This window comes from Bacillus sp. BB51/4 (genome assembly GCF_008368845.1).
Classification (GTDB): domain Bacteria; phylum Bacillota; class Bacilli; order Bacillales; family Bacillaceae_G; genus Bacillus_A; species Bacillus_A wiedmannii.
In genome coordinates, this window is sequence record NZ_QOSC01000005.1 from 344,089 (window position 1) to 401,759 (window position 57,671).

62 protein-coding genes, 1 pseudogene and 2 other annotated features (2 of these 65 only partly in view) are annotated in these 57,671 nt (G+C 36.2%); of the genes and pseudogenes, 49 read left to right on the forward strand and 14 right to left on the reverse strand.

Annotated features, from left to right (window positions below):
* From DN392_RS04050 to DN392_RS04115, 13 genes are all read left to right on the forward strand, one after another.
* On the forward strand, positions 1 to 547 hold the 3' portion of the coding sequence (locus DN392_RS04050; RefSeq protein ID WP_000536332.1) for a class I SAM-dependent DNA methyltransferase. The gene continues 92 nt to the left of window position 1, outside the view; 547 of the gene's 639 nt are visible here — the last part of the coding sequence; its start codon lies beyond the left edge, outside the window; it ends in the stop codon at positions 545 to 547.
* A 14-nt stretch (positions 548 to 561) separates the two neighbouring features.
* Positions 562 to 1,257 (forward strand): 5'-methylthioadenosine/S-adenosylhomocysteine nucleosidase, encoded by a 696-nt coding sequence (gene mtnN / locus DN392_RS04055; protein WP_001217038.1) that lies wholly within the window; start codon positions 562 to 564, stop codon positions 1,255 to 1,257.
* An 82-nt stretch (positions 1,258 to 1,339) separates the two neighbouring features.
* Positions 1,340 to 2,263, forward strand: a complete 924-nt coding sequence (locus DN392_RS04060; RefSeq protein WP_001103852.1) for an O-acetylserine dependent cystathionine beta-synthase — start codon at positions 1,340 to 1,342, stop codon at positions 2,261 to 2,263.
* A gap of 3 nt (positions 2,264 to 2,266) precedes the next feature.
* Entirely contained in the window at positions 2,267 to 3,400 is a 1,134-nt protein-coding gene (locus tag DN392_RS04065) for a bifunctional cystathionine gamma-lyase/homocysteine desulfhydrase (RefSeq protein ID WP_001201925.1), read from the forward strand.
* Positions 3,401 to 3,659: 259 nt separating this feature from the next.
* On the forward strand, positions 3,660 to 6,263 hold the full coding sequence (gene adhE / locus DN392_RS04070; protein ID WP_088321534.1) for a bifunctional acetaldehyde-CoA/alcohol dehydrogenase: 2,604 nt from the start codon (positions 3,660 to 3,662) through the stop codon (positions 6,261 to 6,263).
* Positions 6,264 to 6,389: 126 nt separating this feature from the next.
* On the forward strand, positions 6,390 to 6,617 hold the full coding sequence (locus DN392_RS04075; RefSeq protein ID WP_000661440.1) for a YrhC family protein: 228 nt from the start codon (positions 6,390 to 6,392) through the stop codon (positions 6,615 to 6,617).
* Positions 6,618 to 6,773: 156 nt separating this feature from the next.
* Positions 6,774 to 7,721 (forward strand): helical backbone metal receptor, encoded by a 948-nt coding sequence (locus DN392_RS04085; RefSeq protein WP_048565729.1) that lies wholly within the window; start codon positions 6,774 to 6,776, stop codon positions 7,719 to 7,721.
* Positions 7,722 to 7,726: 5 nt separating this feature from the next.
* On the forward strand, positions 7,727 to 8,755 hold the full coding sequence (locus DN392_RS04090) for a FecCD family ABC transporter permease (protein WP_000445959.1): 1,029 nt from the start codon (positions 7,727 to 7,729) through the stop codon (positions 8,753 to 8,755).
* Entirely contained in the window at positions 8,742 to 9,560 is an 819-nt protein-coding gene (locus DN392_RS04095; RefSeq protein ID WP_048565728.1) for an ABC transporter ATP-binding protein, read from the forward strand. Before DN392_RS04090 ends, DN392_RS04095 begins: the two co-directional genes overlap by 14 nt.
* Positions 9,527 to 9,922 carry an ankyrin repeat domain-containing protein gene (locus tag DN392_RS04100; RefSeq protein WP_001258431.1) on the forward strand — a complete coding sequence of 132 codons (396 nt, stop codon included), beginning with the start codon at positions 9,527 to 9,529 and terminating at the stop codon, positions 9,920 to 9,922. The genes DN392_RS04095 and DN392_RS04100 overlap by 34 nt, the downstream gene beginning before the upstream one ends.
* Positions 9,923 to 10,231: 309 nt before the next feature.
* Positions 10,232 to 10,738 (forward strand): GNAT family N-acetyltransferase, encoded by a 507-nt coding sequence (locus DN392_RS04105; RefSeq protein WP_000469127.1) that lies wholly within the window; start codon positions 10,232 to 10,234, stop codon positions 10,736 to 10,738.
* A gap of 56 nt (positions 10,739 to 10,794) precedes the next feature.
* Positions 10,795 to 11,253: a GNAT family N-acetyltransferase gene (locus DN392_RS04110; protein ID WP_000276112.1), complete on the forward strand. Its 459-nt coding sequence runs from the start codon at positions 10,795 to 10,797 to the stop codon at positions 11,251 to 11,253.
* A gap of 109 nt (positions 11,254 to 11,362) precedes the next feature.
* Positions 11,363 to 11,740 carry a hotdog family protein gene (locus tag DN392_RS04115; protein WP_001101452.1) on the forward strand — a complete coding sequence of 126 codons (378 nt, stop codon included), beginning with the start codon at positions 11,363 to 11,365 and terminating at the stop codon, positions 11,738 to 11,740.
* Positions 11,741 to 11,774: 34 nt separating this feature from the next.
* Here the strand turns inward: DN392_RS04115 and DN392_RS04120 are convergent, their stop codons facing one another.
* Positions 11,775 to 12,320, reverse strand: a complete 546-nt coding sequence (locus DN392_RS04120) for a helix-turn-helix domain-containing protein (RefSeq protein WP_001020697.1) — start codon at positions 12,318 to 12,320, stop codon at positions 11,775 to 11,777.
* Positions 12,321 to 12,476: 156 nt separating this feature from the next.
* On the opposite strand from DN392_RS04120, the gene DN392_RS04125 reads away from it, so the two are divergent.
* A complete protein-coding gene (locus tag DN392_RS04125; protein ID WP_001071551.1) occupies positions 12,477 to 12,881 on the forward strand; it encodes a DoxX family protein in 405 nt (134 codons plus the stop codon).
* Between the two features lie 22 nt (positions 12,882 to 12,903).
* Positions 12,904 to 13,761 (forward strand): VOC family protein, encoded by an 858-nt coding sequence (locus DN392_RS04130; RefSeq protein ID WP_000009827.1) that lies wholly within the window; start codon positions 12,904 to 12,906, stop codon positions 13,759 to 13,761.
* 17 nt (positions 13,762 to 13,778) lie between these two features.
* Here DN392_RS04130 and DN392_RS04135 read toward each other — a convergent pair whose 3' ends face one another.
* The 3 genes from DN392_RS04135 to DN392_RS04145 form a co-directional block, all read right to left on the reverse strand.
* Positions 13,779 to 14,093: a 4a-hydroxytetrahydrobiopterin dehydratase gene (locus DN392_RS04135; protein WP_000979547.1), complete on the reverse strand. Its 315-nt coding sequence runs from the start codon at positions 14,091 to 14,093 to the stop codon at positions 13,779 to 13,781.
* The gene (locus DN392_RS04140; protein ID WP_000163176.1) at positions 14,074 to 15,828 is read right to left on the reverse strand and encodes an aromatic amino acid hydroxylase; all 1,755 of its coding nucleotides are present in this window, start codon (positions 15,826 to 15,828) and stop codon (positions 14,074 to 14,076) included. Before DN392_RS04140 ends, DN392_RS04135 begins: the two co-directional genes overlap by 20 nt.
* 162 nt (positions 15,829 to 15,990) lie before the next feature.
* Positions 15,991 to 16,218 (reverse strand) — a binding site (T-box leader).
* 51 nt (positions 16,219 to 16,269) lie between these two features.
* Positions 16,270 to 16,499 (reverse strand) — a binding site (T-box leader).
* A 188-nt stretch (positions 16,500 to 16,687) separates the two neighbouring features.
* Complete coding sequence (locus tag DN392_RS04145) at positions 16,688 to 19,435, reverse strand: S8 family serine peptidase (protein ID WP_061672375.1); 2,748 nt, start codon at positions 19,433 to 19,435, stop codon at positions 16,688 to 16,690.
* Positions 19,436 to 19,742: 307 nt separating this feature from the next.
* On the opposite strand from DN392_RS04145, the gene DN392_RS04150 reads away from it, so the two are divergent.
* Entirely contained in the window at positions 19,743 to 20,981 is a 1,239-nt protein-coding gene (locus DN392_RS04150; RefSeq protein ID WP_088321533.1) for a TolB family protein, read from the forward strand.
* A gap of 41 nt (positions 20,982 to 21,022) precedes the next feature.
* On the opposite strand, the gene DN392_RS04155 is transcribed toward DN392_RS04150, so the two are convergent.
* Both DN392_RS04155 and DN392_RS04160 read right to left on the reverse strand, forming a co-directional pair.
* A complete protein-coding gene (locus DN392_RS04155; protein ID WP_000071861.1) occupies positions 21,023 to 21,145 on the reverse strand; it encodes a DUF4023 domain-containing protein in 123 nt (40 codons plus the stop codon).
* Between the two features lie 69 nt (positions 21,146 to 21,214).
* Positions 21,215 to 21,553, reverse strand: coding sequence for a phosphoglycerate mutase (locus DN392_RS04160; RefSeq protein ID WP_088321532.1), 339 nt, complete (start codon positions 21,551 to 21,553; stop codon positions 21,215 to 21,217).
* Positions 21,554 to 21,724: 171 nt separating this feature from the next.
* Between DN392_RS04160 and DN392_RS04165 the strand changes: the two genes are divergently transcribed.
* From DN392_RS04165 to DN392_RS04175, 3 genes are all read left to right on the forward strand, one after another.
* Positions 21,725 to 22,327, forward strand: coding sequence for a histidine phosphatase family protein (locus DN392_RS04165; RefSeq protein WP_000779733.1), 603 nt, complete (start codon positions 21,725 to 21,727; stop codon positions 22,325 to 22,327).
* 18 nt (positions 22,328 to 22,345) lie between these two features.
* On the forward strand, positions 22,346 to 22,882 hold the full coding sequence (locus DN392_RS04170) for a hypothetical protein (RefSeq protein WP_000935627.1): 537 nt from the start codon (positions 22,346 to 22,348) through the stop codon (positions 22,880 to 22,882).
* Positions 22,883 to 23,146: 264 nt separating this feature from the next.
* Complete coding sequence (locus tag DN392_RS04175) at positions 23,147 to 23,647, forward strand: DoxX family protein (protein WP_000236597.1); 501 nt, start codon at positions 23,147 to 23,149, stop codon at positions 23,645 to 23,647.
* A gap of 41 nt (positions 23,648 to 23,688) precedes the next feature.
* On the opposite strand, the gene DN392_RS04180 is transcribed toward DN392_RS04175, so the two are convergent.
* Complete coding sequence (locus DN392_RS04180; protein ID WP_061672373.1) at positions 23,689 to 24,573, reverse strand: alpha/beta fold hydrolase; 885 nt, start codon at positions 24,571 to 24,573, stop codon at positions 23,689 to 23,691.
* Positions 24,574 to 24,588: 15 nt separating this feature from the next.
* A complete protein-coding gene (locus DN392_RS04185) occupies positions 24,589 to 25,422 on the reverse strand; it encodes a GNAT family N-acetyltransferase (RefSeq protein WP_074651156.1) in 834 nt (277 codons plus the stop codon).
* A 261-nt stretch (positions 25,423 to 25,683) separates the two neighbouring features.
* Between DN392_RS04185 and DN392_RS04190 the strand changes: the two genes are divergently transcribed.
* Together DN392_RS04190 and DN392_RS04195 are read left to right on the forward strand one after the other, a co-directional pair.
* Positions 25,684 to 27,069, forward strand: a complete 1,386-nt coding sequence (locus tag DN392_RS04190) for an alkaline phosphatase (RefSeq protein ID WP_000714921.1) — start codon at positions 25,684 to 25,686, stop codon at positions 27,067 to 27,069.
* Between the two features lie 54 nt (positions 27,070 to 27,123).
* Positions 27,124 to 27,591: a hypothetical protein gene (locus DN392_RS04195; RefSeq protein WP_000500660.1), complete on the forward strand. Its 468-nt coding sequence runs from the start codon at positions 27,124 to 27,126 to the stop codon at positions 27,589 to 27,591.
* Positions 27,592 to 27,667: 76 nt separating this feature from the next.
* On the opposite strand, the gene DN392_RS04200 is transcribed toward DN392_RS04195, so the two are convergent.
* The gene (locus tag DN392_RS04200) at positions 27,668 to 28,318 is read right to left on the reverse strand and encodes a GTP pyrophosphokinase (RefSeq protein WP_000456222.1); all 651 of its coding nucleotides are present in this window, start codon (positions 28,316 to 28,318) and stop codon (positions 27,668 to 27,670) included.
* Positions 28,319 to 28,677: 359 nt separating this feature from the next.
* Between DN392_RS04200 and DN392_RS04205 the strand changes: the two are divergent.
* From DN392_RS04205 to DN392_RS04215, 3 genes and pseudogenes are all read left to right on the forward strand, one after another.
* Positions 28,678 to 29,300, forward strand: a pseudogene (locus tag DN392_RS04205) (nitroreductase family protein).
* Between the two features lie 144 nt (positions 29,301 to 29,444).
* Positions 29,445 to 29,594 (forward strand): 50S ribosomal protein L33, encoded by a 150-nt coding sequence (rpmG, locus tag DN392_RS04210; RefSeq protein WP_001265617.1) that lies wholly within the window; start codon positions 29,445 to 29,447, stop codon positions 29,592 to 29,594.
* Between the two features lie 92 nt (positions 29,595 to 29,686).
* Positions 29,687 to 31,183 carry a YcdB/YcdC domain-containing protein gene (locus DN392_RS04215; RefSeq protein ID WP_048565722.1) on the forward strand — a complete coding sequence of 499 codons (1,497 nt, stop codon included), beginning with the start codon at positions 29,687 to 29,689 and terminating at the stop codon, positions 31,181 to 31,183.
* Between the two features lie 55 nt (positions 31,184 to 31,238).
* Here DN392_RS04215 and DN392_RS04220 read toward each other — a convergent pair whose 3' ends face one another.
* On the reverse strand, positions 31,239 to 31,799 hold the full coding sequence (locus DN392_RS04220) for a hypothetical protein (protein ID WP_088321531.1): 561 nt from the start codon (positions 31,797 to 31,799) through the stop codon (positions 31,239 to 31,241).
* Positions 31,800 to 31,985: 186 nt separating this feature from the next.
* On the opposite strand from DN392_RS04220, the gene sigK reads away from it, so the two are divergent.
* Together sigK and DN392_RS04230 are read left to right on the forward strand one after the other, a co-directional pair.
* Positions 31,986 to 32,699 carry an RNA polymerase sporulation sigma factor SigK gene (gene sigK / locus DN392_RS04225; protein ID WP_000051382.1) on the forward strand — a complete coding sequence of 238 codons (714 nt, stop codon included), beginning with the start codon at positions 31,986 to 31,988 and terminating at the stop codon, positions 32,697 to 32,699.
* Positions 32,700 to 32,989: 290 nt separating this feature from the next.
* Entirely contained in the window at positions 32,990 to 33,778 is a 789-nt protein-coding gene (locus DN392_RS04230; RefSeq protein WP_001255007.1) for a phosphatidylserine decarboxylase, read from the forward strand.
* Positions 33,779 to 33,926: 148 nt separating this feature from the next.
* Here DN392_RS04230 and sda read toward each other — a convergent pair whose 3' ends face one another.
* A complete protein-coding gene (gene sda / locus DN392_RS04235; protein WP_000853283.1) occupies positions 33,927 to 34,082 on the reverse strand; it encodes a sporulation histidine kinase inhibitor Sda in 156 nt (51 codons plus the stop codon).
* Positions 34,083 to 34,329: 247 nt separating this feature from the next.
* On the opposite strand from sda, the gene DN392_RS04240 reads away from it, so the two are divergent.
* The 8 genes from DN392_RS04240 to DN392_RS04275 all read left to right on the forward strand — a co-directional run bounded on the left by DN392_RS04240 (position 34,330) and on the right by DN392_RS04275 (position 39,467).
* Positions 34,330 to 34,842, forward strand: a complete 513-nt coding sequence (locus DN392_RS04240) for a YqeG family HAD IIIA-type phosphatase (RefSeq protein WP_000765310.1) — start codon at positions 34,330 to 34,332, stop codon at positions 34,840 to 34,842.
* A 3-nt stretch (positions 34,843 to 34,845) separates the two neighbouring features.
* Positions 34,846 to 35,952, forward strand: a complete 1,107-nt coding sequence (gene yqeH, locus DN392_RS04245; RefSeq protein WP_000140797.1) for a ribosome biogenesis GTPase YqeH — start codon at positions 34,846 to 34,848, stop codon at positions 35,950 to 35,952.
* 15 nt (positions 35,953 to 35,967) lie between these two features.
* Positions 35,968 to 36,801: a shikimate dehydrogenase gene (aroE, locus tag DN392_RS04250; protein WP_000812092.1), complete on the forward strand. Its 834-nt coding sequence runs from the start codon at positions 35,968 to 35,970 to the stop codon at positions 36,799 to 36,801.
* A gap of 5 nt (positions 36,802 to 36,806) precedes the next feature.
* Complete coding sequence (gene yhbY / locus DN392_RS04255; protein WP_000955225.1) at positions 36,807 to 37,109, forward strand: ribosome assembly RNA-binding protein YhbY; 303 nt, start codon at positions 36,807 to 36,809, stop codon at positions 37,107 to 37,109.
* 130 nt (positions 37,110 to 37,239) lie between these two features.
* Positions 37,240 to 37,809 (forward strand): nicotinate-nucleotide adenylyltransferase, encoded by a 570-nt coding sequence (gene nadD / locus DN392_RS04260; protein WP_001226042.1) that lies wholly within the window; start codon positions 37,240 to 37,242, stop codon positions 37,807 to 37,809.
* Complete coding sequence (gene yqeK, locus DN392_RS04265) at positions 37,799 to 38,368, forward strand: bis(5'-nucleosyl)-tetraphosphatase (symmetrical) YqeK (RefSeq protein ID WP_001078363.1); 570 nt, start codon at positions 37,799 to 37,801, stop codon at positions 38,366 to 38,368. Before nadD ends, yqeK begins: the two co-directional genes overlap by 11 nt.
* Complete coding sequence (gene rsfS / locus DN392_RS04270) at positions 38,365 to 38,721, forward strand: ribosome silencing factor (RefSeq protein ID WP_000653210.1); 357 nt, start codon at positions 38,365 to 38,367, stop codon at positions 38,719 to 38,721. The genes yqeK and rsfS overlap by 4 nt, the downstream gene beginning before the upstream one ends.
* On the forward strand, positions 38,718 to 39,467 hold the full coding sequence (locus DN392_RS04275) for a class I SAM-dependent methyltransferase (protein WP_000873069.1): 750 nt from the start codon (positions 38,718 to 38,720) through the stop codon (positions 39,465 to 39,467). Before rsfS ends, DN392_RS04275 begins: the two co-directional genes overlap by 4 nt.
* Positions 39,468 to 39,638: 171 nt before the next feature.
* Here DN392_RS04275 and comER read toward each other — a convergent pair whose 3' ends face one another.
* Positions 39,639 to 40,466 (reverse strand): late competence protein ComER, encoded by an 828-nt coding sequence (comER, locus tag DN392_RS04280; RefSeq protein ID WP_001020561.1) that lies wholly within the window; start codon positions 40,464 to 40,466, stop codon positions 39,639 to 39,641.
* Positions 40,467 to 40,543: 77 nt separating this feature from the next.
* On the opposite strand from comER, the gene DN392_RS04285 reads away from it, so the two are divergent.
* The 3 genes from DN392_RS04285 (at position 40,544) to DN392_RS04295 (ending at position 44,099) form a co-directional block, all read left to right on the forward strand.
* Complete coding sequence (locus DN392_RS04285; RefSeq protein WP_000989940.1) at positions 40,544 to 41,143, forward strand: helix-hairpin-helix domain-containing protein; 600 nt, start codon at positions 40,544 to 40,546, stop codon at positions 41,141 to 41,143.
* A gap of 63 nt (positions 41,144 to 41,206) precedes the next feature.
* Positions 41,207 to 41,764, forward strand: a complete 558-nt coding sequence (locus DN392_RS04290; protein WP_000439780.1) for a ComE operon protein 2 — start codon at positions 41,207 to 41,209, stop codon at positions 41,762 to 41,764.
* A 13-nt stretch (positions 41,765 to 41,777) separates the two neighbouring features.
* Positions 41,778 to 44,099 (forward strand): DNA internalization-related competence protein ComEC/Rec2, encoded by a 2,322-nt coding sequence (locus DN392_RS04295; RefSeq protein ID WP_061672369.1) that lies wholly within the window; start codon positions 41,778 to 41,780, stop codon positions 44,097 to 44,099.
* 29 nt (positions 44,100 to 44,128) lie between these two features.
* On the opposite strand, the gene DN392_RS04300 is transcribed toward DN392_RS04295, so the two are convergent.
* Positions 44,129 to 44,263, reverse strand: a complete 135-nt coding sequence (locus DN392_RS04300) for a YqzM family protein (protein WP_000997609.1) — start codon at positions 44,261 to 44,263, stop codon at positions 44,129 to 44,131.
* A 345-nt stretch (positions 44,264 to 44,608) separates the two neighbouring features.
* Here DN392_RS04300 and holA point away from each other — a divergent pair, with 345 nt between their 5' ends.
* Positions 44,609 to 45,619 carry a DNA polymerase III subunit delta gene (holA, locus tag DN392_RS04305; protein ID WP_001279932.1) on the forward strand — a complete coding sequence of 337 codons (1,011 nt, stop codon included), beginning with the start codon at positions 44,609 to 44,611 and terminating at the stop codon, positions 45,617 to 45,619.
* 81 nt (positions 45,620 to 45,700) lie between these two features.
* On the opposite strand, the gene rpsT is transcribed toward holA, so the two are convergent.
* Complete coding sequence (gene rpsT, locus DN392_RS04310; protein ID WP_001274014.1) at positions 45,701 to 45,958, reverse strand: 30S ribosomal protein S20; 258 nt, start codon at positions 45,956 to 45,958, stop codon at positions 45,701 to 45,703.
* A gap of 181 nt (positions 45,959 to 46,139) precedes the next feature.
* On the opposite strand from rpsT, the gene gpr reads away from it, so the two are divergent.
* From gpr to DN392_RS04365, 11 genes are all read left to right on the forward strand, one after another.
* Positions 46,140 to 47,243, forward strand: coding sequence for a GPR endopeptidase (gpr, locus tag DN392_RS04315; protein ID WP_000662625.1), 1,104 nt, complete (start codon positions 46,140 to 46,142; stop codon positions 47,241 to 47,243).
* On the forward strand, positions 47,240 to 47,605 hold the full coding sequence (locus DN392_RS04320; RefSeq protein WP_002107663.1) for a YqxA family protein: 366 nt from the start codon (positions 47,240 to 47,242) through the stop codon (positions 47,603 to 47,605). Before gpr ends, DN392_RS04320 begins: the two co-directional genes overlap by 4 nt.
* Positions 47,606 to 47,815: 210 nt before the next feature.
* Entirely contained in the window at positions 47,816 to 49,639 is a 1,824-nt protein-coding gene (gene lepA, locus DN392_RS04325) for an elongation factor 4 (protein WP_001030960.1), read from the forward strand.
* Positions 49,640 to 49,799: 160 nt separating this feature from the next.
* Entirely contained in the window at positions 49,800 to 50,174 is a 375-nt protein-coding gene (locus DN392_RS04330) for a winged helix-turn-helix transcriptional regulator (RefSeq protein WP_001293536.1), read from the forward strand.
* A 51-nt stretch (positions 50,175 to 50,225) separates the two neighbouring features.
* Positions 50,226 to 51,365: a radical SAM family heme chaperone HemW gene (gene hemW, locus DN392_RS04335; RefSeq protein ID WP_000249446.1), complete on the forward strand. Its 1,140-nt coding sequence runs from the start codon at positions 50,226 to 50,228 to the stop codon at positions 51,363 to 51,365.
* Between the two features lie 133 nt (positions 51,366 to 51,498).
* The gene (hrcA, locus tag DN392_RS04340; RefSeq protein WP_000954944.1) at positions 51,499 to 52,515 is read left to right on the forward strand and encodes a heat-inducible transcriptional repressor HrcA; all 1,017 of its coding nucleotides are present in this window, start codon (positions 51,499 to 51,501) and stop codon (positions 52,513 to 52,515) included.
* A gap of 114 nt (positions 52,516 to 52,629) precedes the next feature.
* Positions 52,630 to 53,196 carry a nucleotide exchange factor GrpE gene (gene grpE, locus DN392_RS04345; protein WP_000392716.1) on the forward strand — a complete coding sequence of 189 codons (567 nt, stop codon included), beginning with the start codon at positions 52,630 to 52,632 and terminating at the stop codon, positions 53,194 to 53,196.
* 26 nt (positions 53,197 to 53,222) lie between these two features.
* Positions 53,223 to 55,058 carry a chaperone protein DnaK gene (dnaK, locus tag DN392_RS04350; protein ID WP_000034697.1) on the forward strand — a complete coding sequence of 612 codons (1,836 nt, stop codon included), beginning with the start codon at positions 53,223 to 53,225 and terminating at the stop codon, positions 55,056 to 55,058.
* Between the two features lie 193 nt (positions 55,059 to 55,251).
* Positions 55,252 to 56,367, forward strand: coding sequence for a chaperone protein DnaJ (gene dnaJ, locus DN392_RS04355; RefSeq protein WP_000043954.1), 1,116 nt, complete (start codon positions 55,252 to 55,254; stop codon positions 56,365 to 56,367).
* 28 nt (positions 56,368 to 56,395) lie between these two features.
* Positions 56,396 to 57,334: a 50S ribosomal protein L11 methyltransferase gene (gene prmA / locus DN392_RS04360; RefSeq protein ID WP_048565719.1), complete on the forward strand. Its 939-nt coding sequence runs from the start codon at positions 56,396 to 56,398 to the stop codon at positions 57,332 to 57,334.
* 145 nt (positions 57,335 to 57,479) lie between these two features.
* Positions 57,480 to 57,671, forward strand: the beginning of a protein-coding gene (locus DN392_RS04365; protein ID WP_001190150.1) for a 16S rRNA (uracil(1498)-N(3))-methyltransferase. It continues 558 nt past the right edge of the window; only the first 192 of its 750 coding nucleotides appear in the window; the start codon lies at positions 57,480 to 57,482; its stop codon lies beyond the right edge, outside the window.

Consider the following 57,671-nt stretch of genomic DNA (forward strand, 5'->3'; position numbering starts at 1 on the left):
CGCTCGTTATGAGGATATTCTAGAGGATGTAGTTAACAAGTCATTTGGTAATGTATTAGAATTTGGTGTTGGTACTGGAAATTTAACAAATAAATTATTACTTGCTGGCCACACAGTTTACGGTATAGAGCCGTCACGTGAAATGCGCATGATTGCAAAAGAGAAATTGCCGCAAGAGTTTTCGATTACAGAAGGTGATTTTCTTTCGTTTGAAGTTCCAAATTCAATTGATACCATTGTAAGCACCTATGCATTTCATCATTTAACAGATGATGAAAAAAATGTAGCGATTGCGAACTATAGTCAATTGCTAAACAAAGGTGGTAAAATAGTGTTTGCTGATACGATATTTGCAGATCAAGATGCATATGATAAAACTGTTGAAACAGCAAAACAAAGAGGTTTCCATCAGTTAGCAAACGATTTGCAAACGGAATATTATACACGTATTCCAGTCATGCAGTCTATTTTTGAAAACAATGGCTTCCATGTAACGTTTACGAGATTAAATCATTTCGTTTGGGTAATGGAGGCAACTAAGCAATAGAAAGAGGGATTAGATTGAGAATTGCTGTAATTGGAGCAATGGAAGAAGAAGTACGTATTTTACGTGACAAATTAGAACAAGCAGAAACAGAAACGGTTGCGGGTTGTGAATTTACGAAAGGACAATTAGCAGGACATGAAGTAATCTTGTTAAAGTCTGGTATTGGTAAAGTAAATGCAGCGATGTCAACGACAATTTTATTAGAAAGATATAAGCCTGAAAAAGTAATTAATACTGGTTCAGCTGGTGGCTTCCATCATTCTCTAAACGTTGGAGATGTAGTTATTTCAACAGAAGTTCGTCATCATGACGTAGATGTAACAGCATTTAACTATGAGTATGGTCAAGTACCAGGAATGCCTCCTGGATTCAAGGCTGATGAGGCATTAGTTGCATTAGCTGAGAAATGTATGCAGGCAGAAGAAAATATTCAAGTTGTAAAAGGTATGATTGCAACAGGTGATTCATTTATGAGTGATCCGAACCGCGTTGCAGCAATTCGTGATAAATTTGAAGACCTTTATGCAGTAGAAATGGAAGCAGCAGCTGTTGCACAAGTATGCCACCAATATGAAGTTCCGTTTGTTATTATTCGTGCACTTTCTGATATTGCTGGTAAAGAATCAAATGTTTCATTTGATCAATTTTTAGATCAAGCAGCTCTTCATTCTACAAACTTTATCGTAAAAGTACTAGAAGAGTTAAAGTAATGTAACAAAAAGGCAACTGTCTCATATAAAGAAAATACATACAGTTGCCTTTTCTTTATTGGCAAATAAGGGGGAGAACACGATGAATGTATATCGTGGAGTTCATGAGTTGATTGGTCATACACCAATTGTAGAAATTACTCGTTTTTCACTTCCAGAAGGGGTCCGTTTATTTGCAAAGCTTGAATTTTATAACCCAGGTGGAAGCATTAAGGACCGTTTAGGAAGAGAATTAATCGAAGATGCGCTAGAAAAAGGGCTTGTTACCCAGGGTGGAACAATTATTGAACCAACTGCTGGAAATACTGGTATTGGACTGGCACTTGCGGCGTTACAACATGATTTACGCGTTATTGTTTGTGTACCAGAGAAATTTAGTATTGAAAAACAAGAATTAATGAAAGCACTAGGCGCAACGGTCGTGCATACACCGACTGAGCAAGGAATGACCGGTGCAATTGCAAAAGCGAAAGAGTTAGTAAATGAAATACCGAATTCATACTCTCCAAGTCAGTTTGCAAATGAAGCAAACCCTCGTGCTTATTTCAAAACATTAGGTCCTGAACTTTGGGATGCATTGAACGGAGAGATTAACATATTTGTTGCAGGAGCAGGAACTGGTGGTACATTCATGGGGACTGCATCTTATTTGAAAGAAAAAAATGTAGATATAAAAACGGTTATTGTGGAACCAGAAGGATCTATTTTAAATGGTGGTAAAGCTGGTTCACATGAAACGGAAGGGATTGGCCTTGAATTCATCCCGCCATTTTTGAAAACATCGTATTTTGATGAAATTCATACAATTTCTGATCGAAATGCATTTTTACGAGTAAAGGAATTAGCGCAAAAAGAAGGACTGCTCGTTGGGAGCTCTTCAGGAGCAGCGTTTCATGCAAGTTTACTTGAAGCAGAGCAAGCGGCACCAGGTACAAATATTGTAACGATTTTTCCTGATAGTAGTGAGCGTTATTTAAGTAAAGACATATACAAAGGATGGGAATAAAAAATGAGAGCAAAGACAAAGTTAATTCATGGTATTCGCATAGGAGAACCTTCAACTGGATCTGTAAACGTACCGATCTATCAAACAAGTACGTACAAACAAGAAGCAGTTGGTAAACATCAAGGATATGAATATTCACGTACAGGTAACCCAACACGTGCAGCTTTAGAAGAAATGATTGCTGTATTAGAAAACGGCCATGCGGGATTTGCATTTGGCTCAGGAATGGCTGCTATTACAGCGACAATTATGTTGTTCTCAAAAGGTGACCACGTTATTTTAACAGATGATGTGTATGGTGGAACGTACCGCGTTATCACGAAAGTATTAAATCGCTTCGGTATTGAGCATACATTTGTAGATACAACCAACTTAGAGGAAGTTGTAGAAGCAATTCGTCCGAATACGAAAGCGATTTATGTGGAAACACCAACGAACCCATTACTGAAAATTACTGATATTAAGAAAATATCTACTCTTGCTAAAGAGAAAGATTTATTAACAATTATCGATAACACATTCATGACGCCATATTGGCAGTCGCCGATTACTTTAGGAGCAGACATTGTACTTCATAGTGCAACGAAATATTTAGGAGGTCATAGTGACGTAGTTGCAGGCCTAGTAGTTGTAAATAGCCCGCAATTAGCAGAAGACCTTCACTTTGTACAAAACTCAACAGGAGGCATTCTTGGCCCACAAGATAGCTTCTTACTACTTCGTGGTTTAAAAACATTAGGAATTCGAATGGAAGAGCATGAAACGAATTCACGCGCAATTGCCGAGTTTTTAAATAACCATCCAAAAGTAAATAAAGTATATTACCCAGGTCTTGAGTCACATCAAAACCATGAACTTGCAACAGAACAAGCAAATGGATTTGGTGCTATTATCTCATTTGATGTAGATAGCGAAGAAACATTAAATAAAGTACTTGAGAAATTACAATACTTTACACTTGCTGAAAGTTTAGGAGCAGTAGAAAGTTTAATTTCTATTCCATCTCAAATGACACATGCATCAATCCCAGCAGATCGCCGCAAGGAATTAGGAATTACAGATACATTAATTCGTATTTCTGTCGGTATTGAAGACGGCGAAGATTTAATTGAAGATCTAGCACAAGCGCTAGCATAATAAAAATGCACTGCTAATACAGGCAGTGCATTTTTATTACGTTATTTTGTGAAACATTTCACAAAATAGACATACACAAATGAAATAATTTCATGTATATTAAGTTCATGAAGTGTTACTCACGAACAAACTTGTGAAATATTTCACAAACAATGAGGTTCATGTAGGAAAGCAACTCTATTTTTTTTGCGCTAATCGGGACTGATTACGACCTATAGGGTCTTATTTAGTCCAAGATAGCAGAATAGGAGGAATTTACATGGTAGTCAAAGAGAAAGTTGTAAATGAAATGCAGGAAGTAAAAGAGATGATTGATACGTTAGTGAATAACGGTCGGAAGGCTTTACAAGCATTAGAAAGCTTTACACAAGAGCAAATTGACAACATTGTTCATGAAATGGCATTAGCAGGTGTTGATCAACATATGCCACTTGCAAAGTTGGCTGTTGAAGAAACAGGGCGTGGTGTATACGAAGATAAATGCATTAAAAATATTTTTGCTACTGAATATATTTGGCATAGCATAAAGAAAGATAAAACAGTGGGGATTATTCACGAAGATCCTCATGAAGAAATAATAGAAATTGCGGAACCTGTCGGTGTAGTAGCTGGGGTAACGCCAGTAACGAACCCAACGTCGACAACAATGTTTAAAGCATTGATTGCGATAAAAACGAGAAATCCAATTATTTTCGCATTTCATCCTTCAGCACAAAACTGTTCCATTGCAGCGGCGAAAACAGTATATGATGCAGCGGTGAAGGCAGGGGCACCAAAACATTGTATTCAGTGGATTGAAAGACCTTCTGTCGAAGCAACGAAACAATTAATGAACCATGAAGGTGTTGCACTTGTTTTGGCAACTGGAGGAGCAGGTATGGTGAAATCAGCTTATTCTACTGGAAAACCAGCGCTAGGTGTAGGTCCTGGTAATGTACCATGTTATATAGAGAAATCAGCGCATATAAAACGAGCCGTTAATGATTTAATTTTATCAAAAACATTTGATAACGGTATGATTTGTGCATCAGAACAAGCAATCATTGTAGATAAGGAAATTTATGATGATGTGAAAACAGAAATGATTGCAAACAATTGTTACTTTGTAACAGAGGAAGAGAGAAGAAAATTAGAAAAACTTGTTATTAATGAAAATACATGTGCAGTAAATAGTGATATTGTAGGGAAATCCGCACAGTATATTGCCGAATTAGTTGGAATTACTGTGCCTAAAAATACAAAAATGCTTGTAGCTGAAATTCAAGGTATCGGAGCAGCCTATCCACTATCTCGTGAGAAACTGAGTCCAGTATTAGCCTGTGTAAAAGCAAATTCATTAGAAGAAGGATTTACATATTGCGAAGAAATGTTAAACCTCGGTGGTTTAGGACATTCAGCAGTCATCCATTCTGTAAATAAAGAAGTGCAAAAGCAATTTGGATTACGAATGAAAGCTTGCCGCCTTATTGTAAATGCCCCTTCCTCACAAGGTGGAATCGGCGACATATATAATGGATTTATTCCATCACTTACGCTTGGTTGCGGTTCCTACGGGAAAAACTCAGTTTCTCAAAACGTAACAGCGACGCATTTATTAAATATAAAAAGGTTGGCAAATAGAAAAAAGAATATGCAGTGGTTTAAATTACCACCCAAAATTTATTTTGAAAAACATGCGACAGCATATTTAGCGAATATGCCTAACATTTCACGCGCATTTATTGTAACGGATCCAGGAATGGTTGAGCACGGATATGTAGATACGGTTACACATTATTTACGTAAACATGTAAATGATGTAAAAGTTGAAGTTTTCTTTGAGGTTGAGCCAGATCCATCAGATGAAACAGTGTTTAAAGGTGCGGAAATGATGAGAAGTTTTAAGCCAGATGTAATTATCGCACTTGGTGGTGGTTCAGCTATGGATGCAGCGAAAGGGATGTGGCTTTTCTATGAGCACCCAGAAACAACATTCTATGGAATTAAACAGAAGTTTTTAGATATAAGAAAACGTACATGTAAATATCCGGAATTAGGAAGTAAGGCGCAGTTTGTTGCCATTCCAACAACATCAGGAACAGGATCAGAAGTGACACCATTTGCGGTTATTACAGATAAGAAAAATAATATAAAGTATCCACTTGCAGATTATGAATTAACGCCAGATGTAGCAATTGTTGATCCACAGTTTGTAATGACAGTACCACCACATGTAACAGCAGACACTGGGATGGACGTATTAACGCATGCAATCGAGGCGTATGTGTCTGTTCTGGCAAATGACTATACAGATGGATTAGCATTAAAGGCCATTGATCTCGTATTTAAATATTTACCAAGAGCATTTAAAGATGGAAATGATGAAGAAGCACGCGAAAAAATGCATAATGCTTCTGCAATTGCAGGGATGGCATTTGCAAATGCTTTCCTAGGTATTAATCACAGTTTAGCACATAAAATTGGACCAGAATTTCACATTCCGCATGGGCGTGCGAATGCAATTCTTATGCCGCACGTAGTTCGCTATAATGCTATTAAGCCAAGAAAACACGCATTGTTCCCAAAATATGAGCACTTTGTAGCTGATGAACGCTATGCACATATTGCGAGAACACTCGGGCTTCCAGCAAGTTCAACAACAGAAGGTGTGGAATCACTCGTCCAGGCAATTATTGAGCTTGGAAAAAGCTTAAATATAAATATGAGTATTGCAGGACAAGGAGTTGCTAAAGATGAATTTGAAGAGGTTGTTGGATTATTAGCAGAAAGAGCTTTTGAAGATCAATGTACAACAGCTAATCCAAAATTACCTCTCATTTCAGAGCTGAAAGAAATTTATATGGAAGCATATAAAGGAGAGTAATGGTTATGAAAGAGTCGCAATAAAGCGGCTCTTTTTCTTTTGGAAAACATCTCCCAGAATGGCTGTATTTACTTGTCTTTAAGTTTAAGAGAATATGATACAGTGAAATGGAGGAGTGAGAATATAATGAAAGAATTACAAGAAAAAATAGAAGATTATACTCGGTTCGGACAAATTCTTCTCGCGGTAAGTACATTGTTAATGGTTGGTTTATTGATTCCGAATGGAGCAAAAGAAACAATACAATTTTTTGTTATGATGGGAAGTATCGTTATATTTTTAAGTTTATCATTCTTTTTCTTTCAGCGTGTGAAAATGATACGAGATCAGTTAGAGGGAAATGAATGTGAGTAATATTATGAAATAGAGCACTACGAAAAGGACGAATCTTTTTGTAGTGCTCTTTGTTTTTTGTAAAAAATGTATGCGGTTTATATTGACAATGATAATCCTTATCAATTAAAGTAGAATAGTAGTTAATGATTATCATTATCAGTTAGAGGTGGAAGAATGAAAAAATCTATTGCGCTATTCACAGCGATTTTATCTATTTTTTTCTTATTAATCGGTTGCAGTGCAAAAGGAAACGAAAAAGCATCTGCAACAAAAACAGAAAAAGGAAAAGAGAAAATCGAAGTTACCGACCTGTCAGGAAGAAAGGTAACATTTGATAAAGTGCCAGAGAGTTTTGCAACATTAAGTATGGGGGACATGAATATTATTCATGCTTTAGGTGGAAAAATAGTAGGTCGTCCAGATACAAAAATAACTCTTCCAGAGGAGTTAAAGAAAGTACAAGTAATCGGGAATGCACATCAGCCGAATTTTGAGCAAATTGCTAGTTTGAAACCGGATGTACTTATTGCTAACAATGGATTCCAAAAGAATGTTCCAACGGTTGAAGGACAAGGAACGAAAGTAATGATTTCTTCTGCGAACTCTGTACAAGATATTCAAAAGAATATTGAAATATATGGAATGGTAATGAAGAAAGAAGATAAAGCAAAAGAACTTAACCAAAAAATTAATGATCAAATAAAGAAATATGAGAAAAAGAGCGATGTGAAAGCATTGCTAGTGTATGGAGCACCAGGCACTTATTTAGCAGCATTACCAACATCTTTATCAGGTGATATTTTAGAAAAAACAGGTGGAAAAAATATTGCAGCCGATTTTCCAGAAATGAAGGAATATCCGCAATATGCGCAACTAAGCGTAGAACGCATTATTGAGGCAAATCCAGATGTGATTTATTTAATTACACATGGAGATCCAAATAGCGTTAAAAAAGCATTTGAAGGCGAAATGATGAAAAATGAAGCGTGGAAAAATTTAGATGCAGTAAAACAAAATCGTGTAGTTATTTTGCCACCTGACTTATTTGGATCAAATCCTGGAACAAAAGTTACAGAAGCGATGGACTTTATGTATAAAAGTATACAAGATGTAAGGAAATGATAAGTATGGAAAGTAGTGAAGTAGTAAGGGAAAAGGAACATCCTTTTGCGAAAAAAAGATGGATAATAGCAGTTACTTTAGTTGTATTAACGATTCTAGGTCTTTTTTACGGTCTTTTTGCAGGAAGTTTGTCCTTTTCTTTACGAGAAATTCTAGCTGGCATACAAGATGAGGGTTCGACAGTTCATCGAATTGTATGGGATCTTCGTATACCGAGAGTGCTCATTGGATTTATAGTGGGAACGTGTTTAGCAGCATCTGGTGCACTGCTACAAGGGGTTATGAGAAATCCTCTTGCAGATCCTGGTATTATCGGGGTTTCATCTGGAGCAGGCCTTGTAGCAATTGTAATTATGATTTTATTCCCTCAGCATATGGCTTTTTTACCGCTCGGTGCGTTTTTAGGAGCTTTCATAACGGCGATGGTCATTTATGCTTTATCATGGCAAAAAGGGGCACCTCCTTCAAGAATTGTCTTAGTAGGGGTGTCAATTAATGCATTAATTGGTGCAGCGACGTCAGCGTTAATGTTATTACATAGTGACAAAGTACAATCCGTGTTACCGTGGTTAGCAGGCGGCATTGGTGGTGTAAGTTGGGTGCATTTAAACATGATTATTTATTATGCAATATTCGCTATTATACTAGCCTTCTTTGGTATTAAGCATATTCGAGTATTAATGCTTGGAGATGAAATGGCGAAATTATTAGGTTATAACGTGGAGAGAAGCCGGTTTTATTTAATAGTAGTAAGCACATTATTAGCTGGAATTGCGGTTAGTGTTTCTGGTCTTATTGGATTTGTCGGTCTTGTCGTACCACATATGTTACGCTTATTAGTTGGAAATGACTATAAATATTTACTGCCATTGTCATGCCTTGGCGGAGGGATATTACTTGTTTTCGCGGATGCGATAGCTCGAAGTTGGTTCGATCCAATTGAATTGCCTGTAGGTATTTTATTATCCTTCTTAGGTGGTCCGTTCTTCTTATATTTAATTCATAGAGGAGGAAAGCAACGTGATTTCCGTTAACACAGTGTTTTACGCACATTCTGAAAGATTTCAAATGCAAAATATGAATGTACATATTAAAGCTGGAGAGATCGTTAGTTTAATTGGACCGAATGGGTCGGGGAAATCTACTTTGCTTCGTTTAATGGCAAGATTACTTAAACAAAGCGAAGGGGATATCATTTTAGATGGAAAAAGTATTCATACGATGAAAAGTGCCGATGTGGCGAAGCAATTAGCGATGTTACCACAAATGCATGATCATCAATTAGATTTAACAGTGAAAGAATTAATCGAATTCGGAAGAGGCCCTCATAAATCATGGAGCAGTCGCTTAAATAAAGAAGATGAAGAAATTGTTGATTGGGCATTGTCTGTTACAAATCTTAAAGGGTATGAATATCGTCTTTTGCAATCTTTATCAGGAGGAGAAAGACAACGTGCCTGGATTGCAATGACGCTAGCACAACGTACAAATGTTTTATTATTAGATGAACCAACAACTTTTTTGGATATCGTTCATCAATTGGAAGTAATGGAACTTGTGAAACGATTAAACGAGGAGTTTGGTATGACAATTGTAATGGTTTTACATGATATTAACCAAGCGGCTCAATATAGTGATCGTTTACTCGTATTAAAGCGAGGGAAGCTTCAGTATGACGGTATACCAGAAGAAGTGTTATGTCATGAAATGTTTCAACGTGTATTCGGCATAGATGTAGATATTTTTCAAGGTAGCGACAAGCCATTTTTCACACCAAAACGAATTTCTAAAAAAGGAGGAGCAAGATGCGAACAGAAGAATGTATTACCACTGAGTTAGTAAGAGAATTTGTTATGGCAGCTCACGGAGATTTAGAGAAAGTACAAGAACTGTTGGCTGAATCCCCAAGCTTACTTCATGCCTCTTACAATTGGGGCGGATCAGATTGGGAAAGTGCGTTAGGGGCAGCGGCACATGTAGGTCGTAAAGATATTGCTCTCTATTTACTAGAAAAGGGTGCTCGAATGGATATTTTCGCGGCCGCTATGCTTGGAGAATTAGAAGTTGTACAAGCTATTTTAGTAGCACAACCAGAAGCATTACGTGCATCTGGTCCACATGGTATTTCCCTTCTTCAACATGCACGAATGGGCGGGGAAAAAGCACAGCGTGTATTTGAGTACTTAACGGTGCTCTCTTAATGACCGCAAAGGTTCTTATGTGCGGTAAACTTTTCACTTTCATATAATTGAAAAGTTTACCGCCCGTTAGAACGGGATAAGTATCTAGTATATTTGAAAATCCTACACCCCCCTCAATTGTAGTTTTCGTTATGCTAGTTATGATATGGATGCAGTAGACAATATTTGTCTACTGCCTTTTTTAGATTCTTTCAGGATTGAATATTCTGTATTTTTCCCTTGGTTCATTTATAATAGATAGTAACATTTAGTATATATACAAAACATGATCGTGTAGTTAAGTACAAATTCGTGGGAAGGAGTGCAGATATGTTTCATACAGATCGTTTACAAATTCGCAAATATACAATGGATGATTTACAGTTCTACGCTTCACTATGGGGAAATGAGAAGGTAATGCGCTATATTGGAAATGGGACGTTAAAAACATATATGCAATGTAAAAAAAGTTTGGAGGAGTGGGTGATTCCTAGCTATAAAAACGGTCTCGGTTTATTTGTATTGATTGAAAAGGAAACGGGAATACGAATTGGTCATGCAGGGTTAGTAAAGCAGCAGATAGATGGAAAAGAAGAAATTGAAATTGGTTATTGGTTATTACCTCAGTATTGGGGAAAAGGGTATGCGAAAGAAGCAGCGGCGGCATTTCGAGACTATGGTTTCCAAGCGTTACGAATGAATAAATTAATTTCTCTTATTAATCCGGATCATCCCGCTTCAATCTTTGTTGCTAGAAAAACAGGGCTTAGTTATGAGAAAACAACTTCATTTCATGGGATGGACGTTCTTGTTTATTCCATTAAACGCGTTGGATGAAAAAAGGTAAATTGCATCTTTTGAAGAATGGTATATAAAAATAAAGGGGGGATTACATGTATATTTATCATAATGGCCTTATTATTCGTGAGGGAACGAATGGTGTGCCAGCATATGCAATTAAAACTTTATTCGAAGATGCTGGTTGGAGTAATGATAATATCCCTTCTTGGCAAATTGAAAAATTCACGATAGCATTTGAAAATTCAACATGGGCATTCACAATTTGGGATGAAGAAGAGATGATTGCGATGGTTAGAGTCATTTCTGATGGAATCATGATCGCGAACATAGTAAATTTAGTTGTGAAATGTGAATATAGAGGGAAGGGGTTAGGTAAGAAACTTGTCGCTCTTTGTTTGCAAAAGTTGCCACATGGAGACTGGTTTGCACATACATCTGCGAGTAATTTTGATTTTTATAGAAGTTGTGGTTTTGAGGTGAGAGAGTTATCGAGAAATGGAACATGTGCGTACTACGGGTATCAAGTAGCAAAAAAAGATGGGCACCGATAAAAGTAAGATAGTGTAGAAAAAGGATCGCTATTTTAATAATATAAACTGAACTGAGACTCATTTTATGATAAAATAAAAGAAAATTCTGTTTATTAAACGGGGGATAAAAATGAATGTAAAAGTTGGGGATGTATTTAAATACGAAAGAAGATTTACTGAGGAAGAGGTTTTTGAATTTGCAAATATTACAGGAGATAAAGGTAGGCATCATATGGAATATGATGAAAATGGACGTTTAATGGTTCATGGTTTATTAACTGCTAGTATTGGAACGAAAGTAGGAGAAGAATTACATTACATAGCAAGAGAATTAGTAAGTGAGTTTATTAGACCGGTTTTTACAGGAGATACGATCACTTGTGAATTAACTTTAACAAATATTGAACAGATGGAAGGATATAAAAAGGTTTCAATCGAGTCAGTTTATCGCAATCAACATGAAAAGACTGTACTAGTTGGGACAAGTTATGGAGTTATAAGGGGATAAAAAAGAAGCCTGATTTACAGGCTTCTTTTTTTATTTAATAAACACGTTTTCGATTTTCTGCATGACTAGAGATGAGTAATAATGCAGTTTCTTCTCCTATATTACGAACAATATGAGGAACACATGCATTCCAAGAGAAAGAATCACCTTCTTCTACAATTGCAATATCTTCTCCATGTTGAACTTCTAGTTTTCCGCGTAATACAAGGTGACATTCTTCCCCTTCATGGGCATTTGGTATATTTTCTTTCGGAAACCCAGCAGGAATTTCCACAAGATTTAGGCGAAGGCCACCTTGTTCTGCAACATGTTCAATTCTTTGTTCATCTTTTCCGTATACACTGTATTTACGCTCTACCTTTTTGACAACTTTCAGCCGATCTTTTTGTTCTAATAATAAATAGGGAAGGGGAACGTTTAAAAAATTGGAGATTGTTTCTAAAGTTGAGATAGATGGTGATGTTTTATTATTTTCAACCTGACTCATAAATCCTTTAGAAAGACCTGTTCCCTCACAAATTTGTGCAATTGTTATGCCTCTACGTTGACGAATTTCACGTATTGCAGAACCAATATTCATAAAATCAAGCTCCTTTTTGTAAACAACTATTTGTATCATAGCAAAAAAAATATATTTTTTCCCAGTGAAAATGAATTGACGAATAAAAAAAATTAGTGTATGTTTTGTATTGTAAATAAAAGTTTTGTATAAGGAAACTATAAAGGAGAGAATGAAATGAATCAACATATCGGTAACTTAATTATTCGTATCGTGTTAGGGGTAACATTCTTTATGCACGGTTTAACAAAATTCCAATCGGGGATTGACAATATTGCAGGGTGGTTTACAAGCATTGGTTTACCAGGAGGTCTTGCATACGGTGTAGCAACAGCGGAAGTAGTTGGTGGTATATTGTTAATTCTAGGTTTAGGTGTAAGATATATTGGATTATTATTTGCACTTGTAATGGTTGGAGCAATTGTAAAAGTAAAATGGTCAGCTGGTTTATTAGGAGATGGAAAAAATCCTGGCTTCGAATTAGAACTTGCATTGTTAGCAATGGGTGCGTACTTATTTGTTGCGAAAGCAGACGGTTTTGTAGATAATTTCTTAAAAGAGAGAATGTTAAAGAAGAACTAAATTAAATGGGGGGGCTAACAAGATGAGTTTTCAACTTCATCCCGACACAACACTTGATGTTGTTCATTTATATGTATCAAATATAAAGAAATCACTAGAGTTTTATACAGAAGTACTAAGTATGAAAGTACTAAAAGAAGATGAAATGGTTGTTACATTTGGGAATGAAAATAACGAACCACTCCTTATCATTGAAGAAAAGAAAGAAGCTCTACCAAAGCAAAGAGGGAGAACGGGGTTATATCATTACGCAATCTTATTACCAAGCAGACAGGATTTAGCGAATATTCTTCGTCATCTTGTAGAAATGGTATATCCACTGCACGGCGGAGCCGACCATTACTTTAGTGAGGCCCTTTATTTAGCTGATCCAGATGGAAACGGGATTGAAATTTATCATGATCGCCAAAAAGAAGTTTGGCGTGATGAGAATGGAGAACTACCATTTGTTAGTAACCCGTTAGCTGGTGAAGAACTATTACAGCAAGGAAGTACATGGAATGGATTTCCGGCGGGTACTGTGATGGGACATATTCATCTCCATGTAGCTGATTTGGAAGAAGCGAAACGTTTCTATGTGGATGGTCTTGGTTTTGAAGTAACAATCCCAGCTCGTAATGGAGCGTTGTTCGTATCGGCAGGTGGCTATCATCACCATATCGGTTTAAATACGTGGCAAGGTGAAGAAATACCGCCGCAAATGCCAAATTCCGTCGGCTTGAAATATTTCACAATTGTACTAGCGGATGAAAAACAAAAAGAGCAAGTATGTGAAAGCTTAAAAAATATTGGCAAAGTCGCTACGTACAAAGATGGAATATTACAAGCCCAGGACCCATTTGGACATTGTATTCATTTCAAAATAAAAGGAGAAGCCTAAAAAAGGCTTCTCTTTTTTTACTTTCTTATAATTGCTTTTTCGTTTTGTAAAAATAGTTCATCAAACTGCTTTGCAAGCTCAAAATCTAGTTTCGTTAAACCTTTTGCATTCCAAGATGACAAAGTAATAATGACTGCTTTATACTGGATAAGGATAAATGGATGGTGATTACGTTCTTCTGATAGTTTGGCGGCTTCAGAGACAAATTCGACTCCTTTTAAGTAGTCGGAAAACATATATTTTCGTTCAATCCATTTTTCATCTTTTACTATCCATTTATCCACCTTGAATAATTCCCCTTGAACTTCTTCTTCAGTTAATCGCAGCATCATTTTTCACATCCTTTACATGCAGTAGTGCAAGACCATTGTTAATAAGGCGTGTTACAGCTTCGTCAGTTGTGAAAGTAGAAAGTTGTTGTAATAATGCTGCTGATGTTTCGTGCCCTTTGTTATGTTCTAGAAGTAATTCTAATATTTCAAGGCGAAGTAGCCATTCTTTCGGATACAATTTATTTAATACCTCTTGAATCGCTACTAATTGTTCGACATGCGCGTCGTGTAAAATACCTTTATTTCGAATGTCACGAACTGTTTGATACATACGATCTAGCTCAGTTAATGTGAGAGGTGCTGGAGTTTCTTCTATTTCTTCATCAACTGGGAAAAACGATGCTGCATCTGCTGCTCCTGGGAATACAGAAGTGATCTCTGAACCAACAGCCATATCAAATGCGCCCCATGAAGCATCAAATAATACGCGGGCGTTATAAGTAACTGTGCAATCGATAAAGGAAATAAGAGCAATTTTCTTATCATTTTTTATAATATCTGTTACTGTTCCTTTTACATGAATACCACTTGCAAAAGTAAACTCAGCAATATTTCCAATCGTAATTCCTAATGATTGTAATTCTTCATCTGTACAATTTTCTAATGCAACATTTTCAGTGAGTAATCCAATTGGTGTTCCAAAGCCGTCACTGTGTACAGCAGTAGAATGATTCGCTAGTTGTTTATTGTGAATTGCTAATGCTGTTGGCGAACTTGTTCGCATGTAAATCAATTCACCTGCATCGTTTTCAATTGTCTCGGTGAATGTACCTGTAATTTGTAATCCACTATTTAGCTCAGCAGTTGCATGATTTTCAGAGCGAATTGCTTTTTCTAAGCCTTCTTTACCACCTGTTTTAAAGGCCATCGTTTCAGCGAATTTCTCAAGTGCTTCTGTTAATTCTTCAAATGATTCACAAACAAATAGTTGTGGTTGCATTTTTGTTACGTCATAAGTTGTTCTTGTACAAGCTTCAATGGAAAAAGGAACTTTTTCTACAGCGTCTGTTAAGCAATGTTTACTTTCACCAACAGAAGAAAGGAGCCCAGCACCGTAGATTTTTGGATCGTCTATATTTCCAATTAAGCCGTATTCTACTGTCCACCAGAAAAGACGTGAAATTTGTTCAGCTTCTGATAAACCAGAAACTAAGTTTTGTTTTTCAATTACATTATTTTCAGCAGCGGCAACTTCGTCAGGAGTAGAAGTAGGGCTTTCTTTTACGATTGTTAATGTACGAACAGCTTCAAAAGCATCATGTTCTTCTTTTGTAGAGAAAGCTTTCGCACCAATTTGTCCAAAGCGTTTCACATAATTCGCATATGTAGGATCCAGTAAAATAGGTGCGTGTCCTGCTGCTTCGTGTACGATATCTGGAGCTGGTGTGTACTCGATATTTTCTACTTTGCGAATATCTGTTGCGATTGGTAGTAAGCCGTGTCCTTGGAAATCAAAGAATGCTACGCCGGGAATAAGTCCATCAATTGTTACAGCTCCCCATCCGCTTGGTGCTAAACAGTCATTCATTTCTTCTACCTTTGGAATTGCATCTATATTTATACCAGATGATTGTAGTCCGTTCACATAGGCTGGATGAGCAACGTCTTTTAAGAAACTATGATTTTGTCTCATAATGTAACGCCAAACAGCGTGATTCACCGGTGTATATTGATCATAATGCTGCGTGGATACGAATGGTTTTAAATGCGATGGAATTTCTGTTTTCTTTGTCATTTAGACATCCTCCTTGTTTTCTATAAAATTGAATATTGGTTGGGTATAGCTGGAACCACCACCTTTCAAAATTGTAAGCGCTTATAAAATTTTATCATAAGATTCGGAATTATTTAACATTTGTTTCTGTGAGAAATAGAAAAAGCCCCTATCGGAAAATCCGATAGGGGCGAAAGAATCGCGGTACCACCCTATTTGTAAGTGAAAACATACTTACATCTCAATTCATGATAACGGAAAAACTCCGTCTTTTCCTTCATGCGTACAAGCACTACGAAAAAGAAGCTCCAGAATTGTAATTCATACTTATATATGTGCTAATTTCCACCGACCATTAGCTCTCTGTAACAGGGATATAAGATATTACTGCGATTCTTTCAACGCGTATATATAAAATTGTGCAAAAGGGAAGGACGCAAAAAAGCCCCTATCGGAAAATCCGATAGGGACGATAAAAATCGCGGTACCACCCTAATTGTAAACAGAAAAATTGTTTACCACTCATTTTAAGATAACGGAAAGATCCGTCTTTCTCTTCATGCATTATGTGCACTACGGGAAAGAAGCTCCAGAATTGTAATTCACGCTTGTATATGTACTGATTCGCACCAACCATCAGTTCTCTGAGACAGGGATATAAGTCGCTACTAGTATTCCTTCAAAGCCGATATATAATTCGTTCAACTAAACTATGTTTTGTATTATAAAACTATTTTTAAAAGGTTGTCAACAATAATTTTATCCCGCTATTTGTGGGCAGTAAAACTCCTACCTCAAAATTTGGCCGGAGCAAAGAAGTTAGATGGAAGCCTTACTGCCCGTAAACGTCCGATTGGTGAGTGCTGATTAAAGTTTCACTTTATTTCACTTCTAAATCAACATTTAAATTAGTCGTATTTCCAGCTGCATCGGTTGCTACAATATGAATAGTATTTTTTCCTTCTTGTAATTGATTACGATCGAAATAAATTTCGTAGTTTTTCTCCCAAGTGTTTAGGAATGCACTCTCCCATACACCATTTCCGTTAATTTCATATTGCATTCTTACTGGAATACCAGGTGCAATCCAACCAGATTCTGTCATCCAATCTAGTAGAATATCATCAACTTTTCCTCTAATTATGAGATTTTCTTGATCAATTTCGTGTGTTAACTTAGGTGCTGTTCGGTCGATAAATACAGCTCCTGTTTGTTTTGTTTCTCCACCAGAGTTAGAAGCAACAGCTTCGATTTGGTATAAGCCATCAGGTAGAGGGGATCCATTAATTTTTGTACCATTCCATTTGAAAGATTTATAACCAGGTGTTTCATTTTTACCTTGATATACCATGCCTTGATATGTCACGCGGTCTTTCGTAATTAAATTAGCATGAAAGGCTATGTCTTCAACTGGTGTAACTAAATAGTAATTGATTAGGTTGTCATCTAGTATTTTGTCATTATTTGGACTGAAAGTAGAATTAACGATTTCAAGGCCATCAATACGTTTGTATTCTTTCGGATCAATGCTAAATGTAAATGGAATACGCATTTCTTCAGTTTTTCCTTGTTCTTTTACATACAGATTTCCTGTATATACGCCTTGCGGTAAGGAGCTATCTACAGTAATAGTAAATGGTTTTTCAATATTACTATTCGGTTTCAAACTAATAGAAGAAGGGAAAGAAGTTTGGATTTTTGTTTTTGTATCTAGTAATTCAATACGAGTTGAAAAGTTTTTCTTTTTGTTAGAAAGATTTTGTAACGTAATATTTTGTGTTAGTTTCACTTTGCCGCTATTCGGTTTAATAAGACCGAAACTTACATTGTTCGGTTTCACTAACGCATCCGTTTGAGCTGCTTTCGGAATGTTAATTAAACCTGATCCTTGTGCCATAACAGGATATGTATTTTCATTGACATCCTTTAATGTTTTTGCAGTGTTGGCAAGAGCAGATTTCAATTGTTCTGTCGTCCAATCAGGATGCATTTGACGTAGTAAGGCAACGGCTCCTGCTACTTGTGGCGCAGCCATACTTGTTCCGTTGTGAGATTCATAGCCACCCCTTGGTACCGTACTAGTAATTTGTACGCCAGGTGCAACAACATCAGGTTTTATGAGCCAACTTCCTTGTGATGGTCCTCTGGAACTAAAGTTACCAATAAGTTCTGTTTTGTTCGGTTGTCCAATTTTTATATTTTTCTTTCTTTTTGTAATTAAATTTTTCAACTCTTCACCATTTTTATTTGATAGTTGCATAACTGGAAGAGCTATCTCTTCACGGCCAAAATATTCAGGCATAATATTAATTTCTTTTTCATTAGAAATTAGTAGCACCCCGATAGCTCCAGCTTGTTTCGCTTGTTCTGCCTTTACTAACGTACTCGAAGTTCCTTGTAAAACAAGGGCGAACTTCCCTTTCACATCTTGTTTAGCGTAATCACTTGAATTACCGTAGCCAACATAGACAAGCTGAGCATCGTTTCCTACTTGGAAATCTGCTTTTGATAACGGTAATCCTTGGTAAGATTTATTAGAACCAGCTACTTGGAATGTTGGGAATGGAATAGAAACAGTCGATGCGCCAACAGAGATGACACTACTTGCGTTACCAGGAGCATCAACAGACCAAGGTTTTGGTCCATCATTTCCATTTGAAACAACTGCAGTAACACCAAGTTTTGCGGCGCGTTCTAACGTCATTGTTACAGGTTGATCAGGGACATTCAAATCTTGACCGAGAGATAAATTTAAAACGTCAGCACCATCTTGAATAGCGCGCTCAATACCTTGAATAATATCATCGGTCGTACCAGTTCCACCATCGTTCATGACACGGTAAGCGAGTATAGAAGCATTCGGAGCAACGCCTTTAATTTTTCCGTTACCAGCAATAATACCAGCTACATGAGTACCGTGTACGTTACCATCCATCGGATCGTTATCCTCATCGACTGTATCGTATCCACCGATATAGTTTGCTTGTAAGTCGGGGTGTGTATAGTCTACGCCAGAATCAATAATAGCGACTTTCATACCTTTTCCATCAAGCGGTTTGCCAGATGGATCTTTTAAATTCCATGCTTCAGGTGCACCGATTGTCGGTCCGCCAATATTTGGCGCTTCTTCTTTAGTAGCGCTTTTTGCTGTTTCATGCAATTTATATGTTAAGTTCGGATAAACAGCTTTTACTTCGGGTAAAGAAGCTAAAGCAGCAACTTGATCTCCTGGGATAGAAATAGAGAATCCAGAAAATAACGTGCTATACGTTTCTTTTATCTTTGCTTTTGGTGCTTTTTCTTTAATTTTCTTTGTTGTATCCTCTTGCGCCTTTTTTAGTTGTGCATGGTATGATTGCACATTTCCATTTTTTAAATCTGGAGCATGCTGAATGTTACTTTGTGAAGCGAGCGGAGCATGATGCAATTCTACAATGACTGAAATTTCTTTTGATGTTTTTGTTTCAACATTTTGCGCGATTTTGTTTTCTCCCCATTGCTCAATATTCGCTTTTAACTGTGGACTAAATTGCTTCTCCTTTTGCAGCGATTCAGCATGCGCGCTTAAAGCTCCAAAACTAGAAAAGACAAGCGCCATACTTAATAGTGCAGATGTAGTTTTTTTCATTGAAACTCCCCCTAATGAAAAGTGCCAATATTCAGAAAAAAGTTATCTTACATTTTTGTTCTGAAATATAAAATCGAATGTTGGCTAAACTATACTTTCGACATAATTCATACCAATCCTCTTTGAATTAAAAAAATTCGGGAAATTTTTTGGGATTATGTCGAATGGCTCATGCACAGTGGGGGAAGCCCATCCTCCACTGTGCATAAATCCACAACAATTGTGCAGTAACTGCCAATCAATGCGGAGTGAAATTCGCATATAGTAAGTGGAATATGAGGAATGCTATAAGAAAATGGAGGGACGTATGAAAAAAATTATCGTGAGTAGTAGTGTGGTTTTGTTTATTTTTTTATCTTCAATGTTTAGTACTCGTGCGGAACATAATGGGGTGAAGGTTGCTTTTATTCGTCATCATGATCTTTGGGTTAAAATTAATGGAAAAGAAAAACAAATAACAAAAGGCGAGTACATAACAGGGCCGAAATGGTCTCATGATGGAGAATGGATTTCTTATGCTAAAGGAAAGAAGCAAAACACCTTGGAGTTGTACCGACTGGAAGATGGAAAAAAAGTTAGGCCATTGCAATCTGAGGTATCGAATTATCAATGGTCACCGAAAGAGAATATAATTGCATTTGTATTTGCAAATATATTAAATACGTTTGATGTCAAAAATAAGAATACAGATTTTGAAAATGTGTCAGCTGGTGTAGGTGATTATGCATGGTACCCTGATGGAAAGAAGTTTCTTGTATCTTCTGAAGCACACTTACTTCCAACAGGATGGACAGGAGCTCAGCTATATGAAGTGCAAATAGATGCACATATGAATCCTCACAAAATGAAGCATTTGTATGCATTACCAAATGAACATGATGATTTTCTAGCGCTAGTTGCAAGTGGGTTTGAGTGGTCATCGGATCAAAGGTGGATTTCATTTTTAGCGGTACCGACAGCTTCGTGGTCAGCTGATAGTAATACGCTTTGCTTAGTTCGAGCAGATGGCAGTCGCTTTGAAAAGGTAGATCAAATGTTATTAAACACACAATGGTTCAAATGGGCGCCATCCAAGAATATTTTAGCTTATATTGAAGGAAGCGGAAGAGTTGCGTTAGAGAATAAACATTTAAAAGTAAAAGAGCTGCCGGCACTTCAGCAGAACACCTTTACGCCGAAAGGATATGTCGATTGGGATTTTGTATGGAAGAACGATAAAGTAATGATCGTTTCACGAGCAAAAGAGGCAGGGATAGAAACACCGCCAGAAAAAAGGTCACTGCCATCCTTATATGAGATCGATAGTACAAGCGACGAACAACATCAAATCACAAAGCCACCCCATAAGCAAGGTGACTATCATCCCATCTTTATGAAGAAGAACAATCAATTAATTTGGATACGTTCAGACCGTAAGAAAGCCAATGTATGGCTTTCCAGTAGTGATGGAAAACAGGAAAAGAAGTGGATTGAAAATATAGATGTACCAGAATGGTATTATGAGAAATGGAACTGGGAAAATGTCATCTCGGTAAAAGAAGAATAAAAAACCTGCCTAAAAGATAATTTTAGGCAGGTTTTTTATTGTTATTTATGTGTTTTATTTGGCTTTTTTTTCGCGGGGTTTCCGTTTCCCTGACGCTTTCTATTTTGTTCATCTTTTGCTTGTTTTTCATGTAGTGTATCTAAAAAGTCATTCGAGTTACTCATTTTTATATCGCTCCTTTCATTTCGTCCTAATTACTATAACCATTTAGGAGGATAATCATGAGATAAAAGTTAAGCGCTTAATTTTCTTCGATAGTATACGTAAAATATGCCATACGTAATAAATAGCATAAGTAAAACTTGTAACTCTACATTTTCTTTTAAAATAGTTGCGACAGAAGATGGTAAGTAAGGTGATGCATTACTCGTTCCTAAACCTAACCATTTGTTTAAGAGGTTAATGATACAAAACATGAAAACACCAGACCAGCTTGCAATAATTGCTTTCTGTTTAATTTTTGTTTCACGTTCATCATCTGTAATCCAAGGATTAGCGGTTTTATCACTATTAAAAAATCCATTTATGTATCCCCATATGATCATTCCGATAAAGGCGATAATCCATTTCATATTTGTGATTCCCCTCTCTCTTGTAAAAAGTATTTTACATATTATAATTGTAATGTTTTTCAATTAATTGTGTCAAATGTTTTTTACATACCAGTTTTTCATATAGCAGGAATAAAGAATGAGATAGGGAAGAAATATGTAAGAGGATTTCATAGAGAGAGGAGGCTGGATATGAAGCTTGTCTTTGTTCGGCACGGAGAAGGTGAACATACAAAGGATTTGCCGTCAAGTTTACAAGTGCTTCATCCGCCATTAACGGATGAGGGAAAGAATCAGGCTAAATTACTTCAATGCAATGTGCCATTACAAGAAACGGATATATTAATTGTTAGTCCTACACGTAGAACTTTACAAACAGCGGCAATATGGAGTGAGAAAGTAACTTGTCAAAAAATCGTCCACCCATATGTATCCCCACGTATTTTTCCTTATCGAGAAGGAGCGAAAACATTACCATGTGATGACATAGTAGATCAGGGGATAATAACAAATTTATTTCCACATTTTTCGATAGAGAAAAGTACAAATAAGCAGTTATGGACGGAAGGTATAAATACTATTTCAGAGAATAGCTTTCAGCAAATAGTAGATGAATTTCTTCTTTGGTGTTATGAGCTAGGTACGGAAAGAATTTGTATTGTATCTCACGACGGGACAATTACTGCGTATAGGCAATATTTGCAGAAAGTCGTGTTAACTAGATATGATTTTTTGCAAGAAACGGGTATATATGAAATGGAGGTAACCCATAAAAGTCTGATTGATGAAATCTAATGATAGGGTTGAGGGTATATGTTGAATGTTGCACTAGTAGTTGGCTTTAATTCCGATTTAGAGGCGCAATCAATTCGAGCATCGCTTGAATATTTTGGGGCAAAAGTTATAACATACTGGATTGGTAGACCGAAAGAGTTCATCGATATTCTTTCTGGAAAGAGTTTATATAATGATATTAATTATGTTGTCTTTTGCTTTCATGGTGAGGAAGGAAAGTTTGTCATGGAAGAGTTAGGTGAAGATATATATGAACAAGATGAACCGAGGGGATACTTTGGTGCAGCAGAAATTTATAAATATGCAAAATTGCATAATACACATATTGTAAATAGCGGGTGTACGTTAGGGGAGAGAAAACTAGCAGAATCTTTTTTACGTAGTGGGGCGAAATCGTATATTGCATCGATAGATTATGTAGATGGGAATGCAGCACTTATGTTTACAATACGCTTATTTTATGGGCTTATTAACCATGCAAAAACGTTAGAAGATGCTTTTCAAGAGGCAAAATTAATTGATGAGGAGACACGTACATTTCAATTCTATAAATAGTAAAAAACGCCTTTATTCTATATTCGAATAAAGGTGTTTCACATTTAACTCACATTTTTTTTACATTTTCTTCAATGAAAATGATTATCACCTATGGTATGATATGTTCAAGTTTTTACAGGTAAAAAAAGTTACTATATAAACGTTAGTTTTTAATGTTTCATACACATGTCACAAATTATTCGTAATTAACGTTTTATAAATAAGTAACTAATGTTATTATATTATCTGTAACTAATTTAATTACAACTTTAGGAGGAAGATATGGTTATTCAATTTTTAAGAGAAAACAAAGCAGTTTCTTTTGTGTTAGCAGTAATTCGAGTATATCTTGGTTACACATGGTTAATGGCTGGAATCGGTAAACTACAAGGAAAAGGATTCGATGCAACAGGTTATCTACAAGGTGCAATTGAAAAATCTAAAGGAGCACAACCGGCTGTTCAATCTTGGTGGGCATCATTTTTACAAGATTTCGCAATTCCAAACGTTGATCTATTTAATACACTTGTAACGTGGGGAGAAATTTTAGTTGGAATTGGTTTAATTATAGGCTGTTTAACAAAAACAGCGGTCTTTTTCGGTCTTGTAATGAACTTTTCCTATATGTTTAGTGGGTCAATTGGTGTCAATCCTGAAATGGTTATTCTATCAATGTTCGTTCTAGTTTCTGGTATGAATGCTGGTAAATTTGGAATAGATGGTTTCGTTATTCCGAAAGTACTAGGATCAAAAACTCAAAAACGCCAAAAGCAAGCTGCTTAATATATGAAAGCGGGTATCTCAAAATGAGATACCCGCTTATGTTATTTTTCAACTTTTATTGGATTGTTTTTAAAGAATTCTTTTACATAACCTACAAATTCTTGTGGCTCTTGACGAAATGGTGCATGATAACCTTTTTCGATAATATGGAAAGTACTATTTTTTAAGAATTGATGATACGTTTCTCCTTCTTTCCAAGAAACGCTACTATCATTTCTTCCCCATATAATTAAGGTTGGTTGTTTCAGTTCATTTGCATTGATTTGAAGACGTCTAGGCCATAATTTCATTTTATTGTAATGCTCTTCGTCATTACGTTTAAATTTCACTTTACTTTCATCATAATCTGCAACAGCAGAAACGGTATTTAAATCAGTCGACAACTGTGGTTTTGGTGAGCCTTGTTTATTAACGAATGTATGAGGACCACCTGTAGCATCAGTTAAAATAAGGTGGGTAACGGCTTCAGGATATAAATATGTTAAATTAAGAGAAATTTCTCCGCCCATTGAGTGTCCCAGTATTGCAAACGAATCATAACCTAGTTTTTTCATTAATTTATAATACAAATTTGCATGAGTTGGGAAAGAATAATAAAAATCCATCGGCTTAGATGAGCGCCCGAAGCCTAAAGCATCTACAGAAATAATTGTATGATCTTTTGCTAAATCTGAGTAAATCTTTTGAAAACCATCTGACGATCCTCCAAATCCATGGATCATAAGTAAAGGTGGCTTTTCATTACCAATCTTTTTAAAGTAAATGGTTTGCCCATCTATTTCTACCATTTTTTCCTCGGTAGCTAGTTTCGCTGTAAGTGTATTTTTAACTTGTTTTACTTGTTCTACTGGCTTTTCTGCTGCACTACATCCTACTAATAGTGTAAGAGTAAGACAACCTACCATAAAATAGCTAAATCGCTTCAATGAGGTGTCCCCTTTCTAACATAACGCTGTATCTATCATAGCAAATAGCATATTACGATTTCCAGGAAGTTGGCTACCACTTTTTATCATAAGAGGTGAAAGGAGCGTTTCTTGGAAACTTTCTGTTTGAAGAAATTGACGAAATGAAAATTGTGAATGTGGGACATCAATCCTTACTGTGCCATTCCAACATTCACAGATTCTCTTGAATAATTGAATAGCGTCCTGCTCTTGCTTTGCGATAAGTGGATTGACGCATAATATATTTCCTTTTTGTATACATAAGGAAAAAGCTTCTATACAGTTATTTCTCTCAATTTTAAAAGAGTGGCTTGTTCTTGGTAAGAGTAATGAATAAAGTAAAGAACGATTAGCGCCAGTTGTAATTTGATCGAGAGAAATAAGTGAGACAAGATCTTGTTCTTTCACTTGTTGCGTATGAGTAATATGTGTTTTAGTAGTTTGTTTCTCAAAACGATGAATCGTTGTTACTGTTTTAAATCCGTATGATGTATAAAGAGGCTCGCCAGCTTTTGTTGCAAGAAGTGCAATTGGTTGTTTTGGGAGAGTGTGTTCTAAGCAACGATTTAGCAAAATACGCCCGATGCCTCGGCCTTGAAAATTAGGATGAACGATTAACATGCCAATAGTAGAAAAACTATCTTTAAAAGGAAATACTCCTCCAGCTGCAATCAGTTTATTTTCATGCATATAACCAATAAGTGTGCCGAGAGAAAGATACATTTCGAATTGCTTTTTCATAAATGCTTTATCTTGTAACCATCCAATAGCTTTGCAAAGGTCGAGTAAATCAAAAATAAAAGATTCATCTAGCTTTATTGTTTTCATAAATACTCCCCACATTTCTATTAATTTTCATAAAAGTAGATTGAAAATGTTAAATAAGAGATTTACGTTAAATGAAATCCAACTTGTTTATATTTGGATTGTAAAGGCGAAGAATGTTGATACGAACAGACAAACTTATACAAATTATAACTGATATTTACATAAGTTAACAAAAAATTTACATATAACTAATTTTCTCTTAATAGTCTTCTATTAAATTTGATAGTGAGAAATGAATAACCTAATTAGGGGGACAATATAGTGAAAAAGTTTGTAAAAAAAGCATGGCCATTTGCAGTTGTGGCGTCGTTAGCTGTTACTTCGGTAGCAACATGGAATTTTACTCGTTCTAGTGAGGTTAATGCAGATGAGAGCGGAAGCAATGCAAAGATTAAAAATGTCATTGTATTAATTGGGGATGGTATGGGACCTTCATACATGACGGCTCATCGTTATATGAAAGATAATCCAAAAACTTTTGAGATGGAATCTACAGAGTTTGATAAGCATCTTGTAGGAACACAAAAAACATATCCGGAAGATGAACATGAAAATATCACAGACTCTGCATCAGCAGCAACAGCTATGTCAGCGGGAATTAAAACATATAATGCGGCAATTGCAGTTGATAATGATAAAGCAGAAGTGAAAACTGTTCTTGAACAAGCGAAAGAAAAAGGGAAATCAACAGGATTAGTTGCTACTTCTGAAATTACACATGCAACACCAGCTGCTTTCGGTGCGCATGACATTAGTCGTAAAAATATGGATGCAATTGCAAATGATTATTTTGATGAAAAAATTAAAGGGAAGCATAAAGTAGATGTTATGCTTGGCGGCGGCGTAAAAAACTTTGTTAGAAAAGATCGTAATCTTACAGAAGAGTTTAAGAAATCTGGTTATAGCTACGTAACAGATCGAGATCAATTGTTAAATGATAAAAACGATCAAATTTTAGGTTTATTTGCACCAGGCGGTTTAGATAAAATGATTGACCGTAATGAGAAGACACCTTCATTAGAAGAAATGACAAATGCAGCAATTGAGCGTTTGAACAAAAATAAAAATGGTTTCTTCTTAATGGTTGAAGGAAGTCAAATCGACTGGGCTGGACACGATAATGATATCGTAGGTGCAATGAGTGAAATGGAAGACTTTGAAAAAGCATTTAAAGCAGCGATTGAGTTTGCGAAAAAAGATAAAAATACGTTAGTCGTTGCAACGGCAGACCACGCTACTGGCGGATTATCTTTAGGTGCGAATGGTGAGTATAACTTTAAAGTAGATCCAATTAAAGCTGCAAAACGTACACCAGACTTCATGGCAAATGAGATTGCAAAAGGTGCAAATGTAGAAGAGACATTGAAAAAATATATTGATTTACAATTAACACCAGAAGAAATTAAAGCGGTAAATGATATTGCTCCTTCAAAAGATGTAACAAAGATTGATAATGCGATTGAGGATATTTTCAATAAGCGTTCGGTTACAGGATGGACTACAGGTGGGCATACAGGGGAAGATGTAAACGTATATGCATTTGGCCCTGGTAAATACTTGTTCTCTGGCGTTCAAGAGAATACAAATATCGCTAAACGTGTCTTTGATATTGTTGGCGGTGGCGATCCGAATAAAGGAAGACGCTAATTATAAATGAAAGTGAGGCGAAATGCCTCACTTTTCTTTTTAGGAGATGGGAAGATGGGGGCTTTTTTCAGAGGGATAGGATCCCTTCTAATAGGTGTAGTATTGCTAGTTGGATGTCAATCCAAAGAGAATCAGATAGAAAAAAAATCTACTACTACAAAAGCTGAGGAAAAGGTACAAATAACGAAAGAAGAAGAGAAATCGATTCAAGATGTTATGGAGAAGTTTGTACGGACGACAAATGAAAAAAATCTTGCTGAACATATGGAGTTATTTTCAAAGAAGATGCCTAGTGCTGAAGACTTAAAAACACAAAAAGAAGCAGCTTTTCAAAAGGGAAATAAGAAAATTGAATTGGAACATATAGATATGAAAGCTAGTAAAGCAGGGTATGTTGTTGTTGAAACGAAGGAAAAAGAAATAGAGGGGGAGGTCACTCTTCAGAAGAACGTACAGTATGCGCTTGGAAAAGAAGAGGATGGATGGAAAATTGAAGAGGTTCGCATGATAGGGAAGAAATAAAGTGAAACTTTAATTAGGAAGTCTTACTACCCGTAAATAGCGAAATAAAAAAGGTTCTCATTGGAGAGAACCTTTTTTATAGTGGTAACAGAATTTGATTTGAACATGCTTCAATATCATCAATATCTTGGCGAATGGTTGCCATTTTATTATCAAGATCTTCAGCTTTCATTGCTGCATCGTGTAGTTCATCTTTTAAATACTCAGGTATTTTCCCTTCATATTTATAGTAAAGTTTATGTTCTAAACTTGCCCAAAAATCCATAGCAAGTGTACGTAACTGAATTTCTGCAAATACATCTTTTGTACCAGAATTCAGTGATAAAGGATATTTAATAATCATGTGTAAACTTTTATATCCGTTTCCCTTTGGATTAGCGATATAATCTTTTACTTCAATGATTTCCATATCTTCACGCTTTTGAATAACATTTTTTAAATGATAGATATCTTCTACGAAGCAACATGTAATACGAATGCCGATGATATCTTGTAAATGAGTTTGGGCATTTTCAACTGTTGGTAATAAATTTTTACGCTCAAGCTTTTTAATAATACTTTCAGGTTGTTTTAGTCTTGTTTTTATATGTTCAAACGGGTTGTAATCCTCTAAAAATTGAGCTTCCCGGTTCATAATTTCAAATTTAGTTTTTAACTCTTCTAAAGCAAATGTATATGGTAGTACAAAAGCTTTCCAATAGTTAACTGTTGATTGATTATATTCCATTTATATACACACCTTTTCCAATTTACAAGCGAGGTTGTTATTATACTAAATACCAAAGCATATAAGCGCAAGCAGCAAATGATGAGATCATAAAACGATATTTAGTTTTCATACTTTCAACTCCTTTCGAGTAAGATTCTATATAAATAAACGTGATTGTTAATAAGTTCACTATGTATAATTCTTATAGTAATAGATTCGTGTGAATTTCGTATGAACTAATTGTTTCAGCTTTTTGTCTTTTTTTGTGAAGCATCATTATTATCCATAACTTAAAGTGTTTTCATTTGATTTATTTTATTTATTTGATTGTATAAATTAATGTATATTTGAATTTATGGTTATTAAGGGGCTATAAGGTGAACTTTGAAGAATTAGCAATTGCTAGACGTTCTGCAATGAAATTTGTACAAGAAATAGAAATCCTTGATGAGGATTTTAAAAAATATTTGAGCTAACAAAGCTTTCTCCATCTTGTTACAATTTGCAACATACACATTATGTTGTAATTCGTGATCAAGAGCGCAAAGAAAGATTAAAAGAGTTAGCTTTTAGGCAGTATAAAGTATCAAGTGCATCTGCAGTAATACTTGTTTGTGGTGATAAGAGAGCATATCAAAATGTCGAAAATATTTATTTCGGTATGAAGGTTTTAAAGATGATTGATGAATGTGAGTATGAAGATGCAATTAGGCAAACGAAAGGGTTATATGAAGGAAAAGGAGAACGCTTCATGGAAGAGGAAGCGATTAGAAATGCTTCGTTAAGTGCGATGACTTTTATGTACGCAGCTAAATATTATGGCTATGATACGTGTCCAATGATCGGTTTTGATGAAAAAGCAGTACAAAGTGAATTAAATATGCCGGAGCATGTAGTACCTGTTTTAATGATTACGATAGGAAAAAGTGATACTACTAAAACTCGCCCACGAGGATATCGAAAACCGATTAGTGAGTTTGTTACATACGAAACATTTTAATACAAGGTATAGATTACTTAAACAAAAGGGTTCTATTTAGATCCCTTTTGTTTTGCAATTGACAAATAGAATGAAGTTATATAATATATAAATCGTAATCATTACGTTTTAGTTTGCGATCTTTAAAAGAAAGGAGAATTACAAATGCGTGTAAATATTACATTAGCTTGTACCGAGTGCGGTGATCGTAATTATATTTCTAAAAAAAATAAACGAAACAATCCAGAGCGCATCGAACTAAAAAAATATTGTCCACGATTAAAGCGAGTAACGTTACATCGTGAAACGAAGTAGAAGACTAGAGATATCTCTAGTCTTTTTTTGTTTATATTTCTTTGGTTTTGTTTGTTATAATTACCTTAAATTGTAATAAAGGGAGCGGTATGATGAATCAAAAAGATAAAGAAAGAAAAGAGCAAGTGGCTCATATTATTAACATTTCAGATGATTATAGTCTTGTTGTAGATGATCAAGAAGGTGTGGATGACCCATATCATCTATTATGGTGGGAACATAAAGCGGATGAGGAGAGAACAATACAGATTACACTGAATAGACATACCGGTAATTTAATTGACTTTAGGATAGAGGAGGGAAATTCTATTTCGAGCGGCAAGGAAGCGATAGAGGAGAATAAAGCAAGAGAGATTGCAAATGTATTCTTAAAAAAATATATAAAAGAAGGATATGAATTTTATACATATGTAACTGTTAAGGATAATTGGCGCGGTTGGAAAGAAGTAAATTATATGCAAGAAGTGAATAGCTATCCATTGCCGAATACAGGGTGTGTCGTGCGAGTTCATCCTTCAGGTAATGTTGTGCATTTTCGTTATAATGGACAAAAAGCTATCGAGAAAAAACCGTTATGGCCAAGTGAAATTGTTGAGGAGAATGTCGTTTTAGAAAATTTGAAAGCTAGACAAAATATGAGACTTGTATTTGTAGATTTAACACACTCTTCATGTGAGTATGAAAATGGAGAAGAAGTAAAAGGGGACCATCTTGTATATGAACCAGAACCTAGTCATGCATCTATTAATGCAAGTACGGGAGAAGATTTATTTGGATCAGAACATTATAAATTACCGCCGACAGTAGCTGTTGAAAAAACAAAGAAAGGTAGCCGGCAAGGTGACATATTCGAATTATTTGGCTGGGATAAAGAAAGTTTTACAAAAGTAGATGAAACGGAAAATGATGATGAAATAAGGATGAAATTTGTTCTGAAAGAGGAATTACAAAAACAGAAAGAAGAACAGAATCCATATTTAATGAATGAATTCTTTAAGAAGCATTTACCGATGTTAAAATATAATAATTTAATTGGCATTACGGTTGATAAATTAACCAGTGAATTAATTGGTTTTATAAAACTGACAGAAGATAAAGAAGCAAAGCAAATACTGTCTAGAGAGGAATGTTTACAAAAAGCAATTCAATTTTTAGAGCGAGTGATTCCGGATATCACACAATATCTTCGCCTTTGGGAGGAACGTGAAGAAGCAGAAGATGGGATTGAAAGATTTAACTTTTCCGTATATGTGAATGGTATTCCGGCAGAGTATAAGCACTTTATGATCAACATCAATGCAGAAAATGGTGCAGTGATGCACTACTCTGGAGAGTCTAGCAAATTTATAAAAGAATTACTTGCATATGAAACAACACCAAAAGTAACAAAAGAAGAAGCGTTAGAAATATACAGAGAGGCTATCCGAGTTAAATTAGAATGGTCTATAGATCATGACGTAGAGGAAACGGTATATCAATTGCTGTATAAACAAACAACGGATGAAAATTATAAAGAATTCTTCGACTGTAGTCGAGAAATTCGTTATATTGATGCGCATACCGGGGAGAAAATTTGGAGTGAGTATTAGTAAAAGCCAATCGATACGTATCGACTGGCTTTTACTATGTTCTTAGAATCATTTATTAATTGCCGTTAAGTGGTTGAAGAATACCATCTTGAGCTTTTGACCAATCATATAGGTTTCCATCAGATCCCACTGCAAAATTTAGCGCACGTGAGTTCTCAGGAGATTCGCGTCCGTATAATACGTCGTATAGCTTAATACCATTTAATGTGCCAATTAGTTTGTCTTCACTGGAGCTGTAACGAATTTCATTTGAGCGAGCTCCCATTCTTTTTTCTAGAACTTTTATAGCATCTTCACTTGTGAATGTATTAGTATCAGTTTGTTTATTTGGTTGCTTAGCTGGTTGTTGCTCTTTTTGTGTGTTTTTAGATTCTGCTTCAGGTTTCGTATTATTTTCAGGTTTCGTATTATTTTCAGTTTTTGCATTGTTTTTAGTTGTTGTGCTGTTCTCAGCTTTTGCGTTGTTCTCAGCTTTTGCACTGTCTTTTGATACGGCAGTATCTTGTTTAGTAGCCTCAGTTTTTGTAGGAGACGTTTGTTGTCCACAGGCTGAAAGTAAGAAAAATGATGATGTGAGTATTACAAGGTTTCTGATTTGTGATGTAGCGTATCGCATGAAAACACCTCTTTCAAAATTTTGGAACTTAACATATTGTAATACATTGGAAAAATATTCCAGGTATGAAAGACGTATTTCGTTCGACAAAAAGCTAAGGATTCCATATTTATATCGTACAGACACAAATAACCTCACGCCCACATACACATAGTAAAGACCACTATTTTGGCGGAGGTGAAAGGTTTGAGTCTATTCGCCGCAATTGGATATATGGTTCGAGAAGTGTTTGTCTTTGTTTCTTATGTGAAGAATAATGCGTTTCCGCAGCCGTTATCATCAGACGATGAGAGAAAGTACTTAGAGTTAATGGAGCAAGGTGATGCTCAAGCGAGAAATCTGTTAATTGAACATAATTTACGGCTTGTAGCTCATATCGTTAAAAAATTTGAAAACACAGGGGAAGATGCAGAAGATTTAATTTCAATTGGTACAATTGGGCTCATTAAAGCGATCGAGAGCTATTCGGCAGGAAAAGGCACAAAACTTGCGACGTATGCAGCACGATGTATTGAAAATGAAATTTTAATGCATTTACGTGTACTGAAAAAAACGAAAAAAGACGTTTCACTTCATGATCCAATCGGGCAAGATAAAGAGGGGAATGAAATATCGCTTATCGATATATTAAAATCAGAGTCTGAAGATGTAATTGATATGATTCAGCTTAGTATGGAGTTAGAAAAGATTAAAGAGTATATCGATATTTTAGACGAACGAGAGAAAGAAGTAATCGTGAAGCGTTTTGGACTGGGGCTTGATAAGGAGAAAACGCAACGAGAGATTGCGAAGGCACTTGGTATTTCCAGAAGCTACGTATCAAGAATTGAAAAGCGCGCTTTAATGAAAATGTTCCATGAATTTGTAAGAGCTGAGAAAGAGAAAAAAGCGAAAGAATAATGTACATTGCAAGCAGCCATATTTTAAAATGGGCTGCTTTTCTTTTTGTAAATAAGGAAAGAAAAAGAGTTGTGTTCAGAAGAAATCTATGTTCACTGTTGAAAATGACGGATTCTATCTGTAATATTAGAGGGTGCTAAACAATTTAAGAATAATACCATACTTAGTTTTCCGCATGTATAATGAAACAGTTTTATATGATATGTGGGAATAAGAACCAATTTTACATATGATATAGAAGGAAAAGAAGGGGAAGCTAAAGTTATAGACTGATTAGGAGGTTTCGCAATTTGCGACGTACATTATATCGACTTATGATCGAACTTACAAATGGTCGTTTTACTTCTTATATATTACGTAAATTTGCACAATCTCGTTTGAGCTCTATCATTATTCCATCGTATGCGAAAGTTTTTCAAATTAACCAAGATGAGATGGAAAAGGGTTTGAAGGAATATAGAACATTGCATGAATTATTTACGCGTAAGCTAAAAGAAGGAAAGCGTAGTGTTGATACAGATGCATCGAGTATCGTTAGTCCTGTTGATGGTGTTTTTGCTGATCACGGTCCTATTGAGGACACAAAAACATTTGATATTAAAGGTAAGCGTTATTCAATAGTGGATATGCTAGGTAATGAAGAACGTGCAAAGCGATATGCAGGTGGTACATACATGGTTATTTATTTAAGCCCAAGTCATTATCATCGTATTCATAGTCCGCTTTCTGGTTCTGTGACTGAAAGGTTTGTACTTGGTAGAAAGTCATATCCGGTAAATGCAGCTGGTATGGAATATGGGAAAGAGCCATTGTCAAAAAATTATCGCTCTGTTACAGAAGTAAATAGTGACGGTGAACATATGGCACTTGTAAAAGTAGGAGCTATGTTTGTTAATAGTATTGAGCTGTTGCATGAAAGAGACACTGTTCAAAAAGGTGAAGAAATGGCATACTTTACATTTGGCTCAACAGTTGTGTTATTGTTTGAAAAAGATATGATAGAAGTAGTGCAGGAATTGAAGAGTGGACAAGAGCTTCGTCTTGGTGAAAAAATTGCTACTCGTTCGGCTCATAAGTAAAGAAAACATTTTATAACTGTAAGCAAGAGTTATGGACAAAGATGCTTAATGATGAAATTCCCTAGATGGGAGTACTTGTTTATTCGAGAGCCATCGCAGGATGGCTCTTTTTACAAGTTAGCTCATTAAAATTTCACTTTATATGTAATCAAGACGATTTGACAAGCTTGTCCTCTAATGAGCGTCTAATCATTTCTTGTTTTATAAGTAAAATGAAGTCGGGATTTAATTTTAGTTCTTTTGCTTTATAATAAGACTCAGTGAGTAACTCAGTAGACAACTGTTCCATATATTTTGTTTTCAAGGTGAGTCACCTCCTAATAATTTAAGGATTGATTCGTTGTTGCATTTAATGTACCAAAAAAATATGACAGTCACAAACGAGTGGTTATCCACATACCTAGGTGGATAAAATGTGTATAGATTGTTAGTAAATTCCAAATTGGCTGAAAAATTAATGTGGAAAATGTGTACAATTTTATCCACAGGTCATATATCGAAATATGTTGTCGAAAAATTTTTATGAAAACTCCTCAAAGAGGTGAAAGAAATTGAAGCTATTTTTACCAAATGAATATGTGAAAAATGTATATCATGTTCAACCAGAAGATTTGAAAAAACGTGGAATTAAAGGTGTCATTACTGATTTAGATAACACGTTAATTGAATGGGATCGTCCGAATGCAACGCCACAACTTGAAGAATGGTTTTTGAAAATGAAAGAGCAAGGTATTCAAGTAACGGTCGTTTCAAATAATAATGAGCAACGTGTGAAAGACTTTGCTGATCCATTAGGTATTCCATTTATTCATAGTGCGCGTAAACCATTTGTTCGCGCGTTTAAGCGTGCGATACAAGAGATGCGTTTACAACCAGATGAAGTTGTAGTAATTGGAGATCAGTTACTAACGGATGTTTTAGGTGGAAACCGAGTGGGACTTCATACAATTTTAGTTGTACCGGTAGCACAAACGGACGGATTAGTAACGCGCTTTAATCGAAAAATTGAACGAAGAATTATGAGAAATATGAAGAAAAAAGGTTTAATTAACTGGGAGGAATAAAGTTTGACTGAAACAATTAAATGTATTGGTTGCGGTGTAGAAATTCAAACAGAAGATAAAAACGAAGTGGGATATGCTCCTACCTCATCTTTAGAGAAAGAACAAGTAATTTGTCAACGCTGTTTTCGCTTGAAACATTATAACGAAATTCAAGATGTATCATTAACAGATGATGACTTCCTACGTATTCTAAATGGAATTGGAAAATCGGATGCGTTAGTAGTTAAAATTGTAGATATTTTTGATTTTAATGGTAGCTGGTTACCTGGCCTACATCGTTTCGTGGGAAATAATAAAGTATTACTTGTTGGAAATAAAGCTGATTTAATTCCTAAGTCAGTAAAACATGATAAAGTAAAGCATTGGATGCGCTATAGTGCAAAGCAGCTAGGATTAAAGCCAGAAGATGTCTTTTTAATTAGTGCAGCAAAGGGGCAAGGGATTGCTGAGTTGGCAGATGCTATTGAGTATTACCGCGGCGGAAAAGATGTTTACGTTGTTGGATGTACGAATGTAGGAAAATCAACATTTATTAATCGTATGATTAAAGAATTTAGTGATGAGACTGAAAATGTAATTACAACATCTCATTTCCCAGGAACAACACTTGATTTAATTGATATTCCGTTAGACGAAGAATCTTCTTTATATGATACGCCAGGTATTATTAACCACCATCAAATGGCTCATTATGTTGGAAAAGAAAGCTTAAAGCTTATTACACCAACAAAAGAAATTAAGCCAATGGTGTTCCAATTAAATGAAGAACAAACACTATTCTTCAGTGGATTGGCACGTTTTGATTATGTAAGTGGTGGTCGTCGTGCATTTACTTGTCACTTCTCGAATCGTTTAACAATCCATCGTACAAAGCTTGAGAAAGCAGATGAATTGTATAAAAATCATGCTGGGGATTTACTAAGCCCGCCAACACCAGAAGAATTAGAAAATATGCCAGAGTTAGTGAAATACGAATTTAATATTCGTGAACCAAAAACGGATGTTGTATTCTCTGGATTAGGATGGGTTACGGTAAACGAATCGGGAGCAAAAATTGTTGCACACGTACCAAAAGGAGTAAGTGTTTCGCTACGTAAATCTTTAATTTAATATGGAGAGGGATTTATGAAACAATTATATGGTGTAATCGGAAATCCAATTGGACATTCATTATCGCCAGTTATGCATAACGATGCATTTGAACACTTGAATATGGATGCCCATTATCATGCATTTCTTGTTAAAGAGGAAGTGCTAGGGGAAGCAGTAAGAGGTTTAAAAGCATTAGGTATTTCAGGATTTAATGTAACAACGCCGCACAAAGTTGCTATTATGGATTATTTGGATGAGATTGACCCGCTAGCAAAACAAATTGGTGCAGTAAATACAGTGGTTCATAAGGATGGAAAATTGATTGGCTACAATACAGATGGAATTGGTTTTGTCCGAGCGCTGCAGTCAATTAGTAGTGAACCACTTCAGGAGAAACGTATTTTATTGCTTGGCGCAGGTGGTGCTAGTCGAGCTATTTATTTTTCTCTTGCTGATGTAGGTGTGAAAGAGATTGATGTAGCTAATCGTACAGCAGATAAGGCGAAAGAACTTATTGCTGCATGTACGGCTACTGTTAATTCTGTTGCTTTATCGCTAGAAAAAGCAACAGAAGAACAAGGAAATTATGATATTATCATTCAGACGACAACAATAGGTATGCATCCACGCGTCGAATATACGCCATTACAAATTTCTTCGTTAAAAAAAGGGACGATTGTATCAGATATAATTTATAATCCATTTGAAACGAAAATTTTATGTGAGGCAAAAGAGCAAGGTGCAATGATTCAAAATGGTATTGATATGTTTGTTTATCAAGGTGCACTTGCATTTGAAATGTGGACAGGGCGTGTACCGAATATCGATAGAATGAAACAATTAGTTATAAGAAAGCTTGGAGGCTAACATATATGTTAACAGGAAAACAAAAAAGATTTTTACGTGCACAAGCACATCATTTAACACCAATTTTTCAAGTAGGAAAAGGCGGAGTAAATGAAAATATGATTAAACAAATCGCAGATACTTTAGAAGTTCGTGAACTATTTAAAGTAAGTGTGCTACAAAACTGTGAATTCGATCGTCGTGAAGTTGCAGAAGAACTTGCAAAAGGCGCACGTGCTGAAATCGTTCAAGTAATTGGAAGTACAATCGTTTTATACAAAGAATCTAGAGAAAATAAACAAATTAAACTTCCGCGATCAAAAGAATAGCATATGCTATTTTTTATCGTTAGTGCGTAATGATGTAGAGAGCGAAACCAATTGAACTTTTATTAACAGTGAACTCTCTTCGGATAGGAATGAAGAGAGTTACTGTAGGTAAAAGGAAGGGGCGTTTCTTTTGAGAAAAATTGGCATCATTGGCGGTACATTTGATCCGCCACATTATGGGCATTTGCTAATTGCAAATGAAGTATATCACGCTTTGAATTTAGAAGAAGTATGGTTCTTACCGAACCAAATTCCACCGCATAAACAAGGACGGAATATTACAAGTGTAGAAAATCGCTTACAAATGTTAGAGCTTGCGACTGAGGCGGAGGAACATTTTTCTATTTGTTTAGAAGAGCTAAGCAGAAAGGGCCCATCTTATACGTATGACACTATGTTACAATTGACGAAGAAGTATCCGGATGTGCAGTTTCACTTTATTATTGGTGGAGATATGGTTGAGTATTTACCGAAGTGGTATAACATTGAAGCGTTACTCGATCTTGTGACGTTTGTTGGGGTTGCAAGACCTGGTTATACATTGCGTACGCCTTATCCTATCACCACTGTGGAAATTCCGGAGTTTGCAGTTTCTTCATCTTTAGTGCGTGAGAGATATAAAGAGAAGGGAACATGTAAATACTTACTTCCCGAAAAAGTACAGGTGTATATCGAGAGGAATGGGTTGTATGAATCGTGAGAAAGCACTTCATATTGTCAAACAACAAATGCATGAAAAACGTTATATACACACAATAGGTGTAATGGAGACAGCAATTGAACTTGCTAAGTTATACGGTGTGGATGAAAAAAAGGCTGAAGTTGCAGCTATATTCCATGATTATGCGAAGTGTAGAGCGATTTCTGAGATGGAAGAGATTATTAAAAGTGAAGATTTGCCGAAAGATTTACTTTGTTATAACAAAGAGTTATGGCATGCACCTGTTGGGGCATACTTAGTAGAAAAAGAAGTAGGCATTACGGATCCTGAAATCCTGCAAGCTATTACATATCATACAAGTGGTCATGAGAAAATGACGATGTTAGATAAAGTAATTTATGTAGCTGATTACATTGAGCCTGGGCGAAAGTTTCCAGGGGTGGAGGAAGCTCGTAAACTCGCATATACGGATATAAATCAAGCTTTATTATTTGCGTTAAAGCGAACAATTCAATTTTTAATGGAAAAAAATCAAACGATTTATCCATTAACATTCCAAACATACAACGCAGTTATCAAGGAGGAAATTAGTAAATGAAAGATAAAGAGTTATTAGTATTAGCAGCAAAAGCAGCTGATGATAAGAGAGCAGAAGATATGGTTGTCCTAAATATGCAAGGTATTTCACCAATTGCAGATTATTTCATTATTTGTCACGGTAACTCAGATAAGCAAGTGCAAGCAATTGCGCGTGAAATTAAATCAAAAGCACATGAGTTCCAAATCGACGTACAACGTATGGAAGGTTTTGACGAAGCACGCTGGGTACTAGTTGACCTTGGAGATGTAGTTGCTCATGTATTCCATAAAGATGAGCGTAATCACTATAATTTAGAGCGTCTTTGGGGCGATGTGCCACGTGAGGATATTACAGACGAGCTAGACCAATGAAATACGAACAATTTGCTTTGTTGTACGACGAACTAATGAATGATGTTCCTTATGATAAATGGGTGGAATTCACAGAGGAAAGTTTACAGCAAGCGGATATGAAAGAGGCGAAGATTCTTGATGTAGCATGCGGTACTGGTAATGTAACACTTCCGCTTGTACAAAAGGGTTACGATTTAATCGGTGTCGATCTTTCGGAAGAGATGTTAACGGTCGCTCAGCAAAAACTAGGCGGAGAAGGATACTTTATTCCTTTTTACCAACAAGACATGCGAGAGCTTGACGTTCCAGGTGAGTTTGACTGTGTAACGATCTTTTGTGATTCATTAAACTATGTATTGCAAGAAGATGGAGTGCAAGAAACATTTCGAAGAGTGTTTCACCATTTACGTCAAGATGGTTTGTTTTTATTTGATGTACATTCTTTATATAAAATACATCATGTATTTCAAAATGAAACATACACAGTGAATGGAGAAGAAATATCTCTTATTTGGAATTGCTTCCCTGGTGAAGAATCAAATAGTGTAGAACATGATTTAACATTCTTTGTTCAAGACCCAGAAGAAGATGTGTACCATCGTTTTGACGAATGTCACGTGCAACGTGCATATCAGGTCGAAGAGTTAACGAAATGGCTTGAAGAAGCTGGTTTTACTGTGCTTCGCGTCACTGGTGATTTTGAGCGACTTGAAGTTACAGAACAAACAGAGCGTATTTTCTTCATGGCGAAGAAAAACGGATAAAACAAAAGCAACCGAGAAGGTTGCTTTTGTTTTGTAAAGAAGTTGTAATTTTAGTTCTAGCATAATAAGAAGATGATATACGTGAAGTGTGAAAATACTAGTTTAAGTGAAAATGTAATGTAAAAAAGTAAGTATTTATAAAAAGGATTTGGAATGACGATGACGTATTTATTATGTGTGTTTATTGAATTGCTGATCGACGCATTTTAAATCTTCATCAAATTTCTCGTGTGTCCGCTCAATTAATTTATGAAACATATCCCCAACATGTTCTTCTAAAACACGAATGCCTTCTCCTGTAACGCCGCCTTTAACACATACTTTTTCTTGTAAAGTAGGCAATGTGAAAATCTCTTTTTCAAGTAGTTTCCCCATTCCAACGACCATTTCACTTACTAAAGTAGTGGCTTCTTCATGTGTAATATTTGTTTTATCTACAGCAGCGTTAATGAAACATTGTAATAAATAACTAAAGAATGCAGGGCCGCAGCTTGCTATATCAGATGAAACGCGCGTTATATCTTCTTCTATCATAAGAGGAGTAGAAATGTTTTTGAATAGGCGAAATAGCTTTTGTTGCCACTCTTCAGAGCATTTACTTCCAAATGTAAATAGTGATGCGCCAGACAGGGCGCGGTTTGTAATGCTCGGAATGATACGTGCAATGTGGCAAGGTACAAGCGTCTCTAATTGTGACGGAGATATTGGACTTGTGATAGAAACTAAGCACTTTTCATCAGAAAAATGTTCAGCGTATTTTTGTAGGATCGGGTATATATCTATTGGCTTTACGCAAATAAAAATAAGATGTGATCGTTCGATTACCTCATCGATAGTTTTGGCTATATGAACAGAAGGGTGTTTTTCCTTTATATGATATGCTTTGGCGGGCGTTCGATTAATCATTGTAAGGCACGAAGGTTTGACAGCACGGGTTTCTAAAAATGCGTCGATTAGTATATTCCCCATGTTCCCTGTCCCTATAATTCCTATGTTCAATGTTTCATCCCTCCTTCGTAACAGCTTTCTCCTAAACAATATGAATGATGTTATAAATTTATGATTAGAGGTGTAAAATGATGTGGGATTTTCCAAAGAAATGGTTAGGATTAGTAGCTATTATTGGAACTGTACTTTTTCTTCTTTTTTGGAAAACGAACCAGCATACAGAGCGAACGGTCATTGCAACGGATGTTCAAGCGAAAGAGCTAGAGAAGAAAAGTAAACCGAAAATATCGGATACAAAGCAGCAGAAAAAAATAATTGTAATTGATATGAAAGGGGCTGTTGTTAAAGAGGGGGTGTATGAAATGAAAGAAGGGGACCGGGTCAAGGATGCTATTGAAAAGGCAGGTGGTTTTTTACCTGAGGCAGATAGGAAGAAGGTAAATTTAGCACAAATGGTACAAGACCAAATGATCCTTTATGTACCGAATGAAAACGAACAAGTGCAAGAGGTAGCTGCTATTGCAAAGGGGGAGGGGAAAGTTCAAATAAATGCAGCTTCTAAAGAACAACTTGAAAAAATTACAGGCATTGGTTCTCGGAAAGCAGAAAGTATTTTGAAATATCGAGAAGAACATGGTCCTTTTCAGAAAATAGAAGATTTGTTGGAGATTGATGGGATCGGTGTGAAGTCATTGGAAAGAATAAAAGATCAAATTATTATTCCGTAAAAGATTGACGAAGTTTTTCTTCATTCGCTACACTACAAGTAGACAAAAAAGTAGGTGAAAAATATGGAACGAATTTCATGGGATCAATATTTTATGACGCAAAGCCATCTGCTATCTTTACGTAGTACATGTACAAGGCTTGCAGTAGGAGCGACAATCGTTCGTGATAAACGAATTATTGCTGGTGGATATAATGGTTCAATTAAAGGTGGCGTACATTGTATAGATGATGGATGCTACGTTATTGATAATCATTGTGTTCGTACAATTCACGCAGAAATGAATGCTTTATTACAGTGTGCAAAATTCGGTGTGAAAACGGAGGAAGCGGAAATTTATGTTACGCATTTCCCTTGTTTACAATGCTGTAAGGCGATTATTCAAAGTGGTATTACAGCAGTTTATTATGCGCAGGATTATAAAAATCATCCATATGCCGTAGAGTTATTTGAAAAAGCGGATGTAACAGTGAAACACGTTCCGCTAGAATATAATATTGCAGCATTAGAGGATCAAAAGCGTCATATGGAGTTAAAAGAACTATTTGCATCTTTAGAAAAAGAAAACTTATCAATGGAAGAATTACAGCATGTATTCACGAAAGCAAAAATGATGCTATAAGGAGTGAGTATAGTTGTATGGACAATGGGGTTATGTTGCAATCTCATTTATCATAGGGATTGCAATTGCCTTTTCCACTTCAGTTCTATTGCTGACTTGTTGTCTCGTTTTGTATGTTTTCTATTGTTTATACCGTACTTCGCGTAAAACCTTCTTTTTTTGTATGTTAGCGTGTTTTAGTGGCGCTATGTACACTACGTATATTCAAGGGCAAAACAAGCCTCTAGGAGAGTCTTACGAAGTTACAAGGGGGCTAATACAAAATACACCTCTTATTAACGGGGATCGCCTAACATTTCAAGTTGAAGATCAGAATAAAAATATAGTGCAGTTAAGTTACAAAATTAAATCGGCCTTGGAAAAGAAACAACTGCGACAATTACATGCAGGAGTATCATGTGTATTCGAAGGTGAGAGGAAAGAACCACCAATAGCTCGGAACTTTCATGGTTTTAATTATCGTGATTATTTGTATAAGCAAAATATTCATTTCATATTGGAGGCTATACATATTTCTGAATGCCAAAAAACATCGTTGTCACTCGTGCAATGGATTCTTCTTTTGAGACAGCAATCAATCTCGGGCGTTACAGAAATGTTTCCGGAGCAATCAGGTGCTTTTATGAATGCATTAGTATTTGGTGATAGACAACAAATGACATTTGAAGTTGAAGAGCAATATCAGCAATTTGGTCTTGTACATTTGTTGGCGATTTCAGGATCGCATATCGTATTGTTAATGGTAATTGTGTATTTTATTTTACTAAGAAGTGGTGTGACGAGGGAGATAGCGACAGTATGTCTTATCTTTTGCATTCCTTTATATATGATTTTAGCAGGAGAATCACCGTCTGTTATAAGAGCTTCTATAACAGGAGTTTTGATGTTGATTGCTTTCATATGTTCTATTCGTTTATCTAGCTTAGATGCTTTAAGCGTTACAGCTATATGTATGCTTATATTTGATCCGTATCTTGTTTTTAATATTGGCTTTCAGTTTTCGTTCGTTGGTAGTTTCGCCTTGCTTTTGTCAGCCCCGCTTTTACTAGATAGTAGCAATGGAGTAATCCGAAATTCCATTTATATCTCTTTTATTTCACAACTCGTTAGTACTCCGATTTTGTTATATCACTTCGGTTATTTTTCTCCATATAGTATTTTTCTTAATATCCTATACGTTCCGTTTTTATCTCTTATTGTATTGCCGTGTAGTATTATTGTTTTGGTATGTATACCGATCTTCCCGTTTCTTGCAAAAGGACTTGCGAATGTACTATCAATAGGTTTGAATCTTTCTAATGATTTTCTAAGTTATTGTGAAAATTTACCGTTTATCCGCCTTGTTTTCGGGCAAACACCTATACTTCTTGTAGCTCTATATTACGCGAGTATTGTTAGTATATTGATGGTTTGGGAAAGGCGGGTGTCGAAGAAAATTATGTTCGTAGCTTCGGGTATATTTCTTTTCGTTTGTACATGTCATTATGTATATCCGTATTTTCGAGAAAGTGGGAGTGTTACATTTCTTGATGTTGGACAGGGAGACGCAATTTTAATTCGCCTCCCGTACGATAAAGAGATTTACCTCATTGATACTGGTGGCACAATGCGTGCAAATAAGGAAGAATGGCAACGGAAAAAGCATGAATTTTCTGTTGGAAATGATATTTTAATCCCTTATTTACAAAAGGAAGGGATTAAAACAATTGATAAATTAATCGTAACGCATGGAGATGCGGATCATATAGGTGCTGCGCAAGAGTTATTATCAAATATAAGCGTAAAAGAAGTTGTATTTGGCCGAAAAGAACAAGATGCGGTATTAGAAAAAGTATTAAAGAAACAGGCATTAGAAAAGGAAGTGAAAATAAGTGAAGTGGGGGGAGGAGAGAGTTGGAGCGTAAATGAAGCGGAATTTTTTGTGTTAGCTCCAACAGGAAAAGCAAGAAGTGAAAATAATGCTTCAATCGTAATATGGGCAAAATTAGGAGGGGCAACGTGGCTGTTTACAGGTGATTTAGAAGAAGAAGGAGAGAAATTTTTAATAGCTACGTATCCAGATTTACGGGCGGATGTTTTAAAGGTTGCTCATCATGGGAGTAATACGTCATCTATAGTGCCTTTTTTGAGCGCTGTACAGCCTGATATAGCGATTATTTCTGTCGGTGAGCGTAATAGGTATGGGCATCCTCATAAGGAAGTGATAGAGCGTTTGGAGAAGATGGGGATTGAAATATGGCGTACGGATAAGCAAGGCGCTATTTCCTATGTTTTTAAAGTGGAACACGGAACCTTTCGTAGCAAAATCACATACGATGAAACACATAATAGATAAAAAAGAAGACTGCCAGTAAGCAGCAGTCTTTAAGAACCGATAAATTTAATAACAGTTGCAATGATGAAAAGTGTTGCGAAAAAACCAAATGAGACGATAAATCCTACCCCTGAATCAATAGCGTCATTGCGTTTACTTTGAACGTTCTGTTCAAAATCATTCATTTAGAATCCCTCCCCAACATTCCACTTTAGTATAAAATATTGTCAGAAAAAAATCTACAATTTCCATATGAAGAGAAATCGAGCGTTTTTACTACTTTAGATCGTTAAGGAACGTGAGTGTTTTGTTTCCAAGCATGTTAACAGTTGGCACTTATACTTGAATCTTTATTGTGAATAATAAAGGGAAGGTGATTACCGCACACCAATAAGAAACCCGGGGCTTATTGCGTGGCGTTTAATATAAATAAAGGAACGGGTCATAAAGCCTGTTCCTTTGTACTTGTAAAACGAAAGCTAGGGCAGTAGTATAAATATATATTGCCAAGTTAGGGAGTAGGAAAAAGTATGAGTGATATACATAAAAAGATTAAAAAGAAGCAGTTTGCTCCAGTGTATTTACTGTATGGAACGGAAGCGTTTTTTATAAATGAAACGATAAAGCTTATTACAACAGAAGCGCTTGAAGAGGAAGATCGCGAGTTTAATGTTGTGACATATGATTTAGAAGAAGCGTATTTAGAAGATGTGGTTGAGGATGCACGTACACTTCCTTTTTTCGGGGAACGTAAAGTGATATTAATAAAATCACCACTATTTTTAACTTCACAAAAAGAAAAATTAGAGCAAAATATAAAAATTTTAGAAGAATATATTGGAGAGCCTTCTCCATTTTCTATTCTTGTTTTTGTTGCGCCTTACGAAAAACTTGATGAACGAAAAAAAATTACAAAATTATTAAAGAAAACAGCGGACGTAGTAGAAGCGAATGCGATGCAAGTGCAGGATGTTCAGAAGTGGATTGTTGCTCGTGCAGATGAAGTGCATGTGCATATAGATAATGCAGCTGTTAGTTTGTTGTTAGAGCTTGTGGGAAGTAATGTAACGATGTTGGCGAAGGAAATGGACAAGTTAACGTTATACGTCGGTATGGGCGGAGAGATTACACCGAAACTTGTTGGGGAGCTTGTGCCAAAATCGGTTGAACAAAATGTGTTTGCTTTGACAGAAAAAGTGGTAAAAAAAGATATCGCGGGTGCGATGCAAATTTTGGATGGATTATTTACGCAGCAAGAGGAACCAATTAAACTGCTTGCGTTATTAGTAAGTCAATTCCGCTTGCTCTATCAAGTGAAAGAGTTACAGCAGCGTGGTTATGGACAAAATCAAATTGCGTCTCATATTGGTGTGCATCCATATCGTGTAAAGTTAGCGATGAATCAAACGAAGTTTTTCTCTTTTGAAGAATTAAAAAAAGTGATTATAGAATTAGCGGAAGCTGATTATAGTATGAAGACTGGAAAAATGGATAAGAAACTTGTGCTTGAGTTTTTCTTAATGCGGTTAAATCATATGTGATGAAACAAAAAGTTCACGTGCTTAGCACGTGAACTTTTTGTATATAAAAAAACGATCCAAATGGATCGTTTTTTAAACGCCTTACGCGTTTACTTGTTTCGCTAAGCGAGATTTTTGACGAGCTGCAGCGTTTTGGTGGATAAGACCTTTACGAGCTGCTTTGTCAAGTTTTTTAGAAGCAGTTTTGAAAGCTTCTTTAGCATTTTCAAGATCGTTATTAGTAACTAAAGCTTCTACAGTTTTAACAGCAGAACGCATGTCAGACTTGATAGAAGCGTTATGTGAACGACGCTCTTCGCTAAGTTTAGCGCGTTTGATAGCAGATTTGATGTTTGCCATACTTTTCACCTCCCTGGTGCAATCGAATGACTCGATTCTTAACATAGAACAAGTGATATTCTATCAAACGGTGAAGAGAATTGCAATAGTATATCAATGAAATTTCACGTAAAGGAAAGAATGACCTTATATAACTTTGGGAAATCTAACGATATTTACTATGAATTACGGAGGAGATACGATGAAAGAACCATTAGATTTAAGTAAATATAGTGTTAGAACGGACCTTGCTGTAGAGGCACATGAAATGCTGCAAGAGAGTCAAGAAGAGCAAAAAGGGATACAAGGAGTTATTGTCAAAGAGAGGGAAGAAGAAGGTATTACCATTACAAAAGTAACGATTGATGAAATTGCCTCTGAATCGATGGGTAAAAAACCTGGGAGTTATTTAACGCTTGAAGTACAAGGTATACGTCAACAAGATACGGAACTGCAACAAAAAGTAGAGCGCATTTTTGCAAAAGAATTTTCTTATTTCTTAGAAGAGGTTGGCGTTACGAAAGAAGCGAGTTGTTTAATTGTTGGCCTTGGGAATTGGAATGTAACGCCAGATGCGCTTGGACCAATCGTTGTAGAAAATGTATTGGTAACGAGACATTTGTTTCAATTGCAGCCTGAAAGTGTAGAAGAAGGGTTTAGGCCTGTTAGTGCAATTCGGCCGGGGGTAATGGGAATTACAGGAATCGAAACGAGCGATGTCATTTATGGAATCATTGAGAAGACGAAGCCAGACTTTGTCATTGCAATTGATGCATTAGCTGCCCGCTCTATTGAACGAGTAAATAGTACGATACAAATTTCTGATACGGGAATTCATCCTGGATCGGGTGTTGGGAATAAGCGTAAGGAACTTAGTAAAGAAACATTGGGTATTCCTGTTATCGCGATTGGTGTTCCGACTGTGGTTGATGCAGTTTCGATTACAAGCGATACAATTGATTTTATTTTGAAACATTTTGGACGGGAGATGAAAGAAGGAAACAAACCTTCCCGTTCTTTGTTGCCAGCCGGTTTTACATTTGGAGAAAAGAAAAAATTAACAGAAGAAGATATGCCGGATGAAAAGAGTCGGAATATGTTTTTAGGTGCTGTAGGTACACTGGAAGATGAAGAGAAGAGAAAATTAATTTATGAAGTGTTATCTCCTCTTGGTCATAATTTAATGGTGACTCCGAAAGAAGTGGATGCTTTCATAGAGGATATGGCGAATGTAATAGCGAGTGGTTTAAATGCAGCCTTGCATCATCAAATTGACCAAGATAATACAGGAGCATATACACATTGATGGGAAGAGACGATAATCGTTTAAGCCGTTTTTCGCTTTTATGTATATGTAGTGCGGCCTTATGTTTACTTATGATAATAGCAGGGGTGGCACTTGCTAATCATGGTTTGAAAAGTATGAAAGGTTATCAGCAAATGTCGTATGAACAAATCGCTCATATGACAGGAACAGAGGGTGCGGGTGCTGAATCGGAAATTTTGGGAAGTTCGTTTTCCGTTGCTGAAAAACAAAAACAATTAGAAAGCTTAAAAAGCTTTAATGTTGTAGAAGGAATTGGTATGGCAATAGCAAGTGCTACTTATGAAGTAACAAAGTTCGGAACGGATATAGTTGTTGGGAAAGTGAGAGAGATTTTTAGTTAAGGGTAGCAGGAAGAACGGTTGTCTTACCATTTTGTACGACAGCCGTTTTTAAATTTGAAAAAGGTTTGTCTCTTATGGTTTGTTCGCATAAGATATAAATAGAATGATTTGTATTGTAAGCAGCACGAGTTTTCATTGAATCTTTGCTGCTCTATTGATATAATCAGTGCTAGTGTATATTGGCGAGACTATTAGGAGTTGAGAACATAGATGAACAAAGAAGAAAGAGCAAAAAGACAGTCCAAAATCCGTAATTTCTCTATCATTGCTCATATTGACCACGGAAAATCAACGTTAGCAGACCGTATTTTAGAGAAAACAAACGCGTTAACACAACGTGAAATGAAAGCTCAATTGCTTGACTCTATGGATTTAGAGCGTGAGCGCGGTATTACAATTAAATTAAATGCAGTACAACTAACGTATAAAGCGAAAGACGGTGAAGAGTATATTCTTCACTTAATCGATACTCCAGGACACGTCGACTTTACGTACGAAGTATCTCGTAGTTTAGCGGCTTGTGAAGGTGCGATTCTTGTTGTGGATGCAGCACAAGGGATTGAGGCGCAAACATTAGCGAACGTATATTTAGCGCTTGATAATAATTTAGAAATATTACCAGTTATTAATAAGATCGACTTACCAAGTGCGGACCCAGAACGTGTACGTCAAGAGGTAGAAGATGTAATTGGTTTAGATGCATCGGAAGCTGTACTTGCTTCAGCGAAAGCTGGTATTGGTATTGAAGATATTTTAGAACAAATCGTTGAAAAGGTACCAGCTCCAACAGGTGATTCAGAAGAGCCTTTACAATGTATGATTTTCGATTCTTTATATGACCCGTACCGCGGTGTAATTGCATATATCCGTGTTGTAAATGGAACGGTAAAAGTTGGCGATAAAGTACGTATGATGGCAACTGGAAAAGAATTTGAAGTAACAGAAGTAGGTGTGTTTACACCGAAAACAACGCAACGTGACGAGTTAACAGTAGGTGATGTAGGTTTCTTAGCAGCATCTATTAAAAACGTAGGTGATACACGCGTAGGTGATACGATCACACATGCAAAACGTCCGGCTGCAGAGGCGTTAGCAGGTTATCGTAAATTAAACCCAATGGTATTCTGTGGTTTATATCCAATCGATTCTGCACGTTACAACGACTTACGTGATGCGTTAGAAAAATTAGAGTTAAACGATTCTGCTCTTGAGTTTGAACCAGAAACATCTCAAGCGCTAGGATTTGGTTTCCGTTGTGGTTTCTTAGGACTTCTTCACATGGAAATCATTCAAGAACGTATTGAACGTGAATTTAAAATCGATTTAATTACAACAGCACCAAGCGTTATTTATAAAGTTTATTTAACGAACGGTGAAGATGTTATTGTTGATAATCCATCTAATATGCCAGATCCACAGTCTATTGATCGTGTAGAAGAGCCGTTTGTGAAGGCTTCAATTATGGTTCCGAATGACTATGTTGGAGCTGTAATGGAAATTTGCCAAGGTAAACGTGGAACGTTTATTGATATGCAATATTTAGATGAAACACGTGTTACACTAACATACGAAATTCCGTTATCAGAAATCGTATATGACTTCTTCGATCAGTTGAAATCAAATACGAAAGGATATGCATCGTTTGACTACGAGTTAATTGGTTACAAACCATCGAAACTTGTGAAAATGGATATTCTTTTAAATAACGAACAAGTCGATGCTCTATCATTTATCGTACACCGTGATTCAGCGTATGATCGTGGTAAAGTAATCGTAGAGAAATTAAAAGAATTAATTCCAAGACAACAGTTCGAAGTACCAATTCAGGCGACTATCGGAAACAAGGTTGTAGCACGTTCTACAATTAAGGCAATGCGTAAAAACGTACTTGCAAAATGTTACGGTGGTGACATTTCTCGTAAGCGTAAACTTCTTGATAAGCAAAAAGAAGGTAAAAAACGTATGAAGTCTGTTGGTTCTGTAGAAGTACCGCAAGAAGCATTCATGGCTGTACTGAAAATGGATGACAACTAATAATTGATTGTTATTTCATGCGGATTGAGATAAAAAAAGAAGTCGTTTATACGGCTTCTTTTTTATGTATAATTACTTTTTAGACAACGTAGCTTCTCTCATTTACAATAGTGAGGTGGCTATATTTATGAATGATTGATATAGAGTTAGGAGACTATTAATGTCCGAAAATATTCGAAAAGATATTCACGAAAAAATACAAAATGGCAATTTTAATTGTGAAAAGGAATTGACGCTTTCTATTATTAGCGGGAAGTGGAAAGTTGTGATACTGTGGCATCTTGGTGTGGAAGGGCCTCATCGTTTTAGTGAATTACAACGATTATTCCCAAGCATTTCTCATAAAGTTTTGTCGAACCAATTAAAAGAGTTAATGGAAGATGGGATTGTTGACCGAACAGTATACCCAGAAATTCCTCCGCGAGTAGAGTATTATATGACGGAATTAGGCATGTCGCTTTTACCGATCGTTGAAATGATGTATGATTGGGGAAAAATGCGAATGGAACAAATTCGTAATACGTTAGAGAAGTGAAGATTCCTCCGGAGTGCGGAGGTTTTCTTTTTAGAAAGGTAGGAGTTATATTTGGTTCAAGCTGCATATATTCATATTCCATTTTGTCAGCATATTTGTCACTATTGTGATTTTAATAAAGTGTTTATTGAACGCCAACCGGTCGATCAATATTTAGAGTATTTAGAGAAAGAAATAATAAATACAGTTCAAAAAGTACCGTTTGATAGTATGAAAACGATTTTTGTTGGTGGAGGAACTCCGACAGCGTTAAATATGGAACAGACAAAAAAGTTACTAGATATTATAAACCGTCGCTTACGTCCATTTGCTCCAAATTGTGAATTAACATTTGAAGCGAATCCAGGTGATTTACCGAAAGAGAAGTTAAATGTATTGCTAGAAGGTGGAGTGAACCGAATTAGTTTTGGTGTGCAAACATTTCGGGATGAGTTGCTTGAGAAAATTGGGCGTAAGCATACGAGGGAAGATGCATTTGTAGCAATTAGAGAAGCGCAGGAAGTGGGCTTTAAAAATATAAATGTAGATATTATTTATGCTCTGCCAGGGCAGACGATAGAAGATGTAAAAGAAACATTAGACATTGCTTTTACGCTTGGTGTACAACATTTCTCAGCATATTCATTAATTGTGGAACCGAAAACTGTGTTTTATAACTTAATGAATAAAGGGAAATTAAGACTTCCAGGTGAAGATCATGAAGCGAAAATGTATGAAATGGTAATGGATGAAATGGAGAAACACGGCTATAGCCAGTATGAAATTAGCAATTTCTCAAAAGGTGATAATGAAAGTAGACACAATCTCACATACTGGAATAATGAGGAGTATTATGGATTTGGAGCTGGAGCGCATAGTTATGTAAATGGAGAACGTATCCAAAATGTAGGGCCGCTCAAGCAATATTTCAATAAAATCGATGAAACTGGATTTCCATATTTAGATGTTCACGCGGTGACGGAGAAAGAAAGAATGGAAGAAGAGTTGTTCTTAGGACTTCGAAAAACACAAGGTGTATCTAAAATATTGTTTCAAAAGAAATTTAATATGGAGATGAATCAAGTTTTCGCGAAGCAGTTGCAAAAAAATCAAGAACAAGGATTGCTTGAAGAGAAAGATGGATATGTTCGTTTAACGCGAAAAGGAAAATTATTAGGGAATGAAGTATTCCAATCATTTTTGATTGACTAATTAAATGTTCCATAAACGTGAAAAAGTTTCATTATTTCGTGACGTTTCCGTTGACAATTGAATGTCAATTTTGGTAAGTTATTAATAGATTTAGCACTCGAAGACAAAGAGTGCTAACAGAGGTGATGATGAGATGCTTACGGAACGTCAGCTCTTAATTTTACAAACAATTATTGATGACTTTATTGGATCAGCGCAACCTGTTGGGTCGAGGACGTTGGCTAAGAAAGATGAAATTACGTTTAGTTCAGCTACTATTCGAAATGAAATGGCTGATTTAGAAGAACTAGGATTTATTGAGAAAACGCATAGTTCTTCAGGACGTGTTCCTTCTGAAAAAGGATATCGTTTTTATGTAGACCATCTTTTAGCGCCGCAAAACTTACCGAACGATGAAATTGTACAAATTAAAGATTTATTTGCTGAAAGAATTTTTGAAGCGGAAAAGATTGCACAACAATCGGCTCAAATTTTATCAGAGCTTACGAATTATACGGCCATTGTTCTTGGACCGAAGTTAAGCACAAATAAACTTAAAAACGTACAAATTGTACCGCTTGACCATCAAACTGCAGTCGCTATTATTGTAACGGATACAGGGCATGTACAAAGCAAAACGATTACCGTTCCGGAATCTGTTGATTTATCAGATTTAGAAAAAATGGTTAATATTTTAAATGAAAAGCTGTCGGGTGTACCAATGGCAGAACTGCATAACAAAATCTTTAAAGAGATTGTTACAGTTTTACGTGGATATGTTCATAATTACGATAGTGCAATAAAAATGTTAGATGGTACATTTCAAGTTCCTTTATCGGAAAAGATATACTTTGGAGGCAAAGCAAATATGCTTTCGCAACCAGAGTTCCATGACATTCACAAAGTAAGATCCTTGCTGACGATGATTGATAATGAAGCCGAGTTTTATGACATTTTGCGTCATAAACAAGTAGGTATTCAAGTGAACATTGGTAGGGAAAACTCTGCGACGGCCATGGAAGATTGTAGTTTAATTTCTGCAACATATTCGATTGGAGAAGAACAGCTTGGAACAATTGCTATTTTAGGTCCGACAAGAATGCAATACTCTCGGGTAATTAGTTTGTTACAGTTATTTACGAGACAATTTACTGATGGACTTAAAAAGTAAATGAGAGTAATACATTCGCTCAAGTAATGAAATTTTCATTGCTGTGTGTAATATATAATGCTTAAGGAATTGTGTTCAGCATAATACCTAATACCTTTTAAGGAGGTGAATATTGTGGAAGAGCGTAACGAACAAGTGGTAGAAGAAGTAAAAGAAGCGCAAGTTGAAGAAGCTGTCACGACAGAAAACAGTGAAAAAACTGTAGAAGAAAAAAGTGAGGCTGCTCTTTTACAAGAAAAAGTAGATGAGTTACAAGCGAAGCTAACGGAAACGGAAGGTCGCACATTACGTCTACAAGCTGATTTTGAAAATTATAAGCGTCGTGTCCAAATGGATAAACAGGCTGCTGAAAAATATAGAGCACAAAGTCTAGTTTCAGATATTTTGCCAGCTCTTGATAATTTTGAAAGAGCGATGCAAGTGGAAGCAACTGATGAGCAAACGAAATCCTTGTTACAAGGTATGGAAATGGTGCATCGTCAATTGCTAGAAGCGTTGACTAAAGAAGGCGTTGAAGCGATTGAAGCTGTTGGTAAACAGTTTGATCCTAATGAACACCAAGCTATTATGCAAGTGGAAGATAGTGAATTTGAATCAAACGCGGTAGTTGAAGAATTCCAAAAAGGTTATAAACTAAAAGACCGTGTGATTCGCCCATCAATGGTAAAAGTAAATCAATAATTTACATAAAAGTAGGAGGATTCGCCATGAGTAAAATTATCGGTATTGACTTAGGTACAACAAACTCTTGTGTAGCTGTTATGGAAGGTGGAGAACCAAAGGTTATCCCAAATCCAGAAGGAAACCGTACAACACCTTCTGTTGTAGCTTTCAAAAATGAAGAGCGTCAAGTTGGGGAAGTTGCAAAGCGTCAAGCAATTACAAACCCAAATACAATCATGTCTGTTAAACGTCATATGGGTACAGACTACAAAGTAGAAGTTGAAGGTAAAGATTATACACCTCAAGAAATTTCTGCAATCATTTTACAAAACTTAAAAGCTTCTGCTGAAGCATACTTAGGTGAAACAGTAACAAAAGCTGTTATTACAGTACCTGCATACTTCAACGATGCAGAACGTCAAGCAACAAAAGATGCTGGTCGTATCGCTGGTTTAGAAGTTGAGCGTATCATTAACGAACCAACAGCAGCAGCGCTTGCTTACGGTTTAGAAAAACAAGATGAAGAGCAAAAAATCTTAGTATATGACTTAGGTGGCGGTACATTTGACGTATCTATCCTTGAGTTAGCAGATGGAACATTCGAAGTTATTTCAACTGCTGGTGACAACCGTCTTGGTGGAGATGACTTTGACCAAGTTATTATTGACCACTTAGTAGCTGAGTTCAAAAAAGAAAATAACATTGATTTAAGCCAAGATAAAATGGCACTTCAACGTTTGAAAGATGCAGCTGAAAAAGCGAAAAAAGATCTTTCTGGCGTAACACAAACACAAATTTCATTACCATTCATTAGTGCTGGAGCTGCTGGTCCATTACACTTAGAATTAACGTTAACAAGAGCGAAATTCGAAGAGATTTCAGCAGGTCTTGTTGAAAGAACGTTAGAGCCAACTCGTCGTGCATTAAAAGACGCTGGTTTTGCTCCAAGTGAATTAGATAAAGTTATCCTTGTTGGTGGATCTACTCGTATCCCAGCTGTACAAGAAGCTATTAAACGTGAAACTGGTAAAGAACCATATAAAGGTGTAAACCCTGATGAAGTTGTAGCATTAGGTGCTGCAGTTCAAGGTGGCGTACTTACTGGTGATGTAGAAGGCGTACTATTATTAGACGTAACTCCACTTTCTTTAGGTATTGAAACTATGGGTGGTGTGTTCACGAAATTAATCGAGCGTAACACTACAATTCCAACAAGTAAGTCACAAGTATTCTCAACAGCTGCTGATAACCAACCGGCAGTAGATATTCACGTATTACAAGGTGAGCGTCCAATGTCAGCTGACAACAAAACGTTAGGTCGTTTCCAATTAACAGACCTTCCACCAGCACCACGTGGTATTCCACAAATCGAAGTAACATTCGATATTGATGCGAACGGTATCGTTAACGTACGTGCAAAAGACTTAGGAACAAGCAAAGAGCAAACTATTACAATCCAATCTTCTTCAGGTCTTTCTGATGAAGAAGTAGATCGTATGGTACAAGAAGCAGAAGCAAATGCTGACGCTGACCAAAAACGTAAGGAAGAAGTTGAACTTCGTAACGAAGCTGACCAACTTGTATTCCAAACAGATAAAGTTGTAAAAGATTTAGAAGGTAAAGTGGATGCGGCTGAAGTTGCAAAAGCAACAGAAGCGAAAGAAGCATTACAAGCTGCGATTGAGAAGAACGAGCTTGAGGAAATCCGTGCGAAAAAAGACGCTTTACAAGAAATCGTACAACAATTAACTGTTAAATTATACGAGCAAGCTCAAGCAGCTGCAGGGCAAGCAGAAGGTGCACAAGGAGCACAAGATGCTGGCGCGAAGAAAGACAATGTAGTAGACGCTGAGTTCGAAGAAGTAAAAGAAGATAAGTAATATAAATAAGTAGGATGACAAAAAGTCAAAGTCAAGCGTGCCTTGACTTTGGCTTTTTTCACGAATGAAAAGAAAAGTGTGAGGTTCTTAAGTTTTTTACTTTGCATACTGTAAGTGAGGAAACTTTGTTGCAAAGCACTTTCTTTCGGTGTTAAAATTACGTTTATGTGAAAGATTCGGGGGTTGTAAATTTATGAGTAAACGAGACTATTATGAGGTCCTTGGACTTAGCCAGGGTGCTTCAAAAGATGAAATAAAAAAAGCGTATCGTCGTTTGGCTAAAAAATACCATCCAGACGTAAGTAAAGAAGAAAATGCAATTGAAAAGTTTAAAGAAGTACAAGAAGCATACGAAGTATTAAGCGACGATCAAAAGCGCGCGCAATATGATCAATTTGGTCATGCTGGTGCAAATCAAGGTTTCGGTGGCTTTGGCGGCGGAGGAGACTTCGGCGGTGGCTTCGGTTTCGAAGATATCTTTAGTTCGTTCTTTGGCGGCGGTGGCGGTAGACGTCGTGATCCAAATGCTCCGCGTCAAGGTGCTGACTTACAATATCAAGTTACTTTAGAGTTTGAGGAAGCTATTTTTGGTAAAGAATTAAATGTTGAGATTCCAGTAGAAGATCCATGTGATACTTGTAAAGGTAGCGGAGCGAAACCAGGAACTTCAAAAGAAACATGTAAACATTGTTCAGGATCAGGGCAAGTAAGTGTAGAACAAAATACACCATTTGGTCGTATCGTAAACCGTCAAGCTTGTGGTCATTGTTCAGGAACTGGTCAAATGATTAAAGAAAAATGTACGACATGTCACGGTTCTGGTAAAGTACGTAAACGTAAAAAAATCAATGTTAAAATTCCAGCAGGTATTGATAATGGTCAACAAATTCGTGTATCTGGAAAAGGTGAAGCGGGCGTAAATGGCGGACCGGCAGGAGATTTATATGTTGTTGTTCATGTGAGAAATCATGAATTCTTTGAGCGTGAAGGAGATCACATTATTTGTGAAATGCCATTAACATTTGCGCAAATGGCACTTGGTGCTGAAGTGGAAGTTCCTACTGTTCATGGGAAAGTGAAGCTAAAAATTCCAGCAGGAACACAAACAGGAACAGAATTCCGCTTAAAAGGAAAAGGTGCTCCGAACGTACGTGGATACGGTCAAGGAGATCAATATGTAGTCGTTCGTGTTGTTGTACCGACGAAATTAACTTCACATCAAAAAGAGTTATTACGTGAATTTGCGGGACAAGAAGAGCAGGATGATAGTTTATTTGGAAAGCTTAAACGTGCTTTCAAAGGAGAATAATGGAAATAAAAAATGGAGTTGGTAAATTGTGAAATGGTCAGAAGTTAGTATTCATACAACAGAAGAAGCAGTAGAAGCTGTCTCTCATATTTTACATGAAGCTGGTGCTAGTGGAGTTGCGATTGAGGATCCAGCGGAGTTGACGAAAGAGCGCGAGCAACAATATGGTGAAATTTATGCATTGAACCCAGATGAATATCCGGCGGAAGGTGTATTAATAAAAGCATATTTCCCACAAACGGATTCTTTACAGGAAACGATTGCGGGTGTAAAATCATCTATTGATATGCTTCCATCTTACGACATCGAAATTGGTACTGGAAATATTACCGTTAACGAAGTCAATGAAGAAGATTGGGCTACTGCTTGGAAAAAATATTACCATCCAGTACAAATTTCTGATACATTCACAATTGTGCCGACGTGGGAAGAATATACACCAGCTTCTCCGGAAGAAAAAATTATTGAATTAGATCCAGGTATGGCGTTTGGAACAGGAACTCATCCGACAACAACGATGTGTATTCGTGCTTTAGAAAAAACAGTTCAGCCAGGTGATACTGTCATTGATGTAGGAACAGGTTCTGGTGTACTTAGTATTGCAGCGGCAAAATTAGGTGCGTTTTCTGTTCAAGCGTATGATTTAGATCCGGTTGCAGTGGAAAGTGCAGAAATGAATGTACGTTTAAATAAAACAGATGATATCGTGTCTGTTGGGCAAAATAGTCTTTTAGAAGGTATTGAAGGTCCTGTTGATTTAATCGTAGCTAACTTATTAGCAGAAATTATTCTTTTATTCCCTGAGGATGCAGCAAGAGTTGTGAAGTCGGGCGGATTATTTATTACATCGGGCATTATTGCAGCGAAGGAAAAGATAATTTCTGAAGCGCTAGAAAAAGCTGGATTTACAATTGAAGAAGTATTACGAATGGAAGATTGGGTAGCAATTATTGCACGAAATGCGTAATATAGATTTTAGTTTATAATGAAAAGGGGAGTCTCTCACTATAAGGTGAGGGACTTGCCGTTTGTTATATGAAAAAATGATAACGTTTCGTTCTTTTCGTAAGTGTTGACTTACGAAAGGAACGAAACTCTACTAAGGTGATTATATGCAACGTTATTTTGTAGAAGAGAAATATGTAAATGAGACAAGTATTCGCATTGTAGGTGATGACGTACATCATATCGCAAGAGTGATGCGTATGTCAGCTGGTGATCACATTTATTGCTGTGTAAACGGAAAAACAGCAATATGTTCAATTGATGAAATTACCAGTGAATTTATTAATACGGCTATTGTA

Bases quoted from the DNA above. Each gene is read 5' to 3' on its own strand.
- DN392_RS04060 (WP_001103852.1), top strand. From the start codon at position 1,340: ATGAATGTATATCGTGGAGTTCATGAGTTGATTGGTCATACACCAATT.
- DN392_RS04065 (WP_001201925.1), top strand. From the start codon at position 2,267: ATGAGAGCAAAGACAAAGTTAATTCATGGTATTCGCATAGGAGAACCT.
- adhE (WP_088321534.1), top strand. From the start codon at position 3,660: ATGGTAGTCAAAGAGAAAGTTGTAAATGAAATGCAGGAAGTAAAAGAG.
- DN392_RS04075 (WP_000661440.1), top strand. From the start codon at position 6,390: ATGAAAGAATTACAAGAAAAAATAGAAGATTATACTCGGTTCGGACAA.
- DN392_RS04085 (WP_048565729.1), top strand. From the start codon at position 6,774: ATGAAAAAATCTATTGCGCTATTCACAGCGATTTTATCTATTTTTTTC.
- DN392_RS04090 (WP_000445959.1), top strand. From the start codon at position 7,727: ATGGAAAGTAGTGAAGTAGTAAGGGAAAAGGAACATCCTTTTGCGAAA.
- DN392_RS04100 (WP_001258431.1), top strand. From the start codon at position 9,527: ATGCGAACAGAAGAATGTATTACCACTGAGTTAGTAAGAGAATTTGTT.
- DN392_RS04105 (WP_000469127.1), top strand. From the start codon at position 10,232: ATGTTTCATACAGATCGTTTACAAATTCGCAAATATACAATGGATGAT.
- DN392_RS04110 (WP_000276112.1), top strand. From the start codon at position 10,795: ATGTATATTTATCATAATGGCCTTATTATTCGTGAGGGAACGAATGGT.
- DN392_RS04115 (WP_001101452.1), top strand. From the start codon at position 11,363: ATGAATGTAAAAGTTGGGGATGTATTTAAATACGAAAGAAGATTTACT.
- DN392_RS04120 (WP_001020697.1), bottom strand. From the start codon at position 12,320: ATGAATATTGGTTCTGCAATACGTGAAATTCGTCAACGTAGAGGCATA.
- DN392_RS04125 (WP_001071551.1), top strand. From the start codon at position 12,477: ATGAATCAACATATCGGTAACTTAATTATTCGTATCGTGTTAGGGGTA.
- DN392_RS04130 (WP_000009827.1), top strand. From the start codon at position 12,904: ATGAGTTTTCAACTTCATCCCGACACAACACTTGATGTTGTTCATTTA.
- DN392_RS04135 (WP_000979547.1), bottom strand. From the start codon at position 14,093: ATGATGCTGCGATTAACTGAAGAAGAAGTTCAAGGGGAATTATTCAAG.
- DN392_RS04140 (WP_000163176.1), bottom strand. From the start codon at position 15,828: ATGACAAAGAAAACAGAAATTCCATCGCATTTAAAACCATTCGTATCC.
- DN392_RS04145 (WP_061672375.1), bottom strand. From the start codon at position 19,435: ATGAAAAAAACTACATCTGCACTATTAAGTATGGCGCTTGTCTTTTCT.
- DN392_RS04150 (WP_088321533.1), top strand. From the start codon at position 19,743: ATGAAAAAAATTATCGTGAGTAGTAGTGTGGTTTTGTTTATTTTTTTA.
- DN392_RS04155 (WP_000071861.1), bottom strand. From the start codon at position 21,145: ATGAGTAACTCGAATGACTTTTTAGATACACTACATGAAAAACAAGCA.
- DN392_RS04160 (WP_088321532.1), bottom strand. From the start codon at position 21,553: ATGAAATGGATTATCGCCTTTATCGGAATGATCATATGGGGATACATA.
- DN392_RS04165 (WP_000779733.1), top strand. From the start codon at position 21,725: ATGAAGCTTGTCTTTGTTCGGCACGGAGAAGGTGAACATACAAAGGAT.
- DN392_RS04170 (WP_000935627.1), top strand. From the start codon at position 22,346: ATGTTGAATGTTGCACTAGTAGTTGGCTTTAATTCCGATTTAGAGGCG.
- DN392_RS04175 (WP_000236597.1), top strand. From the start codon at position 23,147: ATGGTTATTCAATTTTTAAGAGAAAACAAAGCAGTTTCTTTTGTGTTA.
- DN392_RS04185 (WP_074651156.1), bottom strand. From the start codon at position 25,422: ATGAAAACAATAAAGCTAGATGAATCTTTTATTTTTGATTTACTCGAC.
- DN392_RS04195 (WP_000500660.1), top strand. From the start codon at position 27,124: ATGGGGGCTTTTTTCAGAGGGATAGGATCCCTTCTAATAGGTGTAGTA.
- DN392_RS04200 (WP_000456222.1), bottom strand. From the start codon at position 28,318: ATGGAATATAATCAATCAACAGTTAACTATTGGAAAGCTTTTGTACTA.
- rpmG (WP_001265617.1), top strand. From the start codon at position 29,445: ATGCGTGTAAATATTACATTAGCTTGTACCGAGTGCGGTGATCGTAAT.
- DN392_RS04215 (WP_048565722.1), top strand. From the start codon at position 29,687: ATGAATCAAAAAGATAAAGAAAGAAAAGAGCAAGTGGCTCATATTATT.
- DN392_RS04220 (WP_088321531.1), bottom strand. From the start codon at position 31,799: ATGCGATACGCTACATCACAAATCAGAAACCTTGTAATACTCACATCA.
- aroE (WP_000812092.1), top strand. From the start codon at position 35,968: ATGAAACAATTATATGGTGTAATCGGAAATCCAATTGGACATTCATTA.
- yhbY (WP_000955225.1), top strand. From the start codon at position 36,807: ATGTTAACAGGAAAACAAAAAAGATTTTTACGTGCACAAGCACATCAT.
- yqeK (WP_001078363.1), top strand. From the start codon at position 37,799: ATGAATCGTGAGAAAGCACTTCATATTGTCAAACAACAAATGCATGAA.
- rsfS (WP_000653210.1), top strand. From the start codon at position 38,365: ATGAAAGATAAAGAGTTATTAGTATTAGCAGCAAAAGCAGCTGATGAT.
- DN392_RS04275 (WP_000873069.1), top strand. From the start codon at position 38,718: ATGAAATACGAACAATTTGCTTTGTTGTACGACGAACTAATGAATGAT.
- DN392_RS04285 (WP_000989940.1), top strand. From the start codon at position 40,544: ATGATGTGGGATTTTCCAAAGAAATGGTTAGGATTAGTAGCTATTATT.
- DN392_RS04290 (WP_000439780.1), top strand. From the start codon at position 41,207: ATGGAACGAATTTCATGGGATCAATATTTTATGACGCAAAGCCATCTG.
- DN392_RS04300 (WP_000997609.1), bottom strand. From the start codon at position 44,263: ATGAATGATTTTGAACAGAACGTTCAAAGTAAACGCAATGACGCTATT.
- holA (WP_001279932.1), top strand. From the start codon at position 44,609: ATGAGTGATATACATAAAAAGATTAAAAAGAAGCAGTTTGCTCCAGTG.
- rpsT (WP_001274014.1), bottom strand. From the start codon at position 45,958: ATGGCAAACATCAAATCTGCTATCAAACGCGCTAAACTTAGCGAAGAG.
- gpr (WP_000662625.1), top strand. From the start codon at position 46,140: ATGAAAGAACCATTAGATTTAAGTAAATATAGTGTTAGAACGGACCTT.
- lepA (WP_001030960.1), top strand. From the start codon at position 47,816: ATGAACAAAGAAGAAAGAGCAAAAAGACAGTCCAAAATCCGTAATTTC.
- DN392_RS04330 (WP_001293536.1), top strand. From the start codon at position 49,800: ATGTCCGAAAATATTCGAAAAGATATTCACGAAAAAATACAAAATGGC.
- hrcA (WP_000954944.1), top strand. From the start codon at position 51,499: ATGCTTACGGAACGTCAGCTCTTAATTTTACAAACAATTATTGATGAC.
- dnaK (WP_000034697.1), top strand. From the start codon at position 53,223: ATGAGTAAAATTATCGGTATTGACTTAGGTACAACAAACTCTTGTGTA.
- dnaJ (WP_000043954.1), top strand. From the start codon at position 55,252: ATGAGTAAACGAGACTATTATGAGGTCCTTGGACTTAGCCAGGGTGCT.